Raw genomic sequence first — 56530 nt, 5'->3', positions numbered from 1 at the left:
CGTCGCGTGCGGCACGTGCGTGAGGCTGATCCGTTCGAGCCGGACCCGGGCGCCGCCGGGGCGGGAGAACAGCCGGACGCCGTCGCCGAGCATGACCGGCGCCACGCACACGAGGATCTCGTCGAGCAGGCCCGCGTCGAGGCACTGCGCGGCGACGTCGGCGCCGAGCACGTTGACGTACCCGTCCCCGGCGGCCGCCGTGGCGGCCTCGACGGCGGCGCCGAGGTCCGTCACGAAGGTCACGCCGGGCACCGGCGCGGCCGGGACGTCGTGGGTGAGCACGAACTGCGGCCCGCTCCACCCGCCGCCGAACGGCTCGCCCTCCTGGGGAGTGCCCCGGTGCGGGTCGTCCCCCCGGAAGGTCCGGTTGCCGACGAGCAGCGCGCCGATGTCGCCGATGAGCCCGTCCACGGCCGGGTTGGGGCCGAGGTGTTCGGTCAGCCAGGACATGTCGCCGCCCGGCCCGGCGATGAAGCCGTCCAGGGACATGGTGGCCGAGTACAGCATCGTGGCCATGGGATACCTCCGTCGGGTCGATGAGCGTCCGCCTTGTGTGACGGCGGACGGCCCTCGTCCGCATCGGTCCCGGCGATCGGCCGTTGTGGGCGGCGTACTACCCTTGTGGGCGTAAGACGCGCGGGAGCCCGGCGGACCGGGCTGAGAGGAGAGCGTGAGGCTCTCGACCGCCCCGACCTGATCCGGGTAATGCCGGCGAAGGGAGCGCTGTGTCCCACACACCGCCGTCCGGCGCACAATCCGGCGCGCAGTCCGGCTACGACGTCGTGATCGTGGGCGGCGGGGTGGAGGGCCTGGCCGCGGCCTGGCGCACCGCACGGCGGGGCCTGTCGGTGGCGGTGGTGGACCCCGCGCCAGGAGGCGGCGCCACTCACGCGTCTGCGGGGATGCTCGCGCCGGTCAGCGAGGTGACCTACACGGAGGAGCCGCTGCTGCGGCTCGGCCTCGCGTCGCTGGCGGCCTGGCCGGCGTTCCGGGCGGAGCTGGAGGACGAGACCGGCGCCGACCTCGACTACCGCACCGAGGGCACGCTGGAGGTCGCCCGCGGCGCGGACGACATGGCCGTCCTCGACGACCTCGCGGCCTTCGAGCGCACGCTCGGCCTGCGGGTCGAGCGGCTCACCGGGCGCGAGTGCCGCTCCTTCGAGCCGATGCTCGCCCCCTCCGTACGCGGCGGGCTGCTGGCCCGCGACGACGCCTGGGTCAACCCCCGCAGGGTCGTGCGCGCCCTCCTCACGGCGTTCGAGAAGGCGGGCGGCACGCTGGTGACCGAGCGCGTCGCCGGGATCGACGCCCCCGTGCCGGGCACTCCGTCCGTACGGCTGGAGTCGGGAGGCGCCGTCGCGGCCGGGCAGGTCGTCGTGGCGGCCGGGTCGTGGTCGGCGTCCCTGCTGCCCGGCCTGCCGGTGCGCCCGGTCAAGGGCGAGATCCTCCGGCTGCGCGGGCCCCGGGGGTTCCTCACCCGGTGCGTCAGGGGGCTGGTGCACGGCTCCCCCGCCTACCTGGTGCCCCGGGGCGACGGAGAGATCACCCTGGGCGCCACGACCCAGGAGATGGGGTTCGACGCGCGGGTCACCGCCGGCGGCGTGTACGAGCTGCTGCGCGACGCCCGCGAACTGGTGCCGGGCATCACGGAGCTCGAACTGGCCGAGACGACGGTCGGCTTCCGCCCGGGCACGCCCGACAACCTGCCGCTCATCGGCCCCGCCGGGCCGCCCGGCGTGCTCGCGGCGACCGGGCACGGGCGCAACGGGGTGCTGCTGTCCCCGGTCACCGCCGACGCCGTCGCCGCGTACCTCACCGGCGACGAGGTGCCCCCGGTCGCCCGGTTCTGCGATCCAGGGAGATTCAGCGAATGAAAGTCACGATCAACGGAGGCGCGGCCGAACTGCCGGACGGCGCCACTGTCGGCGACGCCGTACGGACCCTCACGTCCCTCACGTCCGGCGTCGCGGTGGCGGTGAACGGCGAGGTGGTGAGCCGGAGCGCCTGGGACTCCACTCCGGTCGGCGACGGCGACGGCGTCGAGGTGCTCACGGCCGTGCAGGGAGGATGAGCATGACCGACGACGTCTTCGTGCTGGGCGGGGAGAAGTTCACCTCGCGGCTCGTCATGGGCACCGGCGGCGCGCCGTCGCTGGAGGTGCTCGACCAGGCGCTGGAGGCGTCCGGCACCGAGCTGACGACCGTCGCGATGCGCAGGCTCGACCCGGAGTCCCGCGGTTCGGTGCTGGACGTGCTGCGCGCCCGCGGCATCAAGGTGCTGCCGAACACGGCGGGGTGCTTCACCGCCGGGGAGGCGGTGCTGACCGCCCGCCTGGCCCGCGAGGCGCTGGAGACCGACTGGGTCAAGCTGGAGGTCATCGCGGACGAGCGGACCCTCCTGCCCGACCCGATCGAGACGTTCGACGCCGCCGAGCGGCTGGTCGCCGACGGTTTCGTGGTGCTGCCGTACATCGGCGACGACCCGGCGCTGGCCCGCAGGCTCCAGGACGCCGGGTGCGCCGCCGTGATGCCGCTCGGCGCCCCGATCGGCTCCGGGCTGGGCATCCGCAACCCGCACAGCATCGAGCTGATCGTCGAGGCCGCCACGGTTCCGGTGATCCTCGACGCCGGCATCGGCACGGCCAGCGACGCGGCGCTGGCGATGGAGCTGGGCTGCGACGCCGTGCTACTGGCGAGCGCCGTGACCCGGGCGCACCGGCCGGGCCTGATGGCCGCGGCCATGCGGCAGGCGGTCACGGCGGGGCGGCTGGCCCGCCTGGCCGGACGCATCCCCCGCCGCCGCTACGCCGAGGCGTCCTCCCCCGCCCGCCCGTCCTGAACCCGCCACCGCGACGATCAGCCGTCCTCCCCACCCGCTCGTCCCGAGACGTGTTCGCCGGGCGGGCGGGAAGGCGCTCATCCACGTCTGGTAAGCCCGGTTTTCTGAATCGGCACGGCTTTTCGGACGGCGCGGAAGGCGCCCGAATAGGTCTCGGTTTAGGATTCGGGAACACGCCGGGCGGCAAATCACCCGTAAACTCTGGCGGGTGGACACGACGCTAACCGACCCGCTCGTGGGGCAGTTGCTCGATGGGCGCTACCGCGTCGAGTCCCGGATCGCCCGGGGTGGCATGGCCTCCGTATACCTGGCTCTGGACGTCCGGCTCGACCGCACGGTCGCCGTCAAGGTGATGCACCGCTCGCTGGCCGAGGACCCGCAGTTCGTGCGGCGGTTCATCGGCGAGGCCAAGTCGGTGGCCAGCCTCTCGCACCCCAACATCGTGCAGGTCTTCGACCAGGGCACCGACGGGGCGAACGTCTACCTGTCGATGGAGTACGTCCCCGGCAGGACGCTGCGCGACGTCCTGCGCCGGCGCGGCCGCCTCCCGGCGCGCGAGGCCCTGGAGATGGTCATCCCGGTGCTCGCCGCCCTCGGCGCGGCCCACCAGGCCGGGCTCATCCACCGGGACGTCAAGCCCGAGAACGTGCTACTCGCCGACGACGGCCGGGTGAAGGTCGTGGACTTCGGCCTGGCCCGCGCGATCGAGGCGACCAACCAGACCAAGACCGGCATGATGATCGGCACGATCGGCTACATGTCGCCCGAGCAGGTCACGACCGGCACGGCCGACGCCCGCAGCGACGTGTACGCCGCCGGGATCATGCTGTTCGAGCTGCTCACCGGGCGGCAGCCGTACGCGGGCGAGACTCCGATGTCGATCGCCTACCGGCACGTGCACGAGACCGTCCCCGCGCCGTCCTCGATCATGCCCGACGTGCCGCCGCCGATCGACGCGCTCGTCGCCGCGGCCACCGACAAGGACCCCGCCGGGCGCCCGGCGGACGCGACCGCGATGCTGGTCGCCGCCGTCGAGATCCACCGTACGCTGCCGAAGACCGGGCACACCGGCGCGCACGCCGCCCCCCACGGGGCCCAGGACACCGGCGCTCACACCGGCGCCCACAGCGGCGTACGGACGGGCGCGCACCGGACCATCCCGCCGGCCGGTGGCGCCTCGTCGTTCGGCACGGCCCAGCACGCGCGTCCGGAGCCCGAGCGGCCGATCGAGCAGACGATGATCCAGCCGCGCTCGGAACTGCTCACCGGCCCGGCCGAGACGCGGCGGCGCCGGGGACGCAGGATCAGGCCCGTCTGGTTCGTCGCCGCGCTGGCCCTCGTCATGCTGGCAGGCGTCGGCTTCACCGGCTGGTGGTTCTCCCAGGGCCGCTACACGAAGGTCCCCGACCTGGTGAACAAGCCCGTCACGGTCGCCAGGCAGGAGGCGCAGCAGGCCGGTTTCGAGGTCCGGATCGGCGAGGCGCGGTTCGACGACAAGGTGCCGAAGGACATCGTCCTGGACACCGAGCCGGGGCTGGGCGCCGAGGTGGTCAAGGGCTCGGTGCTCACCCTCATCCCGTCGGCCGGCCCGGAGACGGTCCCCGTGCCGAAGGTCGAGGGTTTCAGCCTGACGGACGCCCGGGCGAAGATCGCCGAGGTCGGGCTGACCCCCGGGCGGGTGAGCAAGAGCGCGAGCGACACCATCCCCCGTGACCAGGTCATCCGCACCAACCCGCCGGTGGGCAAGCGCGTCAAGAAGGGCAGCACGGTCAACTTCGTCGTCAGCGCCGGTCTGCTGATGCCGGACGTCACGCAGATGATGCGTGACCAGGCGGAGAAGTTCCTGCGCGAGAAGGGCTTCAACGTCCAGGTCGACGAGACCGCCGACGACGCCCCGCCGGGCACGGTGATCGCCCAGGAACCCTCCGGCGGCGCCGAGGTGGTGGCCGGGGCGACCGTGCACCTGACGGCCTCGCGCGGGCCGGACGAGGGCTTCCACTGGCCGTGGGAGATCAACCCCGTCGACCCCGCCCAGAGCCCGCCCGCCGTCGTCAACGTGCCCGACGTGCGCTTCAAGGCCGTCAAGGACGCCGTGGCGGAACTGAAGGCGGCCGGCTTCAAGGTCAACGTCCGCAGACTGGCGGGCGTAGGCACCGAGCGCGTGATCGGCGAGAAGCCGCTCGGCCAGCAGCCGCCGGGCACCACCATCACCCTCTGGCACTGACCCGCGCCTCGTCATCGTCCCCGGCATCCTGTCGGGGATCCGATCACGGGGTCAGAAAGCGGGCCATGTGGGTGGCTGCGGCGCCACACGGTCGCGCTCTCCTCCTCGCGGCTTCCTCAGATTCGGTCGATCCAGTCCTCAGTGACCGCCGCCCAGTCATCTTTGTTGAGGAAGTGGCAGTAAGGGAGGTTGGTGCCCTTGATCCGAAGGGGCTTGAATCCTGACCAGCAGGCCACCTCGATGTGTCCCAGACGCAACCCCTTGATCGTCTCAACCGCCGGCAGGAGGTCGGTGTCACTCGAGAACAACACCAGAGCGTCGTACTGCCTCCGCAGCGCCAGATGGATGAGGTCGACGGCCAGAGCGACGTCGATGCCCTTTTCCTGTGGAGGCATTCCATCCGCCCAGCCACGGTAGTTGAGCTGCCGTCGCACCATCTGGACGCGGGTGTCGCGAGTCCACTGAGCCGCCTGCGCGTCATTGGCCGCTGCCGGTAATGGTTGGTAGTTGGGATCGGGACGACCTCGGTACACCCGCACCGCTGTCACCTCGCTCGGACGCGACCGTCGCTGACCGATCAGATCGGCGACCCTCGCGGGATGGGGTACGCACCGGTATGGCGGCAGACCGTAGTTCTCGAAGACGCCATGCCCGCTCAGATGGACGTTCTGAAAGTCCAGGAAAACCGCGACACGCTCGGCCACGAAGTCGTCTCCCGCATGAAAAAGCCCCGCCAGTCCCGGAGGACGGCGGGGAGTAATAGCCCTAGTGTAGCAGGACGAGTCGTGCTCGTTCCGCTACCCTCCGAAATCGCCGTGTCACCATACTCCGCCGCAAGCTTGAGGCGCAGTAATTTCCGATGTTCGCCGGTCAGGGGGTGAGGGTGCCGAGGAGGCGGAGGCGGGCGAGGCCGCCGTCGGGGTAGACGTCGAGCCGGGCGTGGGTGATCCGGCGGTCGTCGTCGAGGCGGAAGCGGTGGCGGGTGTCGGGCTGGAGGCGTGTCCTGGGCAGCAGCGGGAACCAGGCGTCCTCGGCCTCCAGCGGCGCCCGGTCCGCGTCCGCGCCCTTCAGCGACGCCCAGGCGGGGGCGTTGAAGACCAGGTTGGTCGTGTCGATCTCGGCGACGGCCACCCGGCCGGGCCCGGCCAGGGCGACGACGAGCCAGTCGTTGCCGCCGTCGCGGCGGCGGGCGGTCTCCCAGCCCTCGGCCTGGTTGCGGGCCAGGCCGGGCGCGAGGACGTTGTCCGGCGAGGAGTAGAACTCGTCGGAGCACGCCGTGACCAGGCCGCCGTTCTCCATCGCGGCGAGGTCGACGGTGAGGCCCTCGAGGAACGCCCGGTCGGGCACGACCCGCCCGTGGACCCGCAGCCGCGCGACGCCGCCGTCGGGGAAGATGTTCAGCCGCACGTGGGTGAAGCGGCGGGGGTCGGTCACGGCGAACTCGTGGGCCGCGTCGCCCTTCAGCGGGCTCTTCGGCACGATCTCCACCCAGCCGTCCAGCTCGTCCGGCGAGGGATAGCCGTCGGCCGCGCAGGCCTCGACCGACGCGTACGGCGGATAGTTGCCGCGGAACCACGCGGTGTCCACGACCACGCCCCTGATGACCCCCGGCAGGCCGAGCCGCACGATCGCCCAGTCGTGGCCGGGATCGCGCCGCCGCCGGGTCTCCCAGCCGTCGTAGACCTGGCCCTTGGCCCCGAAGGTGTGCGGCCGGAACTCGGCCGGTCCCGGCCTGATCAGGGCCTCCCGTTCGGCGAACGACTCGTCGCTGGCCGCCACGACCGACCCGCCGTGCGTGCGCAGGGCGAGGTCGGGCAGGCGGGTGAAGCCGGTCATCGGACTCCCCTCGTCAGCAGCCGGCCACGCGGGGTGGCGAAATCGACGGGCGTGCCGCGCAGCCAGGTGGTGCGTACGACGCCCGCCAGCCGCGCGCCGTGGTAGGGAGACACCGGGTTGCGGTGGTGGAGCGCCGCGACGTCCACCGTGAACTCGGCGTCGGGGTCGAAGGCGACCAGGTCCGCGTCGTTCCCCACCCGGATCGCCCCCTTGTGCGGCAGGCCGGCCAGGCGGGCGGGGCCCTCGGCCATCCAGCGCGCCACGTCGGCCAGGCCGTACCCTCGAGCGCGGGCGGCGGTCCACACGACCGGCAGGCCGACCTGGAGCGAGGAGATCCCGCCCCAGGCGGCGGCGAAGTCGGGCACCTTGAGGTCGGGCGTCGACGGGGAGTGGTCGGAGACGATCCCCATGAGCACGCCGTCGGCGAGCGCCCGCCACAGCGCGTCGCGGTTGGCGGCCTCCCGGATCGGCGGGCAGCACTTGTAGGCGGGCCCGGCGACCTGTTCGGCCGCCAGGGTCAGGTAGTGCGGGCAGGTCTCGGCGGTGACACGCACCCCCGCCGTCTGGGCCGCGCGCAGCGGTTCGACGCAGGCGGCGGCCGACACGTGCACGATGTGCGCCCGCGCGCCCGTCTCCGCCGCGAGGGCGATCACCTGCTCGACGGCCCGGCGCTCGGCCTCCTGCGGGCGTGACCGCAGGAAGTCGCCGTACGCGGGGCCGCCGGGCTCCGACAGCAGCCCGGGGTCCTCGGCGTGCGCGATCAGCAGGCCGTCGAAGGCCGCCACCTCCGCCAGCGCGGCCCGCAGCCCGTCGCGGTCGAGCGCGGGGAACTCGTCGACGCCCGACGGGGACAGGAAGCACTTGACGCCCATCACGCCGGCCTCGTGCAGGGGCCGCAGGTCGGCGAGGTTGCCGGGGATCGCGCCGCCCCAGAAGCCGACGTCCACGTGGCACCGGCCCTCGGCGGCCTTCCGCTTGACCTCCAGCGCCGCCACGTCCACGGTCGGAGGGAGCGAGTTCAGCGGCATGTCCACGATCGTGGTCACGCCCCCGGCCGCCGCCGCCCTGGTCGCGGTCGCGAAGCCCTCCCAGTGGGTGCGTCCCGGCTCGTTGACGTGCACGTGGGAGTCGACCAGCCCGGGCAGCAGCGGCAAATCGCCGAGGTCGGCGGACTGCCGCGCCACGGCCGTCTCCTCGTAGGGGTGCAGGGCCGCGATCACGCCGCCGCGCACGGCGACGGCCAGCGGACGCTCCCCCTCCGGGGTCACGGCCCGCCGGGACCTCACCACCAGGTCGTACGGTTCCCCCACGCGCCACTCCTCATGTCGTGAGATGTCCGGCGGCGATCCGCGCCGCCAGCCGCTCCAGCAGCGGCCCGGCCTCGGCCACGCAACGGCTCACGTCGGGCTCGATGTCGGTCAGCGCGTACGCCGCCTCGATGCCGGCCGCCCTCAGTTCGTCGTCGCCGACGGTGCGCCGCCCGCAGACGGCCACGACCGGCACGCCGTGCTTGGCCGCGGCGGCGGCGACGCCCACCGGGGTCTTGCCGCGCAGGGTCTGCTCGTCGATCGAGCCCTCGCCCGTGATCACCAACTGGGCGCCCTCCACGTGCCGGTCGAACTCCACGAGGTCGAGCAGATAGCCGATGCCGGGGCGGATCTCCGCGTCGAGGAACGTCAGCGCGCCGAAGCCCACCCCGCCTGCCGCGCCCGCACCCGGCCGCCCGGCCACGCCCATCGCGCGCACGACGCCGTCGTGCTCGGCGGCGCCCGCCAGGCCGTGGGTGTGCGCGGCGACGGCCGCCAGCCGGGCCAGACCGGCCTCCAGCACGGCCACGTCCCGCGGGCTCGCGCCCTTCTGGGGGCCGTACACCGCCGCCGCGCCGTACGGCCCGAGCAGCGGGTTGTCCACGTCGCTCGCCACGATCACCTCGAACCCGCGCAGCAGGCCGGAGGCGTCGATCGTGCGCAGGTCGCGCAGCGCGGCGCCGCCCGGCGGGAGCTCCGCGTCGTGGACGTCCAGCAGCCGCACGCCGAGGGCCTGGGCCATTCCCGCGCCGCCGTCGGTGCAGGCGCTGCCGCCGAGACCGAGCACGATCCGCGTCGCGCCGTGCCGTACGGCGTGGGCGATCAGCTCACCGGTGCCGCGGCTGGTGGCGGTCAGCGGCACGGGATCGCCCGGCAGCCGGCGCAGGCCCGACGCCTCGGCCAACTCGATCACGGCGACTCGTGCGCCGGGCTCGTCGCGCAGGGCGTAGGCCGCCGTGACAGGGTCGCCGGCGGGACCGGTCACCTCCGTCTCGACCCGGGTGAAGCCGCTCGCCACGACCGCGTCGACGGTGCCGTCGCCGCCGTCGGCCACCGGCAGCTCGACGACGGGGACGTTCCCCAATCCGGCGGCCACGTGCGCGGCCACCTCTGGCGAGGTGAGCGACCCCCGGAACTTGTCCGGCGCGATGACGACGTGTCCTGTCATGGTGCGGCTCACCTGTGCCCTTCGATCGTGTCCGGCAACGCCTCAGACATGATCCATGGTGGTCAGCCTGCGGTGGGCGTCGGCCCCCGCCCGCGCCGCCTGATCGGCGGGGACGGTGCGCAGCTCCCCGCCGTCCACCACGGTCCGGCCGCCCACGAGCAGCCGTTCCAGCGGCGGGGTGGCGCCGTACGCGAACGCGACGACGGGGTCGTCGATCGCCGCGTGGAAGCCGCCGAGCCGCCACAGCGCCACGTCGGCGAGCTTGCCGGGCTCCAGTGAGCCGGTCTCGGCCTCCCGGCCGAGGCAGCGGGCGCCGCCGAGCGTGGCCATCTCCAGGGCCTGGCGGGCGGTCAGCGCGCGCGGGCCGTATCTGGCCCGCTGCGTGAGCACGGCCATGCGGATCTCCCCGGCCAGCGGGGTCATCTCGCTGGAGGCCGCGCCGTCGACGCCGAGCCCGACCGGCGCGCCCGCGGCCAGCAGGTCACTGACCCGGGCGATGCCGGCGCCGAGGCGGCCGTTGGAGGACGGGCAGTGGGCCGTGCCCGTGCCGGTCTCGGCGAGGCGCCGCACGTCCTTGTCGGTCAGGTGGACGCAGTGGGCCAGCCACACGTCGGGGCCCAGCCAGCCGAGCCGGTCGAGGTACTCGACGGGCAGCACGCCGAACTGCTCCCTGCAGTGCTCGTCCTCGTCGGCCGTCTCCGCCACGTGCGTGTGCAGCCGTACGCCGTGAGAGCGGGCGAGGTCGGCCGAGCGGGTCATGAGTTCGCCGCTGACCGAGAACGGCGAGCAGGGGGCGACCGCGACGCGCAGCATCGACCCGAACGACGGATCATGAAATTTCCGGATCGCGTCGTCGGTGGCCTGGAGGATCTCGTCGACGTCCTCCACGACCTCGTCCGGCGGCAGCCCGCCGCGCGAGGCGCCCCGGTCCATCGACCCCCGGCAGGGGTGGAAGCGCAGCCCGACCCGCCGCGCGGCCTCGATCTCCGCCTCGAAGAGGTCTCCCCTGCCCTTGGGGAAGATGTAGTGGTGGTCGCTCGAGGTCGTGCAGCCCGACAGGGCCAGCCCCGCCGTCGCGGCGCCCGCCACCACCTCGGCGTCCATCCGGGCCCACAGCCGGTAGCTCGCCACCAGCCACTCGAACAGCGTGCCGTCCGCTGTCACCCCCTGGGACGCCCACTGGTAGAGGTGGTGGTGGGTGTTGACCAGGCCGGGGGTGGCCAGGCAGCCGGAGCCGTCGACGCGCTCCGCCCCCTCGGGCACGGCCGGCGCCGGGCCCGGACCGACCGCCGTGATCAGGCCGTCCTCCACGACCACGTGGCCGGAGGGGATCTCCTTTCCGGCGACGGGGACGACGTAGGCGTTCTCGACGACCACGGGACGTGGGCTCTCGGGCAACGGGACTCCCGGTATGGGCGATGCGGGCGCGGGCGGACGATCTGCGGACCCCGTCATGTGCGAGCCCCCCTCATCTGCGAAGGCCCTCTCACGTGCGAGCCCCCCCCTCATTGGGCGAAGGCCCTCTCATGTGCGCAGGCCCCGTCATGCGCGGGAGCCGGAGTCCGCGCCGTGGCGGCGGGCGGCGGCCAGGCGGACCGCGTCGAGGATCTTCTCGTATCCGGTGCAGCGGCACAGGTTGCCGGCCAGGGCCTCCCGGATGTCGGCGTCCGGCGGCACCCCGTCGGCGTCCGCGAGCAGCGCGTGGGCCTGGACGACGAGACCGGGCGTGCAGAACCCGCACTGCACGGCCCCCGCGTCCACGAACGCGCGCTGCACCTCGCTCAACCCGCCGTCCGGCCCGCCGCCGGAGGTGGCCAGGCCCTCGACCGTCAGCACCTCTCGTCCCTCCGCCTGACCTGCCGCGACCAGGCACGCGCAGACCGGCGTGCCGTCCAGATAAACGGTGCAGGAGCCGCATTCGCCCTGCTCGCAGGCGTTCTTGGCGCCGGGCAGGCCGAGCCGCTCGCGCAGGACGTACAGCAGGCTCTCGCCCTCCCACACGTCGTCGGCCGTCATCGGGCGGCCGTTCACCGTGAGGTTCACCCTCATGAGATCCCCCTGTAGTCGTCCCATGCCCAGCCGAGCGCGCGGCACGCCATCACCGCCAGCGCGTGCGTGCGGTAGGCGGCGCGGCCCCGCACGTCGTCGATCGGCGCGGCGGAGGCGGCCACGAGTTCGCCGAACCTGCGGGCCACACCGGGATCGAGCGGGCCACGGCCGTCCCAGTCCAGCTCCCCGGACGCGAGGTCCTCGGCGTCCGGGGCGCGGCGCGGGGTCGGCGCGGCCGAACCGATGCCGGTGCCCACCCGGCGGCCAGACGGGTGCAGCGCGACCGCGAACGAGCACACCGCGATCACCATGGCGTTCCTGGTGCCGATCTTGGAGAAGTACTGCGGTCCTGTGGCGGCCGGGACGCGCACGGCGCGGATCAGCTCGTCGGGGGCGAGCGCGTTGCGCTTCACGCCGGTGTAGAACTCCCCGATCGGGATCAGCCGGGTGCCGCGCAGCGACTCGGCCTCCACGACCGCGCCGCAGGCCAGCAGCGGCGGGTGGCTGTCGCCCGCGGGCGAGGCCGCGCCGAGGTTGCCCGCGACCGTGCCGCGGTTGCGGATCTGCGGCGACCCGACCGTGCGGGACGCCTGGGCCAGGCCGGGCAGATCGGTGCCGAGCTCGGCGATCAGCCGGGAGTAGGTCACGCCCGCGCCCACGCGGATCTCGACGCCCTCCCGCGACCACTCCCCGAGCTCGGGGATCGGTGTGAGGTCGAGCAGGGCGGCCGGGCGGCCCTTGTCGAGGTTGATCTCCACCATGACGTCGGTGCCGCCCTGGATAGGCGTGGCATCGGGGCGCTCGGCCTTCAGCGCCAGGGCCTCCGCCCAGGTCCGCGGTCGCAGGAAGTCCATCGGCTACTCCCAGGCCGGGCCGGCGGCGGGCGCGTCCTCGCGCAGCACCGTGCCCTCGATCAGCCCGTACGGCCGGTCGGCGGCGAAGAAGACCTCGCCGTCGTTGTCCAGCCCGAAGGGCGCCAGGTCCACCAGGAAGTGGTGCTTGTTCGGCAGCGACAGCCGCACCTCGCAGACCCCGGGACACTCGGCCAGCACCCGCGTGCCCATGGCGTACAGCGTCTGCTGCAGGGACAGGCTGTAGGTGTCGGCGAAGGCCGCGAGCAGGGCGCCCCGCGCGTTCTCGTACGTCTTGTCCCAGTCCTGGGGGTCCTGGGAGGCGTCCGCGTGCCGCCACGCCACGTCCACGGCGGTGGCCAGGACGCGGTCGCGGGTCTCCGGCAGCGTCGTGTACTCGTCCTTGGCGAAGCCCCGGAACTCGGAGTTCGTCGTGTTGAGCACGACGAGGTCGCGCAGACCGGAGACCACCCACGACCGCGTCCCGTCGTAGTGGGCCACGCACGTGCGGACCTCCCGGCCCGAGCGGACGAACGAGTGCCCGAACGCGCCGTTGCGCTCCCAGGCGTGCTCCTCGACGGCGACCCTCGCGTGGTGGATCGCGGGCCGGGAGCCCGCGAAATGACGCGCGAGCAGCAGCGCGAAGTCCTCGATCGCCCCGACGCCGTGTTTCTTGGCGAACGCGAAGACCGTGTTCTTCTGCGTGTCGGTGGGCAGGACGGCGGAGTTGTCCCCGCTCAGGTGCACCTCGGTCATGTCGCCCGACAGCGACGTGCTGACCGTGAGGTCCTTGATCCGGTGGGCGTCACCGTGCCGGGTCACCCGCACGACCCTCGTCTCGGCCTTGCCATACCTGTTGGGCCCCAGAACGGCCACGTCAGCTCCCCCGGTAGGTCGAGTAGGCGAACGGGCTCAGCAGCAGCGGCACGTGACAGTGCTCGCCGGCCTCCCGGATGGCGAACACGACGCTCACCTCGGGGAAGAACGCCTCGTCCCCCAGGTAGGCGCCGGTGTCGAACACGAGCCGGTAGGTCCCCGGGCGCGGGTCTTCGGCCGGGTCCCACTCCCGGCCCAGCGGGGTCCACTCCCGGATGCGGCCGTCGCCGTCGGTGCGGCCCTCCGCCACCGGCACGAACCCGTGCGCGGCGCGGCGCGACAGCCGTACGAACAGGTCCTTGGCCGGCCGCCCGGCGGCGGTGTCGAGCACGTGCGTCGAAAGGCTCACCGGCCCTCCCAGAGCTTGGCCAGCCGCAACGCGACGATCTTCGACAGCTCGTCCCTGACGACCTCGCGCTCGGTCTCCTCGTCGTTGCCGAGCCGGCCTCGCAGCAGCTCCAGCAGTTCGCCGGCCTCCCGGCCCGTCGCGCACACCAGGTAGACGTGGCCGAACCGGCTCTCGTAGGCGGCGTTGCCCTCGCGGAGCGCGCCGAGCACCTCCCGGCCGGCCTCCGCGGTCCCGGACTGCTCGGACCGCGACCACGCGGCCTCGCGTCCCGCGCCGTCGGGCCGATCCCCGATCCGCGGGTGCGCCGCCAGCGCCTCCAGCACGTCCTGCCAGGTCAGCGCCGCGAGAGCGGACTCGCTCGCGCGGCGGAGCCCGTCGAGATCCCCGTACGGCCCGCGCGCGGCGACCGCCTCCACCCACCTCGCGGAGGCGCAGCAGGACCGCAGGTCCTCCCTGCCGGGTTCGCGCATGCCCGTCAGTCAACCGCCGGGCCCGAGGCCGGGTCCAGCGGCGCGAAGTCCGAACCGGACGCCCCGCGCGGGGGGCCGCTTTGTACGTTGTGACAAAGGGACTGCGGCAGAAGGGACTATGGCAAAAGGGACTGCCGCGAAAAGGGGGCTGCGGCGAAACGGGCGGCACCAGCCTGCGTCAATGTCCTGTGCCAATACTCTGGGGGCATCATGACTCCTTCCAACCTCATCGGCGGACACGTCTTCGTCGCCGGCGGCCTGGCCAAGGGCGGGCTGAAGTACGCGGCCGACATCGGCGCGGAGATGATCCAGGTCTTCGTCACCAACCCGCGGGGCTGGGCGCTCAGCGAGGGGAACCCCTCCGAGGACGCCAAGCTGCGCGAGTCGGGCGTGCCGGTCTTCCTGCACGCCGCCTATCTCGTGAACTGCGGGTCGCCGACGCCGGAGACCCTGGAGAACTCGATCGCGGTGATCCGCCACACCCTGCGCAGGGGCGTCGAGACCGGCGCGCTCGGCGTGGTCGTCCACACCGGCTCGGCCGTGAGCCAGTCGCGCGAGGCCGCGATGCGCCAGATCCACGAACGCCTGCTGCCGGTGCTGGACGAGCTTCCGGACGACGGCCCCGACCTGCTGCTCGAACCGATGGCGGGCCAGGGGCAGATGCTGTGCGCGACCGTCCAGGACCTCGGGCCCTACCTGGAGGCCCTCGACCATCACCCCAAGGTCGGCGTGTGCCTCGACACCTGCCACGCCTTCGCGGCGGGGCACGACCTGGCCGCGCCGGGCGGGGTGCGGGAGATGATGGACGCGCTGAACGACGTGGCCCCCGGCCGGCTCAAGCTGATCCACGCCAACGACTCGAAGGACCCCTGCGGCTCCAAGCGGGACCGGCACGAGAACATCGGGGCCGGGCACATAGGCGCCCAGGCGTTCGGCGAGCTGATGCGCCACCCCGCGGCCGCCGGGGTGCCCGTCTGCATCGAGACCCCCGGCAAGGTGGAAAAGCACCGCGAGGACATCGAACTGCTCAAGAAGCTGCGCGGCGACTGACCGGAGCGTTCCCCGGGGCCGCCGGTCACCGCGCCGCAGCGGCGTTTCCCGGCGGTGCCGGGCGTCCAGAGGTGGCGGCACCCGGCGTTCAGGGGCAGCCGCCCCGCGGGGGAAGCGGGGATGAGGCGTTCGCGGCGATCCGGCGCCCCCGTATGGCCGGATCGCCGCGCACCCCCCCGATACGCGCTGGCGGGGCCCTTCCCCCCCGAGTAGGGCCCCGCTTGGTAACCAATCGGTGACAACCTGCTCACTTTGTGATTACCCCGCGTGTCTTGCGACGTGCGAAAGACTACGAGGTGTAATTGGGCGGCGGGATGGCCCTTCGGACGAGCGGTCTCTAGTTAGCGCCATGCGGCCCGCTCGCACACGACGAGCGGGCCCCGGGAGACGACGAGCGGTAGATCGGGGCGCGCGCGGACGCCCCCGGCCGGGCCGCGCGCTCCCGGCGGGTGTGCACACTGGATGTGCACAGCTCAGCCACCGAGGCGGCGGTAGCGGCGGGCGGACAACGGCAGGAAGACGAGCGTGATCAGCAGCGGCCAGCCGATCGCCAGCACGAGGGCGTGCTCGGCGGCCCAGGATCCGCCCTGCCATCCGGGATTGCCGAACAGCATCCGGCACGCGGCGACCGTCGCCGACAGCGGGTTCCACTCCGCGATCGCCCCGAGCCAGCCCGGCAGGAGCGCCGGGGACACGAAGGTGTTGGCCAGCATCGTGAGCGGCAGCAGCGGCAGCCAGGTCGCGCCCGCCGCCTCCGGAGTGAGCGTCAGCCCGAGGTAGATACCGACCCAGATGAGCGCGAAGCGCAGCAGGAGGAGCAGGCCCACGGCGGCCAGGGCGGCGCCGATCCCCCGGTGCCAGCTCCATCCGGCGACCAGGCCGCACGCGACCAGGATCAGCAGTTCGAGCACCGAGTTGACGATGTCGGCGAAGGCGCGGCCGAGCACGACGCCGGGCCGTGAGATCGGCATCGAGCGATACCGGTCGGTCACCCCGCGGGCGGTCTGCAGGCTGACCACCGTCATCGTGGTCATCACCCCCATGGCCATCGTCTGGGAGAACATGCCCGGCATCAGGAACTCGCGGTAGTCGCCGCCGCCCGCGACGTTCATCGCGCTGCCGAGGACGTAGCCGAACAGCACGACCATGACGATCGGATACAGCGTCAGGTTGAGGACCGCGGCCGGGTTGCGGACCCAGTGCTTGAGGTTGGTGCGGGCGATGACCGAGGCGTCCGACAGCGTCCAGCGCAGCCGCTCGCCCCAGCGGGGCGCGGCGTCCACAGCGGCATCCATTGGGGCGTCCATCGGGGCGTCCGGGGCGGCGAGGGCGCTCACGCGGCCGCCTCCGCCGTCAGGGTCAGGAACACCTCGTCCAGCGTCGGACGGCGCAGGGAGACGTCCTCGACCTCGATGCCCCGCCGCTCCAGCTCGCGTACGACCGCGGTGAGCGCCCCGACGCGGTCGCGTACGGGGGCGGTCAGGCGGCGCGTGTCGGGGTCGGCCGCGGGCTCGGCCTGCGCGACGCCCGCGAGGACCGCGGCGGCGTCGCCGAGGCGGGCGGGATCGCGCACGACGAGGTCGAGGTGGTCGCCGCCGATCAGCGACTTCAGGCGTTCGGGGGTGCCGTCGGCGATCACCTTTCCCCCGTCGATCACCGCGATCTGCCGGGCGAGCTGGTCGGCCTCGAACAGGTACTGCGTCGTCATGAGCACGGTGCTGCCGGCGTCGGCGAGCCCGCGCACGGTGCGCCAGACCTCCGTGCGGCTGCGGGGGTCGAGCCCGGTGGTCGGCTCGTCCAGGAAGAGCACGCGTGGGGCCTGGATGAACGCGGCGGCCAGGTCGAGACGCCGTCGCATGCCACCGGAGTAGTGCCTGACCCGCCGGCCGGCCGCCTCGGACAGCCCGAACCTCTCCAGGAGCTCGCCGGCGCGGCGGCGCGCGGCGGCCGTGCCGAGGTGGTGGAGCCGCCCCCACATCTCGAGGTTCTCCCGCCCGGTGAGGATCTCGTCCACGGCGGCCTCCTGCCCGGCCAGGCCGATGCGGCGGCGCACCTCGGCCGGCTGCCGGGCGACGTCGAACCCGGCCACGAGCGCGCGGCCGGAGCCGGGCCGGACCAGCGTGGTCAGCACGCGGACGGCGGTGGTCTTGCCCGCGCCGTTCGGGCCGAGAACCGCGCACACGCTCCCGTCGGCGACCCTCAGGTCGAACCCGTCGAGGGCTGTGGTGTCGCCGTAGCGCTTGCCCAGCCCCTCGGCGACAATGGAGTAAGAGTTCATGAGCCCATAATGGGACTTAGATGTCTCATTATCAACCACGATCGCCTCCTTATGGAGGCGCTGCTAGCCTTCCGGGGGTGACCGACACCAGGGAATCGGGCACGCGCAGCCGCACGCGCCGTGCCATCCTCGCCGCGGCGGCCTCGGTCCTCGCCCGCGATCGCGGCGCGACGCTCGCGGACATCGCCGAAGCCGCGGAGATCGGCCGCAGCACGCTGCACCGCTACTTCTCCGACCGGCAGGACCTCGTGAACGCGGCGGTCGTCGACTCCTTCCGTGTGGTGGAGAGGTCGACGGCCGAGGCGGCCATCGACCAGGGCCCGCCGCTCGAGGCGATGCGCAGGCTGATCGCGGCCCTGGTGGACGCCGGGGACCGCCTGGCGTTCCTGTTCGGCGACCCCCGGGTGCTGGAGGAGTTCACGGCCTGCTTCGAGCCGGACATGTCGGTGCCGACCACCGTCAGCCTGATCCGGCGCGGCCAGGCCGAGGGCGTGTTCGACCCGGGCGTCAGCGCCGAGTGGATCCAGCAGGTGCTGTGGGCCCTCACCTACACCGGCTGGGAGGCGGCGGAGAAGGGGCTGCTCCCCCGGCACGGCGTCGCCGCCGCCGTGTCCCGCGCCTTCGAGAGCGGCGTGGTCGTGCCCCCCGCCCGCCCCTGAGGCGCCGTACGGCCACTCCGCGGCCGCCACAGAGGAGGCGGCCTGGTCTCGTGGGGCGCCGGGTGACCGCGCGAAGGCTCAGGGACGGAACTGGCGGACGAGCTGCTCGCGCACCTGCCGGGTGTGCCGCCTGCTCACCGGCAGCGTCTCGCCGCCCACCTCCAGCACCACCCGCCCGGCGTCGAAGCGCAGCTCGCTCACGTGCCGGGCGTTGACGAGGGTGCTGCGATGGGCCCGGACGAACCCCGCGCCCGCCCAGCGGCGTTCGAGCGCCGCGAGGGACATCCGTACGAGGTAGACGGCGCCGGCCGTGTGCAGGCGGACGTAGTCGCCGTGGGCCTCGGCGTAGCACACGTCCTGCCGGGCCACGAACTTCGTGCGGCCTCCGAGCTCGACCGGGATCGTCTCCAGGTCCTCCTCCTCGGCGCCGGGAGGCGTGACGGCGGCCGAGAGCCGGCGTACGGCCTCCGCCAGGCGTTCCGGGCGTACGGGCTTGAGCAGGTAGTCGACGGCCTCCAGCTCGAACGCCTGGACGGCGCAGTCGTGGGCGCTGACGAACACCAGGCGGGGAGGCGTGGGGAAACCGCCGATGAGCCGGGCCAGGTCGAGGCCGTCGAGGCCCGGCATGCGTACGTCCAGGAAGACGCCGTCCAGGCGCTCCCCGTCGGCGATCATCTGGACCATGTCGTGCAGGGCGGCCCCGCCGTCGGTCGCCGTGCTCACGTGCTCCACCCGGGCGTCCTGGCGGAGCAGGAAGGCGAGCTCGGACAGGGCGGGGACCTCGTCGTCCACCGCGAGGACACGCAGCATGGCGTCCACCGTGCCGCGTGCCCCGCCCTCCGCGCAAGGGGTGACCGAGCGGTAGGTGACTTTCCCGATACCCTTCGCGACCGTCGCGGCGGGGGCCGCGGCAAGCTCCCGGCCAAGGTTGGGTAGAGCTATTGGCCTTTCGGCGTCTATCAGGCCTTTTGTCCACCAGGGCTGCTTACCTTTGACAGGGAGACCAGGTCGAACAGGAAGTTCGATGAGCATCAGGCCCGGCACGTTCCTTCTCCTCTCCCACTCGATCCAGGCGCGTGTGACACTGACCGTGGCGGTGGTGTCCGTGCTCGTGGCCGCGGTGATCGGGGCCGGTCTGTGCCTGCTGATCCGGCACCGGATCGAGAGCGACATCTTCATGGAGACGCGCGGCGTCGCCACCGAGTGGATCGGCCGGATGGAACCCGGCCGCGTGCCGCCGCCGATGCCGTCGGCGCGGGTCCCGCTCGTCCAGCTGGTCGACTCGCGGGGCCGGGTCGTGATGGCGGGGCCCATGACCGGCGACAGGCCGCTGAGCACGGTCAGGCCGAGCGAGGAGAACCGTTTCGCGGACGTCACGGAGTGCTCCGCGAGCGACCGGTGCGTCATGCTCACCGCCGGCCGGGTCCCGTCGCTGCAGGCATGGGAGCTCTGGAAGGGCGAGCCCCACTTCGTCTACGCGGGCACGGACCAGCCGCCCGCCCTGCGCGGGCACCGGCTGGAGTTCCTCGTCGGCGCCGGCGGGGCGCTGCTGGCGGCCCTGTGGACGTGGACGACCTGGCGGGCGACGGGCCGCATCCTGCGGCCGATCAACGCGATCCGGCAGCGGATGTCGGAGATCACCGCCAACGACCTGTCCCTGCGGGTGCCGCAGCCGTCCGGCCGGGACGAGATCGCGCAGCTCGCCCGCGCCGCGAACCAGACGCTCGGCCGGCTCGAGTCGGCGGTCACGCGGCAGCGGGAGTTCGCCGCCGTCGTGTCCCACGAGCTCAAGTCCCCGCTCACCGGCCTGCGCACGGGGCTGGAGGAGGCGCTGCTCTACCCGGAGATCGACGCGCGGGAGGCGATCGCCAGGTCACTGCCGGCCACCGATCGCCTGCGGGAGATCATCGACGAGCTGCTGGCCTTCGCCCGGCTCCGCAACACGCCGCGCTCGTCCGAACCGGTCGACCTCGGTGCGCTCGTACGCGCGGAGGCGGCGGCGCGCACCACGGGCGTGCCGGTGCACGCCAGGACCGAGCCGGACGTGCGGGTCCTCGGCAACCGCGTGCAACTGGCCAGCATCGTGACGAACCTGCTGGTGAACGCGCAGCGCCACGCCATCGGGCAGGTGGACGTGAGCGCCGAGCGCGCCGGCGCCCAGGCGCTCGTGGTCGTGCTGGACGACGGCGACGGCGTGGCCCAGGAGGACAGGGAACGCATCTTCGACCCCTTCATCCGCCTGGAGGCGGGGCGGCGCCTCGATCCCGGCGGCAGCGGCCTCGGCCTGGCCCTGTGCCGGGCGATCGCGGTGGCACACGACGGCAGCCTGTGCGTCGAGGACTCCCCGCGCGGCGCCCGGTTCGTCCTCCGGCTCCCACTCCTCACCGGCTGAGCGCCGGCCCCGGCGACCAGGGCCCTCCCCCGCCGCGCCGTCGTCTCGTCGCCCCGCCGCCGCGGTGGCACGGCTGTCGGGGGGGGCAGGGCTATCGGGGGGCAGGGCTATCGGGGGCCACGGTTTCAGGGGCCACGGTTTTCAGGGGCCACGGTTTTCAGGGGCACGGCGTACGCGGGCCTCCACGCCGTCGAGCACGCACTCCAGGCCGAATTCGAAGCGCTCGTCCGGCCCGGCGTCGTCGGCCTCCGCCACGCGGCGGGCGAACTGCGGGTAGGCGCCGCCCGCGATGACCTCGCGGATGTAGGGGCCGACGCTCTCCCGCCACTGCTCCTCGGTCAGACCCGTACGCCGCCGCGCCTGCTCCTCGGCCAGTTCCCTGCCGACCGCGCCGAAGACGTACGAGAGAACCGTGTCGACGGCCTGCGCGGCGAGGGTGATGTCGGCGGTGAGCGCGGCGGCGGCGGTGAGCGCGGTGTCCTGCTGGCGGAGCGAATTGGCCCCGAGGGCCGGGCGGCCGGTGAGCTCGGAGGCGAGCCACGGGTGGCGCAGCAACGTGGCGCGCAGGCGGCGGGCGACGGCGGTCATGTCGGCCCGCCAGTCACCGGTCGGCTCGGGCGGGGCGGTCTCGCCCTGCACCGCGTCGATCATCAGATCCAGCAGGTCGTCGCGGCTCTCCACGTAACGGTAGAGCGACGCCGTGCCGGATTCGAGGTCGGCGGCGACCCTGCGCATCGACAGCGCGGCCAGCCCCTCGGCGTCGGCGATCACGACGGCGGCGCGCACGATCCGCTCCACGCTCGGGGCCTGGCGGCGGGGCGTGCGCCGTTGCTTGCTCCACACCAGGATGTGCTCCGGCCCCTTCGCCGGATCGGTCATCGCGGGCCTCCTCCCATGCGCCGTTGCGGACAGCGTATCCCAATGGCTACGGTGTATCCGTTTGCGAACACCGTAGCCACAAGAGGGGTTCTCCATGCCCGTGAAGCACGTTCCCGTCCTGGTCGCAGGCGGCGGCACCGTCGGCCTCGCCACCGCGCTGTTCCTGGCCCGCCACGGGGTCGAGGCCCTGGTCGTCGAGCAGCGCCCGGGACCGTCGCGGCATCCCCGGGCCACCGGGCTCGGCCCGCGTACGGTGGAGTTCCTGCGCCAGGCGGGGCTCCAGGAGGCCGTCGACGCGGTGGCCGTGGACATGTCCGTGGGCGGCCTCGGCAAGGTCCACGCCACCACGCTGGCCTCCGCCGATCTGTCCCGCTCGCCGTCCCTTCCACCCGCGCCCCCGGCCGGTGCGGAGCGAGTGGCCGGCGCGGACTGGGTGGCGGAGGTCAGCCCGGGGACGATCCGGGGGACCTGCCCCCAGCACCTGCTCGACGCGGTGCTGCTTCCGGCGGCACGCGAGCGCGGCGCGGTCGTCCGCCACTCCACCCGGCTGTCGGCCTTCGAGCAGGACGCCGACGGGGTCACCGCGATCCTCGGCGACGGCGAGACCGTGCGGGCGGACTACCTGGTGGCCGCCGACGGCGCGCGCAGCGACGTGCGCGGGCTGCTCGGCGTGGGCACGTCGGGCCCCGGCGGGCTGGGCAGCCCGAAGATGAACATCCTTTTCCGGGCCGACCTCCGGCCGTACACGCGGGGACGGTTCTTCGCCACCTGCACGATCACCACACCCGACGCGCCCGGCCTGCTGGTCACCGTGGACGGGGAGAAGGAGTGGGCCTTCCACATCGACTACGACCCGGAGGCGGGCCAGAGCCCGGAGGACTTCACCCCCGAGCGGTGCGGCGAGCTGATCCGCGCGGCCGTCGGCGATCCCGGCCTCGGCGTCGAGGTGCTCAGCGCGCTGCCGTGGCGGCCGCGCGGCCTGCTGGCCGGCCGTTTCCGCGCCGGGCGGGTGTTCCTCGCGGGCGACGCGGCGCACGCGGTCCCGCCGCTGGGCGCGTTCGGCCTCAACACCGGCATGGCCGACGCCCACAACCTCGCATGGAAGCTGGCCGCCGTGCTCGCCGGGCAGGCAGGCCCGGGGTTGCTGGACAGCTACGAGGCCGAGCGGCGCCCGGTGGCGGCGCTCACGCTGGAGCAGGCGCTGCTACGGCTGAGGCACCCGGAGCTGCACTGGGCCCGGGGACCGGAGGCCGCGGCGGCTCGCGCGGCGGCGGGAGTCGTCAACGCCCCGGTCGTGCACATGGGCTACCGCTACGGCTCCGGCGCCGTGGTGGGCGGGCGGCCGGACCTGCCCTCCACCGAGCACGTCGCCCTCGACCTGGACGGCTCCCCGGGCACGCGCCTGCCCCACCTGTGGGTCGAGCGGGACGGCGTGCGTCTGTCCACCCTCGACCTGGTGTCCGGGTTCACCCTGCTCACCGGCGCGGCGGGCGAGAGCTGGACGCGGGCGGTACGGGACGCGGCGGACCGGCTCGGCGTGCCGCTCGCGGTCTGCCGCATCACCCCCGGCACCCCGCCCGCGCCCCGCAGGATCACCGGCACGCCACTCGCCGCGGACGAGATCGCTCCCGGCACGCCGGTGACCGGCACGGGCACGACCGGCCCCGACGCCCCCGGCGCTACCGACGCTTCCGGGGTGTCCGGCGTTCCCGAGGTATCCGACGTGTTCGACAGGGACGGGCGCTGGCCGGGCCTCGCCGGCATCGGCGAGGACGGCGCGGTGCTGGTGCGGCCCGACCAGATCGTGGCATGGCGGGCGCCCAACACGCCCGCCGGCCCTGCCACCGATGCCGCCGGCGACCTGACCCGGGCGCTCGCCCACGTGCTCGCCCGCCCGTGACCGCCGGCCTGAAGCCCGCCTTACGTGCACTCGCCCACCGGCGGGGGTTCAGGGGCGGGCCGGGACGGCGCGGGGGCGGGTCTTGGGGATGCGCAGCCGGATGCGGGTCCCCTTGCCGGGCGCGGTCTCGACCATCAGCCCGTAGTCCTGACCGTAGAGGTGGCGCATGCGCAGGTCCACGTTGCTCAGCCCGATGCCGCTGCGCTCCTCGGCGAGCGCGGCCCGCAGATGCTCGGGGTCCATGCCGACGCCGTCGTCCTCCACCCAGATGTGCGCCTCCGGCCCCGCGTCTCTGATCACGACCCGGACCTCCCCGGGCATGCCGTGCTTGATCGCGTTCTCCACCAGGGGTTGCAGGCACAGGAACGGCACGTCGACCCGCAGCACCTCGGGGGCGACCTGGACGGTGAAGCGCAGCCGGTCGCCGAACCTCGCCTGTTCGAGCAGGAGGTAGCGGTCCACGCAGCTCAGCTCGTCGGCGAGCGAGGTGAAGTCGGCCGCCCGGCGCAGCGCGTACCGGATGAAGTCGGCGAAGTCGAGCAGCAGCTCGCGGGCGCGCTCGGGGTCGGTCCGGACGAACGAGGCGATCGTGGTCAGCGAGTTGTACACGAAATGGGGCGAGATCTGCGCCCGCAGGGCCCGCGCCTCCGCCTCCAGGGTCCGCCTGCGGGAGGCGTCGAGTTCGGCGAGTTCGAGCTGGCCGGACATCCAGCGGCCCACCTCGGCCGCCGTACGGACCATGGCGGCGCCGATCTCCGCGTCGTACGCCGCCAGCGCGCCGACGGCCCTGCCCTCCACGGTCAGGGGGACGACGACCGCGTGCCGGTCTCCGCCCGGGGCAGGGGCGAGGCGCGGCCCGCCGCCCGCCATCGTCGCGCGCACCTCGGCGAGGACCGCCTCGTCCGCAGGCACGCCCGTGCCGTCCCTGGCCAGGACGCGGTCGTTCGTGGCGACGACCAGGCCGGCCGTGCCGAGCAACGTCCGCAGGTGGCGTACGGCGCGGCGGGCGGAGCCGCGGGTGAGCCCGGCGCGCAGCGAGCCCGCCGCCAGCCCGGCGACGCGCAGCGCGAGGAAAATCGCCTCCCGCGGCAGTTCGCCGGGCGCCGGCCCGCGACAGGCGAGGGCGCGGCCCAGCGCGCCGCCGCAGACCCCGCAGAGCGCGCACAGCGTGACCCAGACGGCTGAAGACACGCGGGACACCGTAGCCGCTCGGCGGCCTCACGGCGGGCCGTCGCCCGGGTCCTCCTGGTATGAGTAGCGCTGCTCCTTCCAGGGGTCGGCCACGTTGTGGTAGCCGCGCTCCTCCCAGAAGCCGCGCCGGTCCTCGGTCAGGTACTCGACCGCGCGCACCCACTTCACGCTCTTCCAGGCGTACAGGTGCGGCACCACGATCCGTACGGGGTGGCCGCGCTCGGGGGACAGCGGGTTCTCGTCGAGGTGGGTGGCGAACAGCGTCGTCGGGCGGTCGAAGTCGGACATGCGCAGGTTGGCGCTGTAGCCGTACTCCGCCCAGACCATGACGTGACGCACCCCCGGCGCCGGGGGGACGCGGTCGAGCAGCGCCGACGTGGCAACGCCGCTCCACTCGTTGGCCATGAGGGAGAACTTGGTGACGCAGTGGAAGTCCGCCACGACCGTCGTCCTCGGCAGCGCGGAGAACTCCTCCCACGAGAACTCGTGGACCCGGCCCGAGGCCGTGGCGCCGAACACCTGGAAGCGCCACGTCTCCGGGCGGAACGCCGGGACCCTCCCGTAGTGGACGACGGGCCGTCCACGTGGGACGTACTGGCCCGGCGGCAGGCGCGTCTCCTCCTCAGGTTTCTCCGGCACGCAGGCCATCCTGCCATCCGCCCGCAGGGCGACCGCACCGGACCCCGGACGTGCGGGTGCGGCACGATCAAGGAAGCGTGCGCTATATTGCGTCACATGCGCACCGCTTGGTCGTTTTGGTATGGCGACGGACCCGTGAGGACCGATCGCCTCCATGCGCTGCGCTGACAGCCACGGCGAACGAAGGCCCCGGGTCCACACGGACCCGGGGCCTTCGTCGTTTTTCCGGACCCGCACCGTCGACAGCGACAGGAGTCACCATGGTCATCGTCATGACCCCCGAGGCCACGCAGGACGACATCGAGGCGATCGCCGACCTCGTCGCCGCCGCCGGAGGGGAGGCGTTCGCGAGCCGCGGCGTGAACCGTACGATCATCGGCCTCATCGGCGATGTCGAGCAGTTCGCCACACTGAACCTGCGCGCCATGCCGGGCGTCGCGGACGTCGTGCGGGTCTCCACGCCGTACAAGCTCGTGAGCCGGGAGAACCATCCCCAACGCTCCACGGTGACCGTGCGCGGCGTGCCGATCGGCCCGGACACCGTCACCCTGATCGCGGGCCCGTGCGCGGTCGAGACGCCGGAGCAGACGCTGGAGGCCGCGCTGATGGCCAAGGCGGCGGGCGCGACGCTGCTGCGCGGCGGCGCCTACAAGCCGCGCACCTCGCCGTACGCCTTCCAGGGGCTCGGTGAGAAGGGCCTGCGCATCCTGGCCGAGGTGCGCGAGCAGACCGGGCTGCCGATCGTCACCGAGGTCGTGGACGCCCACGACGTCGCGCTCGTCGCGTCGTACGCCGACATGCTGCAGGTCGGCACCCGCAACGCGCAGAACTTCGCGCTGCTGCAGGCCGTGGGCGCGGCGGGCAAGCCGGTCATGCTGAAGCGGGGCATGACGGCGACCATCGAGGAGTGGCTCATGGCGGCCGAGTACGTCGCCCAGCGCGGCAACCTCGACATCGTGCTGTGCGAGCGCGGCATCCGGACCTACGAGCCCGCCACCCGCAACACGCTCGACATCTCGGCGGTCCCGGTCGTCCAGCGGCTGTCGCACCTGCCGGTGATCGTGGACCCGTCGCACTCCGGCGGCCGGCGCGACCTCGTGCTGCCGCTGTCGCGGGCCGCGGTCGCGGTCGGGGCCGACGGCCTGATCGTCGACGTGCACCCGCACCCCGAGCAGGCCCTGTGCGACGGCCCGCAGGCCCTGGTGAACGGCGACCTGGACGACCTCGCGGCGGTCATGCGCGACTTCCCCCCGCTGGTGGGCCGCACCGCGACCGTCACGCCCACCGGGGCGACGGCGGCGTCCCCGATCCCCGCCTGAACCGGTCCCCGCCTGATCCAGTCCCCACTTGATTCCCTGGTCCCGCCCGCGCCGGGCCGGGGACCGGGGCCGCCTGGCGCGGTCCCGGGCCCCGGCCGGGCCGAGGACGGGCGTCTCAGACGTCGAGCTTGTACGGCTGGATCGAGTCGGCCAGCTGGGCGGCGAGATCCTCGGCGTCCAGGCGGCGCTCGATCTGCTTGAGGTCCTCGATCTTCGCGCGGGTCTCGGCCTGCCGGGGCGCGAGCAGCGTGCAGCAGTCCTCGTCGGGCAGCTCGGAGATCTCCAGCGTCCCGATCCGGCGGGCCTCGGCCATGATCTCGGTCTTGTCCAGGCCGATGAGCGGGCGCAGGATCGGCAGGTCCACGGCGTGGTCCTGGGCCGTGATGTTGGCCAGGGTCTGCGAGGAGACCTGGCCGAGGCTGTCGCCGGTGACCAGCGCCTCCGCGTGGATGCGGTGGGCGACCTCCTCGGCCGTCTTGAGCATCAGCCGCCGCTGCGCGATCACCGCGAGCCGGTCCTGGCCGGAGTTCCTGATCGACTGCTGCGCCTTGCCGAACGGCACCACCCACAGCCGCGACTTGCCCTGGAACTTGTCCAGGTTGCGCACCAGCGCGTACGCCTTGTAGATCGACTCCGAGGTGGTGAACGGGATGCCGGAGAAGTGCAGGAAGTCCACCCGCAGGCCGCGCCGCATCATGCGGTAGGCGGCGACCGGGGAGTCGATGCCGCCGGACAGCAGCGCCAGCGCCCGGCCGCTCGATCCGACCGGCAGGCCGCCCTGGCCCGGCCGGCCCCCGGTGAACAGGAACGCCTCGTCCTTGTCCACCTCGATGTGCACGGTCAGTTCCGGCTTGCTCAGGTCGACCGGCAGCCCGTAGGTGTCGTTGATCGCCCCGCCGACCACGCGGTCCAGCTCGTTGGAGCGCAGCGGGAAGCGCTTGTCGCGACGCCGCGACCGTACGGCGAAGCGCGCCTTGCGGGCCACCTCGTCGCTGTCCCTGATCAGCTCGATCGCGGCCTTCGTGATCGCGTCCGGGTCCTTCGGCACCCGCCAGGCCAGGTGGACGAGCACGATCCCGGGCACGTCGGCCACGCGGGCCGCCACCGCCTCGGCCTCCTCCACCGCGGTCCCCGTGGGCAGGAACAGGGCGATCACCCCGTGCCGCTGGCGAATGTCGACCCGGTGGTCCTTGAGAGCGTGCTTGATGTTCGCCCGCAGGCGCATCTCGAAGATCTCGCGGTTCCGGCCCTTCAGAACCACCTCGCCTAACTTGAGCAGCACCGAGGGCTCTCCGAGGGCGGTCATGGTCATCTGTGGAAACCTCCGGACGGACAAGGACGGCCGTCACGCCGGGGAGGGCACGGCCGGGGGACATACCCCAAGGACAACGCGTCGCCGCGACGCGGGCTTCCCCACTGTAATGCCGCCGCCGCGACATCACCGATTATCCCTGGTCGAGTTCGACCAGGCCCTTCTCGATCGCGTAGCGGACCAGCTCGACCCGGTTGTGGAGCTGGAGCTTGCTCAGCGTGTTCTGCACGTGGTTCTGCACGGTGCGGTGCGACAGCACCAGGCGTTCGGCGATCTGCCGGTACGTCAGGCCCTTGGCGACCATGCGCAGCACCTCGGTCTCCCGGTCGGTCAGCCGGGGGCCGTCCTGCTCCGCGTCCCGGCCCGGGCCCGCCGTCCGGTGGGCCAGCCTGCGGTACTCCCCCAGCACCAGCCCGGCCAGGCCGGGGGTGAAGACGGCGTCGCCCTCGGCGGTGCGCCGGACCGCGTCCAGGAACTCCTCCCGGCTCGCCGACTTCACGAGATATCCGGAGGCGCCCGCCTTGACCGCCTCCAGCACGTCCGCCTCCTCGGCGCTGGCCGACAGGACGAGCACGCGCGGCGGGGCCGCCGACGCGCCGAGCCCCCGGGCCACCTCCACGCCCGGCAGGTCCGGCAGCCGCAGGTCGAGCACCACCACGTCCGGCCGTACCGCCGCCGCGACGCGCAGCGCCTGGCGGCCCTCCCCCGTCGCGGCGACGACGTCGTACCCTGCCTCGCTCAGGTCACGCGCGACCGCCTCCCGCCACATCGGGTGGTCGTCCACAACCATGACCCGCACCCGCGGGCGTTCCCGGCCGCCGGCCGGCGGCTCGTCCTCGGCTCCGGTCACGCCCGTCTCCATACGGCCTGCCCCACTCGCGCCCGGCCGTCCGTCTCCGCTCACGACCACCTCCTGTCTCCCTCATCCGTCCGCGATGGGGCCGGGACCGACAGCTCGATCTCCGTTCCCGTCCGCGACGAGGTGATCGCCACCGTGCCGCCGAGGTCGGCCACCCGGCCCCGGATGGAGCGGGCCACGCCCATGCGCCCCTCGCGTGCCGCCTGCTCCAACCGGCCCTGGGGGATGCCCGGCCCGTCGTCGCGGACGGTGACGACGACCGCGCCGCCGTCCTCCTCCGCGAGTATCCACGCGCGGGTGCCATCGGGGCAGTGCCGTACGACGTTGTCGAGGGCCGCGCCGACGGCCGCCGCCACCTCCCGCGCGCTCTCGGGCGGCAGCGGCAGCGGTGTCGCGGGCGCGGACACGGTCACCCGGGCCGTGCCGTACGGCCGCAGCAGGTCACGCAGGTCGACCTCGCGCTCCGCCGTGAGGTCCGTTCCAGGAGAGATCCCTTCGCCGGCGAGGGGACGGCGAGGCCGCGCCGGCGACCGGAGCCGGCCGCGGAGACCGGCCGGGGATGCGGGGTCCGCCGCCTCCGCGACGGGCGGGGCCTGCACCAGCGCACGCAGCGCCGCCTCCTGCTCCCCCGCGAGCCTGCCCAGCTCGGCCGCCTCGCCGCCGATCTCCGCGCCCCTGCGCTGCACCAGGGCCAGCACCTGGAGCACCGAGTCGTGGATGCCCCGGGCCAGCCGCTCCCGCTCGCGTCCCGCGGCCTCGATCCGCGCGGCGCGCCGCATGCGTTCCTCGGCCTCCCGCGCGAGCCGGGCGACGTGCCCGACGACGACTCCGGCCATGAACATGAGCACGGCGCCGTTCACCGGGATCGACGCGAGGTCCACCCCGCTGCCGCTGCGCAGCCACAGGTCGGCCGCCGACATGACCGCGGCGGCGACCGCACCGGCCCGGCGTCCCCGCGCCACGCCGTACGCCAGGACGGGCCCGGCCACCCACGTGGCCGTGATCGGGATCGCCCCGGCCAGCATGTCGCCGCGGCTCTGCGCGTACGGCGTGATCAGCAGGCAGCCCGCGGTGACGACGAGGTCGGCGGCCAGCAGCGGTTCGCGCCGCGCCGCGGGACGCGGGACGAGCATGACGACCGTCCAGACGGCCATCGCACCGAGGACGGCCCAGGCCACGGCGGGGCGGGCGTAACCGCCGGCCCTGAGCACGAGCAGCGCCGCGTACGCGAGCGACGCCACGCGGAAGACCGCGATCGCCCGCCAGAACGGTCCCTCGATGCCCATCGCGCGGCGCCCTCTCCTGATCGAGTCCGAGGGCCCGGCCCTCCGCTCACATACTCGGGCAATCGCCGCGCCCGCGCCTCGATCTTCGATCGGATCCCCGTCGCGCGCCGGCCTTCGTGATGCCGGCTCCGTTCTGGGCCCGGCATGCGTACGGCTCCCGCGGGGCGACGCGGGAGCCGTACCCGATCGTGCGCGGGCCCTGGTGACGGGCCCGCGACCGATCAGCCGAAGAAGACCTCGGCCTCCTCGTACCGGGAAACCGGAACGGTCTTGAGCTCGGCGGTCGCCTCGGCGAGGGCCACGCGGACGATGTCGGTGCCGCGCAGCGCGACCATCTTGCCGAAGTCGCCCTCGTGCACCGCGTCGATCGCGCCGAGGCCGAAGCGGGTCGCGAGAACGCGGTCGTAGGCGGTCGGCGTGCCGCCGCGCTGGATGTGGCCGAGGACCGTGGTGCGGGCCTCCTTGCCGGTGCGCTTCTCGATCTCCTTGGCGAGGACCTCGCCGATGCCGCCGAGACGCACGTGGCCGAACGCGTCCAGCTCGCCCGCCTGCAGCGCCATCTGGCCCTCGAGCGGGTGGGCGCCCTCGGCGACGACGATGATCGGCGCGTAGCGGGTCTTGAACCGCGACTCGACGTAGGCGCAGACCTTCTCGATGTCGAACGGCTTCTCCGGGATGAGGATGACGTTGGCGCCGGCGGCCATGCCCGCGTGCAGCGCGATCCAGCCCGCGTGGCGGCCCATGACCTCGCAGATCAGCGCGCGGTGGTGCGACTCGGCGGTGGTGTGCAGCCGGTCGATGGCCTCCATCGCGATGTTGACCGCGGTGTCGAAGCCGAAGGTGTAGTCGGTGGCGTTGAGGTCGTTGTCGATCGTCTTGGGCACGCCGACGACCTTCACGTCGCGGTCGAACAGCTGCTTGGCCACGCCCAGCGTGTCCTCGCCGCCGATGGCGATGAGCGCGTCGACGCCCTGCGCGGCGAGGTTCTCCTTGATCCGCTCGACGCCGCCCTCGATCTTGATGGGGTTCGTGCGGGAGGAGCCGAGGATCGTGCCGCCGCGCGGCAGGATGCCCCGGACGGCCTGGATGTCCAGCGGCATGGTGTCGCCCTCCAGAGGGCCACGCCAGCCGTCCCGGAACCCGACGAACTCGTGCCCGTACACGCCGACGCCCTTGCGGACGACGCCGCGGATCACCGCGTTCAGCCCGGGGCAGTCGCCGCCTCCGGTCAGGACTCCAATACGCATGACGGGTTCTTCCTCCATCTGGGATTACGCGTGGAAAGGCGCGGCCGGCCCGGCGCAGACCCGGCGCTCCACCGCACCGCATTCTGCCCGAGCCTCACACAATGGTCTAGACCAAAAGGAGAGGCTACGCCACCCGGCCGACCGGACCAACTCAGTCTCGCACGGCGAGACCGCCCGCGCCGTGAGAGGCGTCTTCCCAACGAGCCGCCGCGGTCATATGTTTGACTCCGTCAAGCATTTCCTTGAGTTAGGCAAAGGAAAAATGGACATCGTGCCGGAAGTCCGTGCGTTCAACCGCTTCTACACGTCCGTCATCGGCGTGCTCGGGGCGGGAATGCACGACACCCCCTACTCCCTGACCGAGGCGCGGGTGCTGTTCGAACTCGGCACCCGGGAGGCGGCCGACGCCGCCGGCATCAGGGCCATGCTCGGTCTCGACCCCGGCTACCTGAGCCGGATCCTCGCCAGGTTCGAGAGCGACGGGCTCGTGTCCCGGGAGCGGTCGGCCGAGGACGCCCGCCGCCAGGTCGTACGGCTCACCCCCAAGGGCCGCGACACCTTCGCCGTGCTCGACCGGCGCTCGGCCACCGAGATCGAGACCCTGCTCGCGAAGCTGACCGATCCCGAACGCCGGCGGCTCGTCTCCGCCATGGGCACCGTGCGGAGCCTGCTGGAGCCCGCGGAGCGGCGCGAGCCGTACGTGATCAGGCCGCCGAGGGCGGGCGACCTCGGCTGGGTGGTGCACCGGCACGGGGTCCTCTACAGCGAGGAGTACGGCTGGGGCGCCGCGTTCGAGGCCCTGGTCGCGCGGATCGTCGCCGAGTACGTCGAGGGCCACGACCCGCGCCGGGAGGCGGCCTGGGTCGCCGAGGTGCGTGGCGAGCCGGTGGGGTGCGTCTTCTGCGTGCGCAAGGACGACACCACGGCCCAGCTCCGCCTGCTGCTGGTCGAACCGTCCGCGCGCGGCATGGGCATCGGCGGGCGGCTGGTCGAGGAGTGCCTGCGCTTCGCCGCGGCGGCCGGCTACCGGCGGATCGTGCTCTGGACCCGCGACGTGCTCGCGAGCGCCCGCCGGATCTACCAGGCCGCGGGGTTCGAACTGGTGGAGCAGCACCCGGGCGAGGAGTCGGGCATCCCCGTCAACGAGCAGATATGGGCCAGGGACCTGTGACCTTCCGGGTCCGTCCGAACGGCCCCTACCATGATCTCCATGCTGGGATCGGTGTGGCGGGGCGCGGGTGCGGTCGCCCTTGCGGTGAGCGTGGCCGCAGGCACGGCGGGATGCACGGCCGGGACCGAGCACGCACTGCCCGCCCACCGGCCGTCCGCCGGCCACACGGCCGTGGCTCAGGCCCCGGCCGCGCACAGCGTGGTGAAGGTCCGGGGGTTCGCCTCCTCCTGCGGCCGGCGGACGGAGGCGACCGGGTTCGTCTACGCGCCCGAGAGGATCCTGCTCAACGCCCACACCGTGGCGGGAGTGGACCGCGACCTGGAGGTGGTCCTCGACGACGGGCGGCGGTTCCCCGCGCAGGTGGTGGCCTTCGATCCGGAGTCCGACGCCGCCGTCCTGCGGGCACCGGGGCTCACCGCCCGGCCGTTGCGGCCGACGCGCGGCAGGCGGACCACCGCGGTGGTCGTCGGCTACCGCAAGGGCGAGGCCGCTCCGGCCGTGCTCCCCGCCAGGGTGCGGCCGGATGAGCCCGCCGAGTCGTACGACATCTACGACCGCAAACGGGTGTCGCGGCGGGTCCACCGCTTCCAGGGCGCGTTCCAAGGGGCGACCGTCACACCCGGCATGTCGGGCGCGCCGCTCATCACCAGCGAGGACCGGGCGATGGGGATGGTCTTCGCGGCGAACATGGACAGGGCCGACGTCGGCTACGCGCTCACCGCCGCCCAGATCGAGGCGGTCGCGGCGGCGGGCGAGAAAGCCACCACCACCGTGCCGCACGAGCCCTGCTCCTGACGGCGAGAGCACGACGGGCGCCTTGCCGCGCCCGGCGGTGCGAGACGCACCCCGTCACCCGCCCGGGTGCCGCCCGGCGAGTATGCCCGCCATTCGGAACCGGTTCGCCGGTTCAGGCCCTGATGAGATCGCGGAACGGCCCGCGGACCTCGACGGTCACGGGGGCCAGGGCCGGCCGGGCGTCCCGCGGTGGACGGCAGGAGAAGTAGAGCCGGTCGCCGGCCGGGGACACCGAGGGGCCCGCGACGCTCCAGCCGCCCGTGACGCGCAGAAACGGCACCGCCCGGTCCCCCGCGACGAGGGTGATCTCGCCGTCAGCACCGCCACCTGACCCGCCGCCTGACCCGCCGCCTGACCCGCCGGCCGTTCCGTGCGGCGCCGTCAGGCACTCGCGGACGGCGTCGTACGCCCACACCCGGCCGTCGCCCTCGGTGACGAACCACACCAGGCCGTCGGAATAGCGACAGTCACCGCCCCCTGCGAACCTCCTGGCCCCTTTCACCTGCTCACGCAGGGGCACATGGTCAGGGAGGGCCGGGATCGGCACCCGTTCCCAGGCCACGGACTCCTCGCCGGGGTCGCCGACCATCACCTCCAGCACACCCGTCGTGAGGTCGCCCCAGTCGTCCGGGCGGAACCGGTACAGGCATCCGTCCGGCTCCCCTTCCGTGAGGTAGACGACGCCCCGATCGGGATCGCAGGCCACGCCGCCGTGGGTGAACAGGCCCATCGCGAGCCGGGGCATGGGGGCGCGCAGGCCGTACGGGTCGCATTCGAAGACCCGGCCGTACGGCGTCCGCTCGCCCGACAGCCAGGTGTGCCACGGTGTCGCGGCGCCGGCCCCGCTGCGGTCGGCGCCGGACAGGATGCGATATCCCCCGCGCAGGGTCCCGTCCGGGGCGAAACGCAGCGCCGTCACGCCGCCGAGCAGCGGCAACGCGCAGTTGGACACGTATATCCAGCCGTCCCCGTCGGGGAAGCATCCGCCGCCGTCCGGGGCCGCGTGCCAGACGACTCCCCCGGCCCGCTCTCCCGACCGCGCCACGATCCGGCCCGCGAAGCCCGGTGGCAGTGCCCGCAGCACCTCCGGCGGGAACGGCCCGCCCGGATGGTCCTGTCCGTACGGCCCACCCGGCCCGTAGGGATCAACCCACACATCCGGCTCGCTGCGCCCAGGTGGCTCGCTGCGGCCGGGCGGCTCGCACCCGTCGTCGGGCCGTGCGAACGCCGCGCGCCACAACGCTCCGGGCAGCGCCGATAGCGCCGCTGATCGGACGGAAGTACCCTGCACCGCTGACCGCCTCCTTGACCTGCCCCTGGTCATGCCGGTCCGCCCCCGACGGGCCGTTCGTTCGTTCCCGCGCGGCCGTCGAGCCCGGACCGGGCCGGGGCCGCCCCGCTCCCCCTACCCACCCGGCCGGCCCGACCGGGTCTTTCCGTCCCGCGTCTTCTTGTCCCGCGGCGGCACGTCGCACACGTCGTGACGCCCAGTCGACCCGTCTCGTGTGAACGGAGGGAGAAGCTGCAGGCCTCACCGAGACGAACTCTCCGAAAACCATGACGCCGCATTACGGAGGCGACATTGACAGTGTCATCGTGACAGTGTCATCGTGGAGGCATGAGCGATACCTGGACGATCGGCGAGCTGGCGGAGCGGGCGGCGGGCCTGCTCGGCCAGGAGCGGCGTGACGACGGCCAGGGGCCTCGCGACAACGATCCGGAGTCGCGCGTCAACGGCAGGGTCCGCGAGGTGCCGAACGAACGTCTCATCCGCTGGTATACGACGATCGGGCTGCTCGACCCTCCGCTGGGCCGGCGCGGCCGGGTCGCCCTCTATGGCCGCCGTCACCTGCTCCAACTCGTGGCCGTGAAGCGCCGTCAGGCGGACGGCCTGTCCATCGCCGCCATCCAGGCGGAGCTGGCGGGCGCGACCGACGCCATGCTCCAGCGCGCCGCCGGCCTCACCGAGCCGCCGCCGGGACCGGCGTCCTGGCCGCTCATCCCGCCTTCTCCGGCACCGCCGGCGCCCCGGCCGGCTGTCCCGCCTTCTCCGCCACCGCCCGCACCGGCGACCGGTTGGTGCGGGACAAGACCGGAGGAACCGGGCACCGTTCCCACCACGCCGGACGTGGCGCGGCCGGCGGCGCGCGACCGCTTCTGGGTGCACCCGGCCTCATCCGCCGCCGCAGCGGCCTCCGCCCACTCCGCGGCCGATCTCCCCGATGCCGTCACCGCGCCCTCCGTGGCATCAGGCCCGGCCGCTCCCCTGGCATCGGACCCGACGGGCTCTTCTCCTTCTGGTTCCGTCGCATTCCCAGAGGCTCTCCTGCCGGTCACGGCGCCTTCGCGGGAAGGGACACAAGGCACCGCGCAGGGCGACGCCTCATACGCGGACGTCGCGCACGCCGCCACCATGCAAGAGGGCACCATGCAAGAGGGCACCTCGCATGGAGGCGCAAGGCACGGGGACGCGACGCACGCGGGCGCCGCGCGCAGGGAGACCACGCAGGGGCACGCCGTGCACCCGGACGTCGTGCACGGTGTGCGGCTCGCACCCGGGGTGACGGTCCTGCTCGACCCGGCCCACCGGGTCCCGGACGGTCACGAGGTGGCCGCGCTGCGCCGGGCCGCGGCGCCGCTCCTCACGGCCCTCGCCACGCTCGGCCTGGCCGGGCCGTTCGAGGGCGCCCATCACACTCACGACGCCTCGGCACTCGATCCACACGCTTCCGACGCTGAAGGGATGACGTCATGACCGTTCCCATCACACCTCTGCGGCCGGAGGAGTGCCGGCCCGTGCCGGACGCCGGGCTCGGAGCGCTGGAGACCGAGAAGGGCAACCTTCCGCTGGAAAGCGTGGACGTCACCGCCCACGTCACCGGACTGGCGGCCGGCGTCGAGGTCGTCCAGACCTTCCGCAATGCCTTCGACGTGTCGCTGGAGGCGACGTACGTCTTCCCGTTGCCGCCGCGGGCCGCGGTCACCGCCTTCCGGATGGAGGCGGACGACCGGGTGGTCGACGGCGTGCTCAAGGAGCGCGGGCAGGCACGGGCCGACTACGACCGCGCGCTCGCCGAGGGCAGGCGCGCGGCGATCGCCGAGGAGGACCGGCCCGACGTGTTCACGATCAGGGTCGGCAACATCGTCCCCGGCGAGCGGGTGATCGTCCGCCTCACGCTGAGCCAGCCGCTCCCCTACGAGGACGGCGCGGCCGAGTTCCGCTTCCCGCTGGTCGTGGCGCCCCGCTACATCCCCGGGGCTCCGCTGCCCGGGGCTCCGGCCGGTGACGGCGTGTCACCCGACACCGACGCCGTGCCCGACGCATCCCGGATCACGCCGCCCGTCCTGCTTCCCGGCTTCCCCTATCCCGTAAGGCTGTCGCTCGCGACGACGATCGACCCCGCCGGGCTCGGCCTGCGGGAGGTCCGCTCCAGCCTGCACGAGGTCGACCGGGAGGGTGACACGATCAGGCTGCGGCCCGGCGAGCGGCTCGACCGTGACTTCATCCTGCGTCTGGCGTTCGACGCCTCCTCGTCGCTCGCGCTCGTCCCGGACGACGCCACAGACGCCGGCGCACCCGGCGAAGGCACGGCCGACGGCAGCGGCTCCACGGAGGACACGACGGAGAACGCGCCGGAGAACACCGCGGACGCCGAGGGGACCTTCGTGCTGACCCTGCTGCCGCCGAAGGAGGACGCGACCCGGACCGTGTCCCGTGACGTCGTCCTGCTGCTCGATCGTTCCGGCAGCATGACGGGCTGGAAGATGGTGGCCGCACGGCGCGCCGCCGCCCGGATCGTCGACACGCTGACCCGGCATGACCGGTTCGCCGTGCTCTCGTTCGATTCGGTGGTGGAGCGGGCCTTCTCCGGCGGCCTGGTCGACGCGAGCGACCGCAACCGATACCGCGCCGTCGAGCACCTGACCCGGCTCGACGCCCGCGGGGGCACGGAGATGCTCGCTCCCCTGGAGGAGGCCCTGCGGCTGCTCGACGGCCAGAGCGCCCCCGCCCCGGGGCCGGCCACCGGCACGGGCCCCGGCCGGTTCCGGAAGGACGACCGGCCCGGCGAATCAGGCCTGTCCGGCGAGCAGGCACGCGATCGGGTGCTCGTCCTGGTGACCGACGGCCAGGTGGGCAACGAGGACGAGATCCTCGAACGCATCGGCGCCCGGCTGCACGGCGTCCGGGTGCACACCGTGGGCATCGACAGGGCGGTGAACGCCGGGTTCCTCGGACGGCTGGCCCTGCTCGGCTCGGGCCGCTGCGAGCTGGTCGAGTCGGAGGACCGGCTCGACGCGGCGATGGAGCACATCCACCGCCGCATCGGCTCGCCGCTGGTGACGGATGTCGCGCTGAAGGCGGAAGGCATGGATCTCGTGGCCGACACCGTCACGCATGCCGGGTCGCTCTACCCCGGCGTCCCTCTGGTGGTGAGCGGGCGTTACCGGGGACGGCGGCCCGCCGGGGCCCTCACCGTCCATGGCCGCACGGCCGACGGCCGCCCCTGGGAGGAGCGGATCGAGGGCCGTCCCACCCACGGCCCGGCGGCCCGGGCCCTTTGGGCGCGGGCGCATCTGCGCGGTCTGGAAGACCGGTACGCCATGGGCGACCACTCCCTCGAACAGCGAATCGTCGACGCCTCGCTGCGTTTCGGCGTGCTGTGCCGGTTCACCGCCTTCGTGGCCGTCGACACCCGCGTCACCGGCGAGGGCGGCCCGGAGCATCGGGTGATCCAGCCGGTCGAACCGCCGAGCGGCTGGGAGATGCCGACCGCCATGCCGATGATGGCGGCGGGCGCGCCGATGATGGCGAAGATGGCCGCCTTCACCACGGCCGGTCCGGAGGCGGTTTCCGGTTCGGCGGCGGACCGGCCCATCGCAGCGGCCCCGCCGCCTGGCGCGCCTCCCGCCCCGCCGTACGCCGCCGCGCCCGCACCGGGTCCCAGACGGGCCTCCCGCGGGTTCTCCGTCGGTCGCTTCCTTCCGCATCCCGGCGAGGGGAGCGCACCGGTCACGGATTTCGAGGGCATCCGGCCTTTGCTGGCCGAGGAGCTCACGAAGCTGGGCCAGGCGGAGTCGCTGCCCGAGCGGGAGCGGCGGCGCTATCTGGCGGATCTCGCCAGTCGCCTGCGCGTCGTCGCCCAGATGGTGGGTGGCCACCCGGACCTCGCCGCGCTCGCGGCCGATCTGGAAAGGGCCGAGTGGGCCGAGGTCTCGCTCGGCGACCTCTGGCGGCGGACGGCCGACCTGCTGACTGCGCTGACCGGCCGCTCCGGCTCCGCCTCGAAGGGATCCACGTCCCCAGGCTCCGCGTCCCCGGGCGCGTCCCCGGGCTCTACGTCCCCCGGCCCCGGGCCCGGCGTCGAGGAAGGCCGGCGACCCTTCTGGAAGCGATCGTGAGACGGCGCCCGGGAGAGGCCGCCACGGGGCGGGGCTGAAGCGAGCACGGCCGGGACACCGGCGGGGAAGCCGGGCCCGGCCGCACCGGGTTCCGCTGTGGGCGAAGCCCTACGAGGGTTCCGGTAGGCGAATGACGTCGGACGGCGGGGTGGGTGCGGGACGCCGTGGCTCCCTCACCCCTCCCGTGTCGGGCCGATCGTCGCGTCCACCTGCGGGGACGGGAGACCGGCGGCGCAGCAACCGATTGATGAGCCCTTTCAGCCCCATATGCCGCCAACGCGCGGGATCACCGATCGGTTCCTCCGCGGCGAGGCCGCATGCCGCCCGGGATCGCCGGGCGCCGCCGGGGGACCGTGAAGCGGCCCCACAGCGGAGCGGTTCCCGTGGTAGGCCCAGGAGAGGCGGGAGGACCAACGCCACGGAACCACCACCAGGAAAGATCGTTTCGGCAGTCCCCGGTAATGTTGCCGGATATGAACCCAATCGTCCTGGACGGCGGTCTCGCCACGCACCTGGAGACGCTCGGCCGCGACCTGAGCGACGACCTGTGGTCGGCACGGCTGCTCGCCGACGATCCCGGGGTCATCCGGCAGGCGCACCTCGACTACTTCCGGGCCGGGGCCGACGTCGCCACGACGGCGAGCTACCAGGCGAGCGTCCCCGGGTTCGTACGGCACGGCCTCACCCCCCAGGAGGCCCGCGACCTCATCCGGCAGTCGGTGACACTCGCCGTACAGGCGAGGGACGAGGCCGGGCACGGGCTCGTCGCCGCGAGCGTGGGGCCGTACGGCGCCTACCTGGCCAACGGCGCGGAGTACACCGGCGACTACGACCTGGACGAGGACGGCCTGGCCGAGTGGCATCGGGAACGCTTCGAGATCCTCGCCGGCGCCGGGGCCGACCTGCTGGCATGCGAGACGATCCCCTCGCAGGCCGAGGCACGGGCGCTCGCGAGACTCCTGCGCGAGACGCCGTCCGTGCGGGCGTGGGTCACCTTCTCCTGCCGCGACGGCGAGCACGTCAGCGACGGGACGCCGTTCGAGGAGTGCGCGGCGATCTTAGCGGGCCTCCCCCAGGTGGTCGCCGTGGGCGTGAACTGCACCGCGCCACGGTTCATCCCCGACCTGATCAAGCACGGAGCCTCGATCGTCTACCCGAACTCCGGCGAGACCTGGGACGCCGCCGACCGGCGCTGGCTGGGTCTCGCCGATCCCGTCGAGTTCGGCAGGGCGGCGGCCGGCTGGGCCTCGCTCGGCGCCCGTTACGTGGGCGGCTGCTGCCGCACCACCCCGGCGCACATCCGCGAGATCCGCTCGCACCTCACCTGAGCCCGCTCCAGGCGAGCGGGCTCGGCACCATTCCGCCACGCCGGCGGCGAACCGCCCGCCCCTCGCCGGGCCGCATGCCGCCGGGTGCGCGCCCGGTCAGCCCATGGCCGCCGGACCTTCGGTGCTCCGCGCGGCGAGCGGGATCTCCTTGAGGAAGAGAGCCACGACCAGCGCGAGGGCGACGAAGGGCAGGCTGGCGAGGAACACGTCGTCGATCGCACTGGTGAACGCGACCAGCACGTGGTCCTTGACCGGTTGCGGCAACTGCTGGATCGCCTGCACGTTGTTGGCGTCCACCCGCCCCGGCGGCATCCTGCCGCCGAACTCGGCGGCAAGGTAGTGGGTGAGCCGGTTGGTGAGGACCGCCCCCATGATCGCCGTGCCGATGGCGGCGCCCATCATCCGGAAGAACGTCGCCGAGCTCGTCGCCACGCCCATGTCGCTGCGGTCCACCGCGTTCTGGATCGCCGTGACGATCGTCTGCATGGTGAATCCGAGCCCGGCGCCGAAGAGGTACGCGTAGACGGCCACCTGCCAGTACGGGGTGTCCACCTTGATCGTCGACAGCAGCCACAGGGCCACCAGGAGGACCGCCCCGCCGAGGATGGGGAAGATCTTGTACCGGCCCGTCCGGCTCATGATCTGCCCCGAGGTGATCGACGTGGAGAAGATGCCGAAGACGGCCGGCAGCAGCGCCAGGCCCGACACGGTCGGCGACATGCCCTGCACCGCCTGGAGGTAGACCGGCAGGAAGATCATGCCGCCGAACATCGCCAGGCCCGCGAGGAAGCTGAAGCCGTTGCCCACGCTGAAGATCGTGTTGCGGAACAGCCGCATCGGCAGGATCGGCTCGGCCGCCCGCAGCTCGACGAACACGAACAGGGCCGCGAGCGCCACGAATCCGGTGAGCAGGGCCAGCGAACCGGGAGCGGTCCAGCCGATCTCGCCGCCCGCCCAGTCGAGGTAGAGCAGGAAGCACGACACGCCTGCCACGATCAGCGCCGCGCCCAGGTAGTCGATGCGGTGGCTGCGGCGGGTGAAGGGGATCCGCAGCGCCATCGAGGTCACGACGAGCGAGATCAGCCCGATCGGCAGGTTGATCCAGAAGATCCACCGCCAGCCGGGGCCGTCGGTGAAGAAACCGCCGAGCAGCGGCCCGGCGACGCTGGAGGTGCCCCAGACGGCGCCGAAGTAGCCCTGGTATCGGCCGCGCTCGCGCGGCGGGATGACGTCGCCGATGATGCTGAACGCCAGCGCCATCAGGCCGCCGCCGCCCAGGCCCTGGATCGCGCGGAACCCGATGAGCTGGCCGATGTTCTGGCTCAGCCCCGCCAGCACCGAGCCGAGCAGGAAGATGCCGATCGCGGTCTGGAAGATCGCCCGCCTGCCGTACAGGTCGGAGATCTTGCCCCACAGCGGGGTCGCCGCGGTCGAGGTGAGCAGGTAGGCGGTGACCACCCACGACAGTTTGTCGAGGCCGCCGAGCTCGCTGACGATGCGCGGCAGCGCCGTGCCGACGATGCTCTGGTCGAGGGCGGCCAGCAGCATCCCGGCCGCCACTCCGGAGAGCACGACCAGGATCTGGCGGTGCGGCAGATATCCGGAAGCGGCCTGCTGCTCCTCGCGGACGCTCATGCGGGGCACCCGCGAGCGGCGTCCCGGGCGGCGCGCTCGCGACCGGCATCCCGGCCTGCGCGTCCACGAGCGGCGTCCCGGGATGCGGACCTGCGGCCGGTGTCCCGGGCCGCGGATCCGCCGGGCAGGGCGGACCTGCTCGCCGGGGTCGCGGACCGGCCGTCCGCTCCGTCGTCCACTCCGTGCCTCGCGGCGCCGGGCGGGGCCCATGTGCGGTGCCTGCGTGCTGGCATGTTCCTACGCCTTCCGATCCGAACGTGTCTGAACGTCCCAACGTGCGCGGCGGACATCGCCACGTTACCCGTCCGGTCCGGAAGTATTAGGAATTCTCGCGAGCTGCCCTGGTCGTTTCCGTCTTGGCCGCCGCGGCGTACTTGTCGACGTACTCCTGACCCGACAGCTCCATCAGCGCGTACATGATCTCGTCGGTGACCGCGCGCAGCACGAGGCGGTCGTTTTCCATCCCGTAGTAGCGGGAGAAGTCGAGCGGCTTGCCGTAGCGGACGCCGGGGCGGATGCCGAACTTGGGGAGCGGCCGGCCGGGGGGCATCATCTCGAACGTGTTGACCATGGCCCAGGGAATCACCGGCGCCCGGGACTCCAGCGCGAGCCGGGCCACGCCCGTCTTGCCCTTGTAGAGGCGGCCGTCGGGCGAGCGGGTTCCCTCGGGGTAGATGCCGAGCACCTGGTTCTCCCTGAGAATGCGCAGGCCGGTGCGGAGCGCCGCCTCGCTCGCCTTGCCGCCGGAACGGTCGATCGGGACCGTTCCGACGCCGGAGAAGAAAGCGCGGCTCGCCACTCCTTTGAGTCCGCGGCCGGTGAAATACTCGGCCTTTCCCAGAGAGATCACCTTGCGCGGCAGGAATCCCGCCCCGAAGAAGTGGTCGGCGAACGACAGGTGGTTTCCGGCCAGGATGACCGGGCCCTCCTTCGGCACGTTCTCCACCCCCTCGGCCCAGGGGCGGAACACGAAGCGGAGGATCGGCCAGAGGATGGCCTTCACCACCCAGTAAAACACGCGGGCACCCCCTCGGCTCAGATGTGCAGTCATCTTCGCACGCCCAGCCCTCTCGCACTAACGCTGACCAACGTGCGAGTATCGGGCGGAACACGCCGCCGTTTCACGGAGGTCACCCATGCCAGTGCTGCCCGGTGCGGAGCCGTACCACCACGAGGGCTGCGGGATCGGCGTCCTGCTCTGTCACGGGTTCACCGGCTCGCCGCAGTCCCTGCGGCCGTGGGGCGAGCACCTGGCCCGGGCGGGGCTGACGGTGTCCCTGCCGCGCCTGCCCGGCCACGGCACGACGTGGCAGGAGATGAGCCGCACGCGCTGGGAGGACTGGTACGCCGAGCTGGACAAGGCGTTCGCCGACCTGCGCGGACGGTGCGCGGAGGCGTTCGTGATGGGCCTGTCCCTCGGCGGCTGCATGGCGCTGCGCCTGGCCGAGGTCCACGGTGACGCCGTCACGGGCGTCGTGGTGGTCAACCCGTCCGTGATCAACGACGTGCCGCTGCTGCGGCTGGCCCCGGCGCTCAAGTACGTCGTACGCTCGATCCCGGGGGTGGCGGGCGACATCAAGAAGGAGGGCGCGAGCGAGCTCGGCTATCCGCGCACGCCCGTCCGGGCCGCCGCCACGCTGCCCCGGCTGTGGAGGCTCGTCCAGTCCGACATCTCCAAGGTGACCCAGCCGGTGCTGGTCTTCCACAGCAGGGACGACCACGTGGTAAAGCCGGGGAGCGTCGCGTTCCTGCAGGCGAGAATGGGAAACAATCTGGAGGTCAGAGAGCTGGCGGACAGCTACCACGTCGCCACCCTCGACCACGACGCGCCTGTGATCTTCGAAGGGAGTCTGGAGTTCATCCGCTCCCACGCCTCGGTACCCTTGACGAAGGACTTGTGACCCGGGATCGACGTGACGCCGCAAAGTGACGAGGACGAGGTCTGGCGCCAGATCGTCGCCTCGTTCAACGAGACAGCCGAGGACGCCTCGGCCGAACAACCATGGCCTGACCGGGAGAACGTCACCGAGGAGACCGACGCGGGCAACGGCGACGGCTCCCCCGATGACCGGGCTCCCGACGACAGAGCCCCTGATGACGGGGTGCCCGGCGACCGGGCCCGGGACGACGACCAGACCGGCGAGGAGCGGGCTCCCGCCCCGGTCGACGACGACCACTACATCCCGCCGCCCCCTCCGCCGCTTCCCCAGGGCGACGCCCTCAGCCGGGCCTCCTGGCTGGCGCTGTTCGGCGGCCCCGCCTACCTGCTCCTGGCCGCTCTGCTGCACTGGCCCATGGACGGCTGGATCGTGTTCGCCGCGGTGTCGGCGTTCATCGCGGGGTTCGTGATCCTCGTCGTGCGCATGGGCGACGGTCCGCCTGCCGACTCCGGCTGGGACGACGGCGCGGTCGTCTGACTCGCCGCGCGCGCCGGACTCCCGGCCGTTCTCGCCGCGCGGGGGTTCTCACTCGGCTCCGGGGGTCGCCTTCACTGTGGCGGCGGCGGCCGGAGGCGGGCCGAACCGCTCCACGAGGTCGGTGTAGCGGCCCTTGTCGTCCAGCGTGTGACCGACCGCCACGGTGAGGTCGCCGACGTGCGCGACCGCCTGGAGCCGCACCGTACGCTCCTCGGCCGGCGCCGGGCCCCGCAGCGTGGTCCAGCGCGATCCGTCCCACCGGAGCAGGAAGCCCTCCGCCTCGCGCCTCGGGTCGTACCCTGAGATCCAGAACACGCCGTCGCCGTCGCCGGTGACGCCGTACAGCTCGGCGCGGCGATCCGGCGGCGTCACCCGCTTCCAGTGCCTGCCGTCCCAGTCGAGGACCAGCGGGGAGATGCCGCCGTCGCTCTGGTAGACGCCGCCGACCGCGACCGCGCGCTTGCGGCCGTCCGCGTACACGTCCCGCAGGAAGCCGCCCCTGATCTCGGGCAGGTCGGCCTGTTTCCATCCGCTGCCGGTCAGGCGCATGGCCAGGGGCCCGGAGCCGGAGTCGCCCACCGCCCAGCCGTCCGACCGGCCCGCGAGCGCCACGCCGTACATCGCGCCCTCGGGGCCCTGGCCGGTCTTCCAGGAGGTGCCCTTGGCGGCGCCGCCGCTGCTCAGCAGGAACGCCTTGCCGTCCCGGCTGCCGACCGCGACCACCCGGCCGGACGAGGCGGCGACCCCGCCGATCCAGTCCCCCGCGCGCAGTTGCGGCACGCCGACGCGGTCGAACCCGTCGCGCGAGCCCTTCGCGACGTACGGCAGGCCGTCGTGGCCGTCGCCGACCGCCCAGATCTCGCCGGCGGAGGCGGCGGCGACCGACCGCAGGTGCCCGGCGCCGGTGGCGTCGCCCCGGATCGGCACCTCGCTCCACGAGGAGCCGTCCCAGTGGGTGATGACCCCCTGGTTGCGCCAGAAGTCCCAGGCGTTCTGCTGGCCCACGGCCCAGATGTCCTTGGCCGACAGGCCGGCGACGTCGGACAGCGAGCCGTCGGACTGGAGTCGTCCGGTGGAGGAGCCGGCGTCCTGGGCGACCTCGTCCCCCGACGGGCTGCGCTCCGCCTGGGCGCGGACGGTCCCTGCGTGCGCGTGCGCGACCGATGTGGCGCGCGGGAGGAGTCCGGCCAGCAGGCCGGCGGACAGCACACACAACGGCACCGCACGCCGTATGAGGCGGCGGGTCATGAAACGATCGTACGGGGGACCGGGCACTCCCCGTCACACAGGTCGTGAATCCGATTACCTAGAGATGCGGGGACGCGACCGTAACGACCGTCTCCGGCCAGCCGGAATCCGGGGGTCGCCACCCCGCGTGACCAGCGCGCGGGCGCCGCGGGCGCGGCACGTCAGGACCGGGCGGGCGGCGTGAAGGCGACCTCGGCGACGACCGGCCGGTGGTCGCTCGCGGCCGCCAGGTCCTCGGCCGCGACGTCCGCGCCGCCGTACGACGCGACGGTCAGGCCCGGGCCCGCGAAGATCGCGTCGATCCGCACGCGGGGATCGCGGGCCGGGAACGTCGCACCGGCGCGGCTGTGGTCTCCGTCCGCCGCGAGCCGCGGCGCGGCGCCCTGTGTGGCGGAGAAACGCGTGACGGTGAAACAGTCCGTGTAGCGGCCCCCGAGAAGACGCCAGACCGGGGCCCCGGGGATCTCGTTGAGATCACCGGCGAGCACCGGCGCGGCGCCGAACTCCCGGGCGGCGCGCTCCAGGAGCGGCAGGATCTGGACCGCGTGGCTCAGGCGCGCCCCCGCCAGGAGGTCGAGGTGGGCCGAGCACACGGCGTACCTCTCGCCGTCCTTCTCCACCACGGCGAGCGCGACGGAGCGCCATTCGAGCCCGGCGAACCACCGCAGGCGGTGCCCACGCCCGCGCAGGAGCCGTACGGCCGGGGCGGTGAGGACGGCGGTGCCGCCCACCCGGCCTCCGGCGGCCACGGACAGCCCGGCCGCGTGGGCCAGCGCCCGCCGCTCTCTCCGCCAGCCCGGAAGGCGGGGCGCCTCCTGGAGGCACAGCACGTCGGGCCGCAGGGCGCGGATCACCCGGACCAGCGCCCGCCGGTCGTCCCTGAGCCCCCGGACGTTGTAGGTCGCGACCCGCAGCACGCCGTCAGCGGAGCCGGGCCAGGTCACCGGCTCCCACCAGGCCGGCCGACGGGCCCATCTCGGCCACCCTGATCTCGGCGGGCGGGCGGTGCCCCCGGCCGGTCAGCCGCGCGGCGAACTCCTCGCGCACCCGGTCGACGAACAGGTCCGCCGCGCCGGAGACGCCGCCGCCGATGACGAAGCACCCGGGGTCGAGGACCGCGGCCATGTCGGCCAGCCCCTGGGCGAGCCATTCGGCGAGCGACTCGAAGGCGGCCAGCGCCGCCCGGTCGCCCTGGCGCGCCGCCTCGGTCACGTGCTCGCCCTGGATGCCCTCGACCGAGCCGCCGAGCCGCAGCAGGTGCGTGGCGCCCGCCGGGTCGGCCTGCGCGTTGTTCCTGGCCTCCATCAGCAGCGCGCTGCCGCTGGCGTACCGCTCCCAGCAGCCGCTGTTGCCGCAGCCGCAGGCACGGCCGCCCGGCACCGCCTGCATGTGCCCGAGCTCGGCGCCCATCCCCCATCGTCCGCGGTAGAGCTCGCCGCCGAGCACGATGCCGCCGCCGATGCCCGTGCCCACGGTGACGCACACCACGTGGCTCTCGCCCCGGCCCGCGCCGAAGCGGTACTCGCCCCAGGCCATGGCGTTGGCGTCGTTCTCGACGACGACCGGCAGGCCGACCAGCTCGCCCACCTTCTTGCGCAGCGGCTCCTCGCGCCAGGCGAGGTTGGGGGCGAAGCGGATGACCGAGCGGGTCTCGTCGACGAAACCCGCCGCGCCGATGCCGACCGCCTCGACCGCGTGCCGCGCCGCGAGCTCGGTCACCGCATCGGCGATCGTGAGCGCCATCTTCTCGGGGCTGCCCGCGGGGCTGTGCCGCAGGCCGCGCTCGAGGATGGTGCCGTGTTCGTCGACGACACCATAAGCGATCTTGGTACCGCCCACGTCCACGCCGATGGTCAGCGCCATGCTGTCTTCCTTCCGCCCGATCCGCTTCCACAGGAGCCACGCCGCGCCGATTGAAGCCGATCGAGCCGGGTTGTGGCAATCCCGCCGTCGCCCGCCCTTCACCGGCCCGTCAGCCCAGGTCGATGTGCTCGACCTTCGGCTCGCCGGACCGCCGCTCCCCGGCCGGGCGCGACGGGGGACGCTGCAGGGCGTCGACCGCCTGCCGGAACGCCGCGAAGAGCTCGCCTCCCGCGGCGATCAGGTGGTCGGTGACGTCGCCGCCGGCCTCGCGGCGCGCGGCGATGACCCGGCACACCGGGCAGGCCCGGCAGACGTACTCGTCGTGGTCCTCCGAGACGGCCTCGCTCCACACGTCGCCGCCCCGGCCGGCCGCGCCGGCGCCGCCGAAGGCGGACCCGAAGCCGCTCACGCCACCCTTCACCAGCCCCTTGCCGAACTCCCGGCCCATCCGCCGCTGTACGGCGTCCAGCAGCTTCATCGCCTCCTCCGCCGCCGACCCGAGCGGGTCCTGGCTGCGCGGAGTGCTGTCGTTGGAATCCGTCATTTCGCCCCTCCTGCCTCGAACCGTACCCGGAGCCGGCCGTCCCGGAGCGCGGCCGAGGAGATCTCGCGCCGGGCGAGGGCGGCGGGCAGGGCGATGACGCGCCGGTACGACCCGGCGGTGACGATGATGTCGTCCCCCTTGCGGGCGAGGTCGAGGTCGTCGCGGTCGGCGAGCGGCAGGGACAGCGCCAGCTCGTCGGCGGTGAACCTCAGCGGCGGCTCGACGTCCGGGCGCGCGAAGGGATCCCGGTCTCCGTACATGCGCGCGGCGAGCCCCGCGAGAGCGGCGGTCCCGACCGGCTCCTCCGGAAGGTAGGGGACGGTGAGGACGGGCAGCGGCGCGAACGACTCGTGCACCGCGGCGAGCTGCCTGGCCTGGGCCTCCACCCAGCCCAGCCGCCACTCGTCGGCGCCCTCCGCGGGGAAGACCCGGTTGGCGATCACCTCGTCGACGCGGTAGCCGTACAGGCTGAGCGAGGTGAGGGTGCGGCGGGCCTCGGCGACGACCACGGCCTCGGGGGTCAGCACGAGCCGCACGGACGCGTCGTCGCCGGTGAGCAGCGCGCGCACCTCCAGCAGGCCCCGGTGCAGCCGCTCCCCCGCCGAGACGACCTCGCCCTCGGGCACGCTCACCTTGGCGACGTGCCGGATGACCGGCGACAGCGCCCTGAGCATCCGCCTGCCCGTGGGAAGCAGGCGGTTGACGTGCCAGTCGAGCGCCTCCGGCAGGGCGAGCAGGCGCAGCGTCTCCGCGGTCGGCGCGCAGTCGACGACGATCACGTCCCAGCAGCCGGTGCGGGCCTGCTCGCGCAGTTCGAGCAGCGCGAGGATCTCCTCGGCGCCCGGCAGCACGGTGATCTCCTCGGCGGTGACCTCGTCGAGGCCGAGCTCCGCCAGCACGTTGCCGGCGTAGTCGCGTAACTCGCCCCAGTGCCGTTCCAGCGACTTCTGGGTGTCCACCTGCTGCAGGTGCAGGCCTGGCGCGGCCTCGACCGGCTCGGCCGAGGGCGGCACGCCGAGCGCGTCGGCGAGCGAGTGCGCGGTGTCGGTGGAGACGACCAGTGTCTTGTTGCCCCGCTCCGCGGCGAGCGTGGCGGTCGCGGCGGCCGCCGTGGTCTTGCCGACCCCGCCCTTCCCCGTGAAGAGGAGGATCCTCATCGGCTCTCGGCGCGCCGCTTGAGCCCCTTCAGCGCGGTGTCGACGATGACCTTCTCGGCCTTGCGCTTGATCATGCCGATCATCGGGACCTTCAGGTCCACGGCGAGGTCGTAGGTGACCTCGGTGCCGCCGCCGTTCTCGGCCAGGCGGTAGCTGCCGGTCAGGCCCGAGAGCATCCTCCCGGCCTCGACCATCCGCCAGCTCACGCCCGCGTCGTCGTCCCAGTCGTACCCGAGGACGTACTCGTCGCTGATCACTCCCGCGTCGAGGACGAAGCGGACCCGTGAGGCACGGCCGTCGGCGCCCGTCTCCAGGACCTCGGCCTTCTTCACCTGGCCTGCCCACTCCGGATAGGCCGGAAAGTCGGCGATGACGGCCATGATTGTCGACCGGCCGGCGCCGATCGTGATGCTCGACGAAGTGCGATCAGCCATGCGCCAACCGTACTTCACCATTCCAGGGCGAAAGGCGTGCCACGGCCGCGGAAATGGCCGACGTTGACGCACTCCGTGCGCCCGACACGGGTGCGGCTGACCAGCGGCTGGTGGACGTGGCCGAACAGCGCGAAGCGCGGCTGCGTCCTTCTGATCGCCTCCAGCGTGGCCTCGCTCCCCCGTTCGAACCGCCGGGCCACCACGTCGTACAGCAGGTCGGGGATGGCGGGCGGGATGTGGCAGCACAGCACGTCCACCTCGCCCACCGCCTCGACCTTGCGCGCGTACTCCTCGTCGTCGATCTCGTACGGCGTTCGGTACTTGGTGCGCAGGCCGCCGCCGACGAACCCGAAGGTGAGCCCGCCGATCTCGGCCACCTCGCCGTCCAGGACCCGCTGCCCGGGCCGCAGGTGGTCCGCCCACAGGCGCGGCAGGTCCACGTTGCCGTACGTGAGGTAGGCCGGCGTCGGCATGGCGGAGAAGATCTGCTCGTACTGGCGGCGGACCGCCGCCTCCATGAGGTCGCGGGGGTCGCCGTCGAGGGAGCCCCACAGGCCGGCCGACAGCTGCCGTGCCTCGTCGAAGCGGCCCGCCGCGCGCAGTCCCACGTACTCGCTCGCCTTCTCCGCGCCGAACAGGTCGGGGAAGATGCCCTGCGAGTGGTCGGCGTAGTCGATGAACAGGAGCAGGTCGCCGAGGCAGATCAGGGCGTCGGCCCCGTCGCCCGCGCGGGCGAGCGCGCCGGCCCGGCCATGGACGTCGCTGACGACGTGGATGCGCATGCGGACATGGTAACGGCCGCTTTACCTAGCAACCGCTTGGGTAACGGAAAGGTGTCGGACCCGCCCCCCAGGGGACACTGATAGCGTCGATTTGTCCCTGGGTAACGCCTGGGTGACGGATCTACCCATGCGTAACATCGCACGGTAGCGTCCGGTGAGACACGAAGAGTTATGCCCGCAACGCGGTCCCCGCCCTGCGCTCCGGGGACCGCGCGGCCGTGCGCGAAGGAGTGACCCGTGCGCGAGTTCAGCGTTCCCGTGCTGGTGGACGTGCCTCCGTCCGCGAACTGCACCGACGTGGTGTTCCAGCGCGGCGTGGACGAGCCGGACGCCGTCGTCATCCGACGCAAGGAGGGCGAGGATCCGGCCGCGCCGTGGACGCCGGTCACCGCCGCGCGGTTCAGGGACCAGGTGGCGGCCGTCGCCAAGGGGCTGATCGCCGCCGGGATCGAACCCGGCGACCGGGTCGGGCTGATGTCGCGCACCCGCTACGAGTGGACGGTCGCCGACTACGCCATCTGGGCGGCCGGCGCGGTCGGGGTGCCGATCTACGAGACCTCCTCCGCCGACCAGGTCAAGTGGATCCTGACCGACAGCGGCGCCAAGGCCGCGTTCGTGGAGACGGCCGCGCACGAGGAGACCGTCCGCGAGGCCGTGCCCGAGCTGCCGCTGCTGTGGCGCATCGACGGCGGCGGGTTCGCCGAGCTGGAGCGGCTCGGCGCGGACGTGACCAACGACACGCTCGCCGAGCGCAGGGCGGCCAGGGGCGGGCGCGACCTCGCCACGATCATCTACACCTCCGGCACGACCGGCATGCCGAAGGGCTGCCGCCTGACCCACGACAACCTGCTGTTCACCGCACGCAACGTCTCCCACGGGCCGCTGGAGACGCTGTTCGACGTGGACGGCCGGGCCGCGCTGCTCTTCCTCCCCCTGGCGCACAGCTTCGCCCGGCTCATCCAGATCGTCCTGATCGAGACGCGCACGGTGCTGGCGCACAGCCCGAACATGAAGAACGTGGCCCCCGACCTGCGGGAGTTCAAGCCCACGTTCCTGCTGGGCGTGCCGCGCGTGTTCGAGAAGGTCTACAACGCCGCCGAGCAGAAGGCCAACGCGGAGGGCAAGGGCAAGATCTTCCACGCCGCCGTACGGGCCGCGGTCGAGTGGAGCAAGGCCGAGAGCTCCGGCGGGGCGGGCCTCGGCGCCCGGCTCAAGCACGCGGCCTTCGACAAGCTCGTGTACGGCAAGCTGCGGGCGGCCACGGGCGGCGCGCTGACGGCGGCGGTCTCCGGCGGCTCGGCCCTCGGCGAGCGGCTCGGCCACTTCTTCCGCGGTGTGGGCATCGAGGTGTTCGAGGGCTGGGGACTGACCGAGACCAGCGCGCCCTCGACCGTCAACATCCCGGGCGCCAACAAGATCGGCACGGTCGGCAAGCCGTTCCCCGGCGTGAGCATCCGCATCGCCGACGACGGCGAGATCCTCGTGAAGGGCCGCCACGTCTTCGACGGCTACTGGAACAACGAGCGCGCCACCAAGGAGGCGATCGACCCGGAGGGCTGGTTCCACACCGGGGACGTCGGCCAGTTGGACGAACACGGCTACCTGAGCATCACCGGCCGCAAGAAGGAGATCCTCGTCACCGCCGGCGGCAAGAACGTCGCCCCGGCGCCGCTCGAGGACGCCATCCGGGCGCACCGCCTGATCAGCCAGGTGATGGTGGTCGGCGACGGCAAACCGTTCATCGGGGCGATCGTCACCCTCGACCACGAGGCGATGGAGCAGTGGAAGCAGGCCAACGGCCGCTCCGGCGCCTCCATGGCCGAGCTCTGCACCGACCCGGCCGTCGTCGCCGAGGTGCAGCGGGCCGTGGACGACGCCAACCGGATGGTCTCCAAGGCCGAGCAGATCAAGAAGTTCAGCATCCTCGACATCGAGCTGAGCGAGGAGACCGGCCACGTCACGCCGAAGCAGTCGATCAAGCGGCACGTCGTGGCCCGCGACTTCGCCAAGCAGATCGACGAGCTGTACGGCGGCTGACCCACCGGAGCACCGGCGGCCAGGCCTGGTCGCCGTCGTGCGCGTCCCAGGACCGGCCGCGCCCGCCTTGACCGGGCGCATCCCCTTGACCGACTTCTTTCCCGGCGCTCGCGCGCAGGCCGATGTGTCGCATATGCGGGAACAGCGGGTTCTTCGCGCCCAATCGAGGTGTGGGATGGCACCTGTCCATCCATTGGGCCCTTCGTTAGGTGTCGCTCCTGTGGTCCCGTTGCGCCACGTGTTGGGATTTATGCGTGACCCCCCGCCACATGCACCAGCGGGGTCGCGCCCTTAGCCCGCGTAAGGCCTGCGGCTCCCTGCGGTTTCCTACCCAAGGAGTCATATGTTCCGGCACAACCGGCGCCTGCAGTTCGAGGCCAAGCCCGAAAAGCCCGACCCGGTGTACGCGCGCAAACTCCAGGAGCTCATCGGCGGCGCCTTCGGCGAGATGACGGTCACCATGCAGTACCTGTTCCAGGGCTGGAACTGCCGCATGCCCGGCAAGTACAAAGACCTGATCATGGACATCGCGACCGAGGAGATCGGGCACGTCGAGATGCTCGCCACGATGGTCGCCCGTCTCCTCGAAGGCGCGCCTTCCACCGCGGTCACGAAGATGGCCACCGCCGACCCCGTGCTCGGCGCGGTGCTGGGCGGGATGGACCCGCAGCAGGCCATCGTGTCCGGCGGCGGCCCCCTGCCCGCCGACAGCAACGGCTATCCCTGGAACGGCCGCTACATCGTCGCGAGCGGCAACCTGCTGGCGGACTTCCGGGCCAACGTCGCGGCAGAGGCGCACGGCAGGCTGCAGACCGCCCGGCTGTACCACATGACCGACGACCCGGGCGTGAAGGCCATGCTGAAGTTCAACCTCGCCCGCGACACCCTGCACCAGAACCTGTGGCTGAAGGCGATCGAGGAACTCCAGGCGGACGGCCTGGAGGACGTCGTCGTGCCCGACGCGCTGTTCGACGAGGAGTACGCCGAGCACGCGGAGACGATCTGGGACCTCTCCGACGGCGCCGAGGGCCAGGCGGGCGGCTGGGCGAGCGGGCCGCAGCCCGACGGCCGCCACCAGTTCGCCTATCTCCTCAACCCGGAGCCGCTCGGGGATCCCGCCATGGCTCCCCCGCCCGACCCGAAGCTGTACGACACCTACGACGGCAGCATGGGCGAGCCCAAGAGCCCGGCCCTCGGCACCGAGGTCGGCCCCGTGGGCAAGCTCAAGGACAAGCTCACCTGACCGAGCCGTCGAGCCCGTGAGCGAACGCGGAGGCCGGTCGGACCCCGGCTTCCGCTCCTTTCCCGATCCACGGCGCCCGCGTCCCGATCCACGGCCGGTTGTGCCTGTGGTGGGCCGCGCGGCGCCACGCGCAGGCGGGCGTGCAGGCCGCCCGCCGTGCCCAAGATCGACCTCCTGCCTGTGAGGCTTTCGTGTTTCCTGTGAGGCTTTCGTGCTCGACTCCCGCCGTCCCGTGAACGGGCCCGTGCCCGCCGTTCCCGCCGCCGTTCCCGCCGCCGTTCCCACCGCCGTTCCCACCGCCGTTCCCACCGCCGTTCCCGCCGCCGTTCCCGCCGGCGGGCGGGCGTCGCCGGGCCGACTGGCGCGGCTGGCCGGCCTGTGCGGTCCCGCCTTCGTCGTCTCCGTGGCGTACGTCGATCCCGGCAACTTCGCGACCAACATGGCGGGCGGCGCCCAGTACGGGACGATGCTGCTGTGGGTGATCGCCCTCGCGAACGTGCTGGCCATGTTCGTGCAGGCGCTTTCGGCCAAGCTCGGCATCGCCACCGGCCGCAACCTCCCCGAGCTGTGCCGCGACCACCTGCCGCGCCGGGTGAGCCTGCCGCTGTGGGTGCAGGCCGAGCTGGTCGCCGCCGCCACCGACCTGGCCGAGTTCATCGGCGGGGCCATCGCCCTGAACCTGCTGTTCGGCGTGCCGCTGCTGCCGGCCGCCGCCGTCACGGCCGTCGTCTCCTCGTTGCTGCTCATGCTCGCGCCGCGCGGGCGCCGCCGGTTCGAGGCGACCGTCGCGGCGATGCTCGCCGTGGTCCTGGCCGGCTTCGCCTACCAGGTGCTGCTGTCGGGGTCCCTCGCGGGTGTGGCGGGCGGCTTCGTACCCCGCCTCGCCGGGCCGGACAGCCTGCTGCTGGCCACCGGGATCATCGGGGCGACCGTCATGCCCCACGTCGTCTACCTGCACTCGGCCCTCACCCAGCACCAGGGCGGGCCCGGCGGGCCCGGGGAGGAGGTGCACGGGGATGTGCGCAGGGAGGCCGTGCGGGCCAGCCGGATGGACATCGCCGTCGCCCTCGGCACCGCCGGGCTGGTGAACATGGCGATGCTGACCGTGGCCGCCGCGGCGTTCGGCGGCGGCGATCCCGGCAGCCTGCAGGCCATCCACGCCGGCCTCGGGCAGGTCCTCGGCCCCGGGGCGGCCGTCGCGTTCGCGCTCGCCCTGCTCGCCTCCGGACTGGCCTCCTCCAGCGTGGGGACCTACGCCGGGCAGGTGATCATGGCGGGGTTCCTGCGCCGCCGCGTGCCGCTCCTCGCGCGGCGCCTGGTCACGATCCTCCCGGCCATGGCGGTCCTGGCCGCCGGGGTGGATCCCACCCGGGCGCTCGTCCTGAGCCAGGTCGCGCTGTCCTTCGGCATCCCGTTCGCCCTGGTCCCGCTGGTCACGTTCACGAGCAGCAGGAAGCTGATGGGCGACCTCGTCAACCGCCGCCTCACCACCGTCGCGGGCGTAGCCGTCGCCGCCGTGATCAGCGCGCTGAACGGCTTCCTCCTCGTGGAGGTCTTCACCGGCTGAGGCGGCCTTCCGTCACAGGAGTGCGGCGAACCGGGCCGCGACGAGGTCCCAGCGCCACTCCTCCTCGATCCAGGCCCGGCCCCGCTCGCCCATCGCACGGGCGCGGGCCGGGTCGGCCAGCAGGTCGCCCAGCGCGCGGGCCACCGCCACGTGCGACGTGCCGTCGACCACCAGGCCCGTCTCGCCGTGCCGTACGGCGTCGGGGGCGCCTCCGGAGCAGCCGGCGACCACCGGCAGCCCGGTGGCCGACGCCTCGAGGTAGACGATGCCGAGCCCCTCGACGTCGAGCCCCCCGAACCTGCTGCGGCAGGGCATGGCGAAGACGTCGCCCGCGTCGTAGTAGGCCGGCAGGGACGCCCAGGGGACGGACCCCGTGACGACCACGGAGCCGCGCAGGCCGGCCCGGGCGGCCGTACGCTCCAGCGACCGCCGCGAGGGACCACCGCCGACCAGGAGCAGGACCGCCCCGGGAACCCGCCGCAGGACGAGCGGCCAGGCTCGCAGCAGCACGTCCTGGCCCTTGCGCGGCACCAGCCGGGAGACGCACACGACCACCGGCCGGTCGCCCAGGCCGAGCGACGCGCGGACCCGGTCGCCGCCCGCCCCGGGGTGGAAGGCGGCGGTGTCCACGCCCGGCGCGAGCCGTACGAGCCTGGAGGCGGGCACGACCCTCGCGATCCGGCGGCGGGTGTAGTCGCCGAGGTAGGTCACGACGTCGGCCCCCGCGCCGATGCGGCGCAGCAGGGCGCGCGCGCCGGGCAGGCGCGCCCACGACGCCTCGTGCCCGTGGGTGAGCATGACGATCCGCCCGGCGCCCGCGGCGCGCAGGACGGGAGCGAGCAGCCCCAGCGGCGCCGCCGCGCCGAAGACGACGGTGGCGCCGTCCTCGACCAGCGCCGCCGCCCTCCTCGCCACCGAGCGCGTCGGCAGCATCAGAGAGGAGGGATGACGGACCACCTCGTACGGCTGGCGGGCGTCGAACTCCTCGCATCCCTTCCAGAACGGGGCGTACACGACGACGGAGCCTGGCGGCCTGCGCGTGGCGAGGCCGTGCACGAACGCCTGGATGCCGCCCGGTCTGGGCGGGAAGTCGTTCGTGACGATCAGCGTCCGCTTCGTCATCCTCACCCCCGCTGCAGGCGTGTTCGCGCGGTCCGCCCGCGCCGCCCGAGAACGCATTGTCGCAGCCGCGGCCGCACCGGAGCGGTACGACGATCAGGACCGGGCGAGCTGCTCGCGCGCGTACGACCGCCATTCGCGGGTCAGGTCGTCGGCGGTCAGCCCGAGCACCTCCCGCAGAGCGGCGCCGAACTCCTCGCGCAGCGCGGCGCGGTAGAGGGCGACCAGCCTCCGCTCGCCGAACCTGGCGGCGATGTAGCGGCAGGCCAGCCAGGCCTCCTCGTACGCCTGGGCGGGCCTGGCGGCGAAGTCGGCGGGCCCCGGCAGGCCGTTCAGCGCCGCCCTCCCGGCGGCGACGTCGGCGGCCAGTTCGGCGGTGACCACGCGGACCGGCAGCCCGCTGTCCAGGTAGCCCACGTAATCGGCGAAGCCCTCCATGAGCCACATCGGCACGGCGCGGGGACCGGTGGTCGCGACGTGCGTCAGCTCGTGGGTCACGACGACCAGGCGGCCGGTCGCGGACAGGCGGGCGAACGCGGCCGGCTGCACGATCACGCGGTCGCCGGTGGCGACGGCGGCCAGGCCGTCCACCTTCGCCGGCGCGGCCAGCACGGCCGCCTGCTCCACGGTGCGCGGCACGAGGACCACCGCGCCGCCGTACCCGCCCCAGACCCTCGCCACCGTACGGCCGGCCCGACCGGCCAGCGCGGCGATCCCGGCGACCAGCGGCCGGGGCGACCCGACGACGACGGCGCGCTCGCCGCGGGCGACGGAGGCGCCGGTCCACATGCCCGGATGCTCCCGCACGGCG

General features: G+C 73.3%; 51 protein-coding genes, 1 pseudogene and 1 riboswitch (1 of these 53 cut by a window edge). Of the genes and pseudogenes, 19 read left to right on the top strand and 33 right to left on the bottom strand.

Annotation, left to right across the window (positions count from 1 at the left end):
* On the bottom strand, window positions 1-516 hold the 5' portion of the coding sequence (locus tag ABZ857_RS32040) for a dihydrofolate reductase family protein (RefSeq protein ID WP_357050406.1). The gene continues 27 nt to the left of window position 1, outside the view; the window shows 516 of its 543 coding nt (coding positions 1-516); it begins with the start codon at window positions 514-516; its stop codon lies off the left edge, out of view.
* 110 nt (window positions 517-626) lie between these two features.
* Window positions 627-737, top strand: a riboswitch (TPP riboswitch).
* Here ABZ857_RS32040 and thiO point away from each other — a divergent pair.
* From thiO to pknB, 4 genes are all read left to right on the top strand, one after another.
* Window positions 726-1874, top strand: a complete 1149-nt coding sequence (gene thiO, locus ABZ857_RS32035) for a glycine oxidase ThiO (RefSeq protein WP_357050403.1) — start codon at window positions 726-728, stop codon at window positions 1872-1874. (Overlaps the previous riboswitch by 12 nt.)
* Entirely contained in the window at window positions 1871-2071 is a 201-nt protein-coding gene (gene thiS, locus ABZ857_RS32030) for a sulfur carrier protein ThiS (RefSeq protein WP_357050401.1), read from the top strand. The genes thiO and thiS overlap by 4 nt, the downstream gene beginning before the upstream one ends.
* Complete coding sequence (locus tag ABZ857_RS32025) at window positions 2068-2838, top strand: thiazole synthase (protein ID WP_357050398.1); 771 nt, start codon at window positions 2068-2070, stop codon at window positions 2836-2838. The genes thiS and ABZ857_RS32025 overlap by 4 nt, the downstream gene beginning before the upstream one ends.
* Before the next feature lie 208 nt (window positions 2839-3046).
* Window positions 3047-5062: a Stk1 family PASTA domain-containing Ser/Thr kinase gene (pknB, locus tag ABZ857_RS32020; RefSeq protein WP_357050395.1), complete on the top strand. Its 2016-nt coding sequence runs from the start codon at window positions 3047-3049 to the stop codon at window positions 5060-5062.
* A gap of 116 nt (window positions 5063-5178) precedes the next feature.
* Here pknB and ABZ857_RS32015 read toward each other — a convergent pair whose 3' ends face one another.
* The 10 genes from ABZ857_RS32015 to uraD all read right to left on the bottom strand — a co-directional run bounded on the left by ABZ857_RS32015 (window position 5179) and on the right by uraD (window position 13968).
* Window positions 5179-5766 (bottom strand): NYN domain-containing protein, encoded by a 588-nt coding sequence (locus ABZ857_RS32015; RefSeq protein ID WP_357050392.1) that lies wholly within the window; start codon window positions 5764-5766, stop codon window positions 5179-5181.
* Window positions 5767-5932: 166 nt separating this feature from the next.
* Entirely contained in the window at window positions 5933-6898 is a 966-nt protein-coding gene (gene alc / locus ABZ857_RS32010) for an allantoicase (protein WP_357050390.1), read from the bottom strand.
* Complete coding sequence (allB, locus tag ABZ857_RS32005) at window positions 6895-8208, bottom strand: allantoinase AllB (RefSeq protein ID WP_357050387.1); 1314 nt, start codon at window positions 8206-8208, stop codon at window positions 6895-6897. Before allB ends, alc begins: the two co-directional genes overlap by 4 nt.
* A gap of 10 nt (window positions 8209-8218) precedes the next feature.
* Window positions 8219-9373, bottom strand: a complete 1155-nt coding sequence (locus tag ABZ857_RS32000; RefSeq protein WP_357050384.1) for a glycerate kinase — start codon at window positions 9371-9373, stop codon at window positions 8219-8221.
* A 42-nt stretch (window positions 9374-9415) separates the two neighbouring features.
* On the bottom strand, window positions 9416-10771 hold the full coding sequence (locus ABZ857_RS31995; RefSeq protein WP_357050381.1) for an 8-oxoguanine deaminase: 1356 nt from the start codon (window positions 10769-10771) through the stop codon (window positions 9416-9418).
* A 144-nt stretch (window positions 10772-10915) separates the two neighbouring features.
* Complete coding sequence (locus ABZ857_RS31990) at window positions 10916-11422, bottom strand: (2Fe-2S)-binding protein (protein WP_357050378.1); 507 nt, start codon at window positions 11420-11422, stop codon at window positions 10916-10918.
* Window positions 11419-12276, bottom strand: coding sequence for an FAD binding domain-containing protein (locus ABZ857_RS31985; RefSeq protein ID WP_357050375.1), 858 nt, complete (start codon window positions 12274-12276; stop codon window positions 11419-11421). Before ABZ857_RS31985 ends, ABZ857_RS31990 begins: the two co-directional genes overlap by 4 nt.
* A gap of 3 nt (window positions 12277-12279) precedes the next feature.
* Window positions 12280-13149 carry a factor-independent urate hydroxylase gene (gene pucL, locus ABZ857_RS31980; RefSeq protein ID WP_357050372.1) on the bottom strand — a complete coding sequence of 290 codons (870 nt, stop codon included), beginning with the start codon at window positions 13147-13149 and terminating at the stop codon, window positions 12280-12282.
* Window position 13150: 1 nt separating this feature from the next.
* The gene (gene uraH, locus ABZ857_RS31975) at window positions 13151-13498 is read right to left on the bottom strand and encodes a hydroxyisourate hydrolase (RefSeq protein ID WP_357050369.1); all 348 of its coding nucleotides are present in this window, start codon (window positions 13496-13498) and stop codon (window positions 13151-13153) included.
* Window positions 13495-13968, bottom strand: coding sequence for a 2-oxo-4-hydroxy-4-carboxy-5-ureidoimidazoline decarboxylase (uraD, locus tag ABZ857_RS31970; RefSeq protein WP_357050366.1), 474 nt, complete (start codon window positions 13966-13968; stop codon window positions 13495-13497). The genes uraH and uraD overlap by 4 nt, the downstream gene beginning before the upstream one ends.
* A gap of 210 nt (window positions 13969-14178) precedes the next feature.
* On the opposite strand from uraD, the gene ABZ857_RS31965 reads away from it, so the two are divergent.
* A complete protein-coding gene (locus tag ABZ857_RS31965) occupies window positions 14179-15018 on the top strand; it encodes a deoxyribonuclease IV (protein WP_357050363.1) in 840 nt (279 codons plus the stop codon).
* A 473-nt stretch (window positions 15019-15491) separates the two neighbouring features.
* Here ABZ857_RS31965 and ABZ857_RS31960 read toward each other — a convergent pair whose 3' ends face one another.
* Window positions 15492-16313, bottom strand: coding sequence for an ABC transporter permease (locus ABZ857_RS31960; RefSeq protein ID WP_357050360.1), 822 nt, complete (start codon window positions 16311-16313; stop codon window positions 15492-15494).
* A 38-nt stretch (window positions 16314-16351) separates the two neighbouring features.
* Complete coding sequence (locus tag ABZ857_RS31955; RefSeq protein WP_357050357.1) at window positions 16352-17296, bottom strand: ATP-binding cassette domain-containing protein; 945 nt, start codon at window positions 17294-17296, stop codon at window positions 16352-16354.
* 77 nt (window positions 17297-17373) lie between these two features.
* On the opposite strand from ABZ857_RS31955, the gene ABZ857_RS31950 reads away from it, so the two are divergent.
* The gene (locus ABZ857_RS31950; RefSeq protein ID WP_357050354.1) at window positions 17374-17955 is read left to right on the top strand and encodes a TetR/AcrR family transcriptional regulator; all 582 of its coding nucleotides are present in this window, start codon (window positions 17374-17376) and stop codon (window positions 17953-17955) included.
* 78 nt (window positions 17956-18033) lie between these two features.
* Here the strand turns inward: ABZ857_RS31950 and ABZ857_RS31945 are convergent, their stop codons facing one another.
* Window positions 18034-18765, bottom strand: coding sequence for a LytTR family DNA-binding domain-containing protein (locus tag ABZ857_RS31945; RefSeq protein WP_357050351.1), 732 nt, complete (start codon window positions 18763-18765; stop codon window positions 18034-18036).
* A gap of 214 nt (window positions 18766-18979) precedes the next feature.
* Between ABZ857_RS31945 and ABZ857_RS31940 the strand changes: the two genes are divergently transcribed.
* Window positions 18980-20347 carry a HAMP domain-containing sensor histidine kinase gene (locus ABZ857_RS31940; protein ID WP_357050348.1) on the top strand — a complete coding sequence of 456 codons (1368 nt, stop codon included), beginning with the start codon at window positions 18980-18982 and terminating at the stop codon, window positions 20345-20347.
* Between the two features lie 141 nt (window positions 20348-20488).
* Here ABZ857_RS31940 and ABZ857_RS31935 read toward each other — a convergent pair whose 3' ends face one another.
* On the bottom strand, window positions 20489-21226 hold the full coding sequence (locus tag ABZ857_RS31935; RefSeq protein ID WP_357050345.1) for a TetR/AcrR family transcriptional regulator C-terminal domain-containing protein: 738 nt from the start codon (window positions 21224-21226) through the stop codon (window positions 20489-20491).
* 94 nt (window positions 21227-21320) lie between these two features.
* Here ABZ857_RS31935 and ABZ857_RS31930 point away from each other — a divergent pair, with 94 nt between their 5' ends.
* On the top strand, window positions 21321-23126 hold the full coding sequence (locus ABZ857_RS31930) for an FAD-dependent monooxygenase (protein WP_357050343.1): 1806 nt from the start codon (window positions 21321-21323) through the stop codon (window positions 23124-23126).
* Between the two features lie 48 nt (window positions 23127-23174).
* Here the strand turns inward: ABZ857_RS31930 and ABZ857_RS31925 are convergent, their stop codons facing one another.
* Both ABZ857_RS31925 and ABZ857_RS31920 read right to left on the bottom strand, forming a co-directional pair.
* Window positions 23175-24317, bottom strand: a complete 1143-nt coding sequence (locus ABZ857_RS31925) for a histidine kinase (protein WP_357050340.1) — start codon at window positions 24315-24317, stop codon at window positions 23175-23177.
* Between the two features lie 27 nt (window positions 24318-24344).
* Window positions 24345-24965, bottom strand: a complete 621-nt coding sequence (locus ABZ857_RS31920; RefSeq protein ID WP_357050337.1) for a sulfite oxidase-like oxidoreductase — start codon at window positions 24963-24965, stop codon at window positions 24345-24347.
* Window positions 24966-25216: 251 nt separating this feature from the next.
* Here ABZ857_RS31920 and aroF point away from each other — a divergent pair, with 251 nt between their 5' ends.
* Window positions 25217-26275, top strand: a complete 1059-nt coding sequence (aroF, locus tag ABZ857_RS31915; protein WP_357050334.1) for a 3-deoxy-7-phosphoheptulonate synthase — start codon at window positions 25217-25219, stop codon at window positions 26273-26275.
* A 115-nt stretch (window positions 26276-26390) separates the two neighbouring features.
* Here the strand turns inward: aroF and thiI are convergent, their stop codons facing one another.
* The 4 genes from thiI to ABZ857_RS31895 form a co-directional block, all read right to left on the bottom strand.
* Entirely contained in the window at window positions 26391-27587 is a 1197-nt protein-coding gene (gene thiI, locus ABZ857_RS31910; protein ID WP_357050331.1) for a tRNA uracil 4-sulfurtransferase ThiI, read from the bottom strand.
* A 133-nt stretch (window positions 27588-27720) separates the two neighbouring features.
* Window positions 27721-28377, bottom strand: a complete 657-nt coding sequence (locus ABZ857_RS31905; RefSeq protein WP_357050599.1) for a response regulator transcription factor — start codon at window positions 28375-28377, stop codon at window positions 27721-27723.
* Between the two features lie 110 nt (window positions 28378-28487).
* A complete protein-coding gene (locus tag ABZ857_RS31900; RefSeq protein WP_357050328.1) occupies window positions 28488-29732 on the bottom strand; it encodes a DUF5931 domain-containing protein in 1245 nt (414 codons plus the stop codon).
* Window positions 29733-29953: 221 nt separating this feature from the next.
* A complete protein-coding gene (locus tag ABZ857_RS31895) occupies window positions 29954-30979 on the bottom strand; it encodes a 6-phosphofructokinase (protein ID WP_193202794.1) in 1026 nt (341 codons plus the stop codon).
* A 262-nt stretch (window positions 30980-31241) separates the two neighbouring features.
* Here ABZ857_RS31895 and ABZ857_RS31890 point away from each other — a divergent pair, with 262 nt between their 5' ends.
* The gene (locus tag ABZ857_RS31890; protein ID WP_357050323.1) at window positions 31242-32150 is read left to right on the top strand and encodes a bifunctional helix-turn-helix transcriptional regulator/GNAT family N-acetyltransferase; all 909 of its coding nucleotides are present in this window, start codon (window positions 31242-31244) and stop codon (window positions 32148-32150) included.
* A 39-nt stretch (window positions 32151-32189) separates the two neighbouring features.
* Window positions 32190-32945 (top strand): trypsin-like peptidase domain-containing protein, encoded by a 756-nt coding sequence (locus tag ABZ857_RS31885; protein WP_357050320.1) that lies wholly within the window; start codon window positions 32190-32192, stop codon window positions 32943-32945.
* 112 nt (window positions 32946-33057) lie between these two features.
* Here the strand turns inward: ABZ857_RS31885 and ABZ857_RS31880 are convergent, their stop codons facing one another.
* Entirely contained in the window at window positions 33058-34101 is a 1044-nt protein-coding gene (locus ABZ857_RS31880; RefSeq protein WP_357050317.1) for an alkaline phosphatase PhoX, read from the bottom strand.
* A 462-nt stretch (window positions 34102-34563) separates the two neighbouring features.
* Here ABZ857_RS31880 and ABZ857_RS31875 point away from each other — a divergent pair, with 462 nt between their 5' ends.
* From ABZ857_RS31875 to mmuM, 3 genes are all read left to right on the top strand, one after another.
* Window positions 34564-35700, top strand: a complete 1137-nt coding sequence (locus tag ABZ857_RS31875; RefSeq protein WP_357050314.1) for a MerR family transcriptional regulator — start codon at window positions 34564-34566, stop codon at window positions 35698-35700.
* Complete coding sequence (locus ABZ857_RS31870) at window positions 35697-38345, top strand: VIT domain-containing protein (protein WP_357050312.1); 2649 nt, start codon at window positions 35697-35699, stop codon at window positions 38343-38345. Before ABZ857_RS31875 ends, ABZ857_RS31870 begins: the two co-directional genes overlap by 4 nt.
* 473 nt (window positions 38346-38818) lie before the next feature.
* A complete protein-coding gene (mmuM, locus tag ABZ857_RS31865) occupies window positions 38819-39673 on the top strand; it encodes a homocysteine S-methyltransferase (protein WP_357050308.1) in 855 nt (284 codons plus the stop codon).
* Window positions 39674-39769: 96 nt separating this feature from the next.
* Here the strand turns inward: mmuM and ABZ857_RS31860 are convergent, their stop codons facing one another.
* Together ABZ857_RS31860 and ABZ857_RS31855 are read right to left on the bottom strand one after the other, a co-directional pair.
* Window positions 39770-41308 (bottom strand): MDR family MFS transporter, encoded by a 1539-nt coding sequence (locus ABZ857_RS31860; RefSeq protein WP_357050305.1) that lies wholly within the window; start codon window positions 41306-41308, stop codon window positions 39770-39772.
* Between the two features lie 319 nt (window positions 41309-41627).
* Window positions 41628-42326: a lysophospholipid acyltransferase family protein gene (locus ABZ857_RS31855; RefSeq protein WP_357050302.1), complete on the bottom strand. Its 699-nt coding sequence runs from the start codon at window positions 42324-42326 to the stop codon at window positions 41628-41630.
* 118 nt (window positions 42327-42444) lie between these two features.
* Between ABZ857_RS31855 and ABZ857_RS31850 the strand changes: the two genes are divergently transcribed.
* Complete coding sequence (locus ABZ857_RS31850) at window positions 42445-43209, top strand: alpha/beta fold hydrolase (RefSeq protein ID WP_357050299.1); 765 nt, start codon at window positions 42445-42447, stop codon at window positions 43207-43209.
* 12 nt (window positions 43210-43221) lie between these two features.
* Window positions 43222-43725: a hypothetical protein gene (locus tag ABZ857_RS31845; RefSeq protein WP_357050296.1), complete on the top strand. Its 504-nt coding sequence runs from the start codon at window positions 43222-43224 to the stop codon at window positions 43723-43725.
* A gap of 48 nt (window positions 43726-43773) precedes the next feature.
* Here ABZ857_RS31845 and ABZ857_RS31840 read toward each other — a convergent pair whose 3' ends face one another.
* The 7 genes from ABZ857_RS31840 to ABZ857_RS31810 all read right to left on the bottom strand — a co-directional run bounded on the left by ABZ857_RS31840 (window position 43774) and on the right by ABZ857_RS31810 (window position 49753).
* On the bottom strand, window positions 43774-44973 hold the full coding sequence (locus ABZ857_RS31840; RefSeq protein ID WP_357050293.1) for a hypothetical protein: 1200 nt from the start codon (window positions 44971-44973) through the stop codon (window positions 43774-43776).
* A 161-nt stretch (window positions 44974-45134) separates the two neighbouring features.
* Window positions 45135-45917, bottom strand: a complete 783-nt coding sequence (locus ABZ857_RS31835; protein WP_357050290.1) for an endonuclease/exonuclease/phosphatase family protein — start codon at window positions 45915-45917, stop codon at window positions 45135-45137.
* Entirely contained in the window at window positions 45895-46836 is a 942-nt protein-coding gene (locus ABZ857_RS31830; protein WP_357050287.1) for an ROK family glucokinase, read from the bottom strand. Before ABZ857_RS31830 ends, ABZ857_RS31835 begins: the two co-directional genes overlap by 23 nt.
* A 109-nt stretch (window positions 46837-46945) precedes the next feature.
* Window positions 46946-47380 carry a DUF5304 family protein gene (locus ABZ857_RS31825; RefSeq protein WP_357050284.1) on the bottom strand — a complete coding sequence of 145 codons (435 nt, stop codon included), beginning with the start codon at window positions 47378-47380 and terminating at the stop codon, window positions 46946-46948.
* Entirely contained in the window at window positions 47377-48537 is a 1161-nt protein-coding gene (locus ABZ857_RS31820) for an ArsA family ATPase (RefSeq protein ID WP_357050281.1), read from the bottom strand. Before ABZ857_RS31820 ends, ABZ857_RS31825 begins: the two co-directional genes overlap by 4 nt.
* The gene (locus tag ABZ857_RS31815; protein ID WP_357050278.1) at window positions 48534-48971 is read right to left on the bottom strand and encodes an SRPBCC family protein; all 438 of its coding nucleotides are present in this window, start codon (window positions 48969-48971) and stop codon (window positions 48534-48536) included. The genes ABZ857_RS31820 and ABZ857_RS31815 overlap by 4 nt, the downstream gene beginning before the upstream one ends.
* A 14-nt stretch (window positions 48972-48985) precedes the next feature.
* Window positions 48986-49753 carry a metallophosphoesterase gene (locus tag ABZ857_RS31810; protein ID WP_357050275.1) on the bottom strand — a complete coding sequence of 256 codons (768 nt, stop codon included), beginning with the start codon at window positions 49751-49753 and terminating at the stop codon, window positions 48986-48988.
* A gap of 237 nt (window positions 49754-49990) precedes the next feature.
* Here ABZ857_RS31810 and ABZ857_RS31805 point away from each other — a divergent pair, with 237 nt between their 5' ends.
* The 3 genes from ABZ857_RS31805 (at window position 49991) to ABZ857_RS31795 (ending at window position 54600) form a co-directional block, all read left to right on the top strand.
* Window positions 49991-51790 (top strand): AMP-dependent synthetase/ligase, encoded by a 1800-nt coding sequence (locus ABZ857_RS31805; protein ID WP_357050272.1) that lies wholly within the window; start codon window positions 49991-49993, stop codon window positions 51788-51790.
* 343 nt (window positions 51791-52133) lie between these two features.
* Window positions 52134-53033, top strand: coding sequence for a manganese catalase family protein (locus ABZ857_RS31800; protein WP_357050269.1), 900 nt, complete (start codon window positions 52134-52136; stop codon window positions 53031-53033).
* A gap of 211 nt (window positions 53034-53244) precedes the next feature.
* Window positions 53245-54600 carry an Nramp family divalent metal transporter gene (locus ABZ857_RS31795; protein ID WP_357050266.1) on the top strand — a complete coding sequence of 452 codons (1356 nt, stop codon included), beginning with the start codon at window positions 53245-53247 and terminating at the stop codon, window positions 54598-54600.
* A 12-nt stretch (window positions 54601-54612) separates the two neighbouring features.
* Here the strand turns inward: ABZ857_RS31795 and ABZ857_RS31790 are convergent, their stop codons facing one another.
* Both ABZ857_RS31790 and ABZ857_RS31785 read right to left on the bottom strand, forming a co-directional pair.
* Window positions 54613-55722 (bottom strand): glycosyltransferase family 4 protein, encoded by a 1110-nt coding sequence (locus ABZ857_RS31790; RefSeq protein WP_357050262.1) that lies wholly within the window; start codon window positions 55720-55722, stop codon window positions 54613-54615.
* 93 nt (window positions 55723-55815) lie between these two features.
* Window positions 55816-56530 (bottom strand): annotated as a pseudogene (locus ABZ857_RS31785) (hypothetical protein); the annotation flags it as partial.

Source organism: Microbispora sp. NPDC046933 (assembly GCF_040644635.1).
Classification (GTDB): domain Bacteria; phylum Actinomycetota; class Actinomycetes; order Streptosporangiales; family Streptosporangiaceae; genus Microbispora.
Note: the sequence above shows the minus strand (reverse complement) of the source record. Positions and strands in the feature narration are given on the sequence as shown.

Bases quoted from the DNA above. Each gene is read 5' to 3' on its own strand.
- ABZ857_RS31985 (WP_357050375.1), bottom strand. From the start codon at position 12,276: ATGGACTTCCTGCGACCGCGGACCTGGGCGGAGGCCCTGGCGCTGAAG.
- ABZ857_RS31790 (WP_357050262.1), bottom strand. From the start codon at position 55,722: ATGACGAAGCGGACGCTGATCGTCACGAACGACTTCCCGCCCAGACCG.
- ABZ857_RS31895 (WP_193202794.1), bottom strand. From the start codon at position 30,979: ATGCGTATTGGAGTCCTGACCGGAGGCGGCGACTGCCCCGGGCTGAAC.
- thiI (WP_357050331.1), bottom strand. From the start codon at position 27,587: ATGACCATGACCGCCCTCGGAGAGCCCTCGGTGCTGCTCAAGTTAGGC.
- ABZ857_RS31825 (WP_357050284.1), bottom strand. From the start codon at position 47,380: ATGACGGATTCCAACGACAGCACTCCGCGCAGCCAGGACCCGCTCGGG.
- ABZ857_RS31860 (WP_357050305.1), bottom strand. From the start codon at position 41,308: ATGAGCGTCCGCGAGGAGCAGCAGGCCGCTTCCGGATATCTGCCGCAC.
- ABZ857_RS31945 (WP_357050351.1), bottom strand. From the start codon at position 18,765: ATGCTGCGTGTCCTCGCGGTGGACGACGAGGTCCCCGCCCTGTCCGAG.
- ABZ857_RS31800 (WP_357050269.1), top strand. From the start codon at position 52,134: ATGTTCCGGCACAACCGGCGCCTGCAGTTCGAGGCCAAGCCCGAAAAG.
- alc (WP_357050390.1), bottom strand. From the start codon at position 6,898: ATGACCGGCTTCACCCGCCTGCCCGACCTCGCCCTGCGCACGCACGGC.
- ABZ857_RS32025 (WP_357050398.1), top strand. From the start codon at position 2,068: ATGAGCATGACCGACGACGTCTTCGTGCTGGGCGGGGAGAAGTTCACC.
- ABZ857_RS31875 (WP_357050314.1), top strand. From the start codon at position 34,564: ATGAGCGATACCTGGACGATCGGCGAGCTGGCGGAGCGGGCGGCGGGC.
- ABZ857_RS31890 (WP_357050323.1), top strand. From the start codon at position 31,242: ATGGACATCGTGCCGGAAGTCCGTGCGTTCAACCGCTTCTACACGTCC.
- ABZ857_RS31955 (WP_357050357.1), bottom strand. From the start codon at position 17,296: ATGAACTCTTACTCCATTGTCGCCGAGGGGCTGGGCAAGCGCTACGGC.
- ABZ857_RS32000 (WP_357050384.1), bottom strand. From the start codon at position 9,373: ATGACAGGACACGTCGTCATCGCGCCGGACAAGTTCCGGGGGTCGCTC.
- ABZ857_RS31815 (WP_357050278.1), bottom strand. From the start codon at position 48,971: ATGGCTGATCGCACTTCGTCGAGCATCACGATCGGCGCCGGCCGGTCG.
- ABZ857_RS31920 (WP_357050337.1), bottom strand. From the start codon at position 24,965: ATGGCCTGCGTGCCGGAGAAACCTGAGGAGGAGACGCGCCTGCCGCCG.
- ABZ857_RS31960 (WP_357050360.1), bottom strand. From the start codon at position 16,313: ATGGATGCCGCTGTGGACGCCGCGCCCCGCTGGGGCGAGCGGCTGCGC.
- ABZ857_RS31840 (WP_357050293.1), bottom strand. From the start codon at position 44,973: ATGACCCGCCGCCTCATACGGCGTGCGGTGCCGTTGTGTGTGCTGTCC.
- ABZ857_RS31965 (WP_357050363.1), top strand. From the start codon at position 14,179: ATGACTCCTTCCAACCTCATCGGCGGACACGTCTTCGTCGCCGGCGGC.
- ABZ857_RS31905 (WP_357050599.1), bottom strand. From the start codon at position 28,377: ATGGTTGTGGACGACCACCCGATGTGGCGGGAGGCGGTCGCGCGTGAC.
- ABZ857_RS31990 (WP_357050378.1), bottom strand. From the start codon at position 11,422: ATGAGGGTGAACCTCACGGTGAACGGCCGCCCGATGACGGCCGACGAC.
- ABZ857_RS31900 (WP_357050328.1), bottom strand. From the start codon at position 29,732: ATGGGCATCGAGGGACCGTTCTGGCGGGCGATCGCGGTCTTCCGCGTG.
- aroF (WP_357050334.1), top strand. From the start codon at position 25,217: ATGGTCATCGTCATGACCCCCGAGGCCACGCAGGACGACATCGAGGCG.
- ABZ857_RS31940 (WP_357050348.1), top strand. From the start codon at position 18,980: ATGAGCATCAGGCCCGGCACGTTCCTTCTCCTCTCCCACTCGATCCAG.
- ABZ857_RS31850 (WP_357050299.1), top strand. From the start codon at position 42,445: ATGCCAGTGCTGCCCGGTGCGGAGCCGTACCACCACGAGGGCTGCGGG.
- ABZ857_RS31820 (WP_357050281.1), bottom strand. From the start codon at position 48,537: ATGAGGATCCTCCTCTTCACGGGGAAGGGCGGGGTCGGCAAGACCACG.
- uraD (WP_357050366.1), bottom strand. From the start codon at position 13,968: ATGCGCGAACCCGGCAGGGAGGACCTGCGGTCCTGCTGCGCCTCCGCG.
- ABZ857_RS31935 (WP_357050345.1), bottom strand. From the start codon at position 21,226: ATGACCGATCCGGCGAAGGGGCCGGAGCACATCCTGGTGTGGAGCAAG.
- thiS (WP_357050401.1), top strand. From the start codon at position 1,871: ATGAAAGTCACGATCAACGGAGGCGCGGCCGAACTGCCGGACGGCGCC.
- ABZ857_RS31830 (WP_357050287.1), bottom strand. From the start codon at position 46,836: ATGGCGCTGACCATCGGCGTGGACGTGGGCGGTACCAAGATCGCTTAT.
- ABZ857_RS31870 (WP_357050312.1), top strand. From the start codon at position 35,697: ATGACCGTTCCCATCACACCTCTGCGGCCGGAGGAGTGCCGGCCCGTG.
- ABZ857_RS31810 (WP_357050275.1), bottom strand. From the start codon at position 49,753: ATGCGCATCCACGTCGTCAGCGACGTCCATGGCCGGGCCGGCGCGCTC.
- ABZ857_RS31930 (WP_357050343.1), top strand. From the start codon at position 21,321: ATGCCCGTGAAGCACGTTCCCGTCCTGGTCGCAGGCGGCGGCACCGTC.
- ABZ857_RS31885 (WP_357050320.1), top strand. From the start codon at position 32,190: ATGCTGGGATCGGTGTGGCGGGGCGCGGGTGCGGTCGCCCTTGCGGTG.
- mmuM (WP_357050308.1), top strand. From the start codon at position 38,819: ATGAACCCAATCGTCCTGGACGGCGGTCTCGCCACGCACCTGGAGACG.